The 54,008-nt window shown below is 61.6% G+C and carries 61 protein-coding genes and 1 tRNA gene (1 of these 62 running past the window's edge); 22 read left to right on the forward strand and 40 right to left on the reverse strand.

Going from position 1 to position 54,008, the window contains the following annotated elements; all coding sequences use genetic code 11:
* Positions 1-57: 57 nt before the first annotated feature.
* Entirely contained in the window at positions 58-453 is a 396-nt protein-coding gene (locus ACCAA_RS15855; protein WP_186408228.1) for a type II toxin-antitoxin system VapC family toxin, read from the reverse strand.
* Positions 450-695: a FitA-like ribbon-helix-helix domain-containing protein gene (locus ACCAA_RS15860; protein ID WP_186408229.1), complete on the reverse strand. Its 246-nt coding sequence runs from the start codon at positions 693-695 to the stop codon at positions 450-452. Before ACCAA_RS15860 ends, ACCAA_RS15855 begins: the two co-directional genes overlap by 4 nt.
* 203 nt (positions 696-898) lie before the next feature.
* Between ACCAA_RS15860 and ACCAA_RS15865 the strand changes: the two genes are divergently transcribed.
* The 6 genes from ACCAA_RS15865 (at position 899) to ACCAA_RS15890 (ending at position 5,508) form a co-directional block, all read left to right on the forward strand.
* On the forward strand, positions 899-1,276 hold the full coding sequence (locus ACCAA_RS15865; protein ID WP_186408230.1) for a type II toxin-antitoxin system RelE/ParE family toxin: 378 nt from the start codon (positions 899-901) through the stop codon (positions 1,274-1,276).
* Complete coding sequence (locus ACCAA_RS15870) at positions 1,260-1,595, forward strand: helix-turn-helix domain-containing protein (RefSeq protein WP_186408231.1); 336 nt, start codon at positions 1,260-1,262, stop codon at positions 1,593-1,595. The genes ACCAA_RS15865 and ACCAA_RS15870 overlap by 17 nt, the downstream gene beginning before the upstream one ends.
* Before the next feature lie 781 nt (positions 1,596-2,376).
* A complete protein-coding gene (locus ACCAA_RS15875) occupies positions 2,377-3,399 on the forward strand; it encodes a DNA-methyltransferase (RefSeq protein WP_186408232.1) in 1,023 nt (340 codons plus the stop codon).
* Entirely contained in the window at positions 3,392-4,549 is a 1,158-nt protein-coding gene (locus ACCAA_RS15880; protein WP_186408233.1) for a hypothetical protein, read from the forward strand. Before ACCAA_RS15875 ends, ACCAA_RS15880 begins: the two co-directional genes overlap by 8 nt.
* Positions 4,550-4,990: 441 nt before the next feature.
* Positions 4,991-5,218, forward strand: a complete 228-nt coding sequence (locus tag ACCAA_RS15885; RefSeq protein WP_186408234.1) for an addiction module protein — start codon at positions 4,991-4,993, stop codon at positions 5,216-5,218.
* Positions 5,215-5,508, forward strand: a complete 294-nt coding sequence (locus ACCAA_RS15890) for a type II toxin-antitoxin system RelE/ParE family toxin (protein WP_186408235.1) — start codon at positions 5,215-5,217, stop codon at positions 5,506-5,508. Before ACCAA_RS15885 ends, ACCAA_RS15890 begins: the two co-directional genes overlap by 4 nt.
* 35 nt (positions 5,509-5,543) lie before the next feature.
* Here ACCAA_RS15890 and kefC read toward each other — a convergent pair whose 3' ends face one another.
* The 5 genes from kefC to ACCAA_RS15915 form a co-directional block, all read right to left on the reverse strand.
* Positions 5,544-7,340, reverse strand: coding sequence for a glutathione-regulated potassium-efflux system protein KefC (kefC, locus tag ACCAA_RS15895; RefSeq protein WP_186408236.1), 1,797 nt, complete (start codon positions 7,338-7,340; stop codon positions 5,544-5,546).
* Positions 7,333-7,872: a glutathione-regulated potassium-efflux system oxidoreductase KefF gene (gene kefF, locus ACCAA_RS15900; RefSeq protein WP_186408237.1), complete on the reverse strand. Its 540-nt coding sequence runs from the start codon at positions 7,870-7,872 to the stop codon at positions 7,333-7,335. The genes kefC and kefF overlap by 8 nt, the downstream gene beginning before the upstream one ends.
* 16 nt (positions 7,873-7,888) lie before the next feature.
* Positions 7,889-8,470, reverse strand: coding sequence for a hypothetical protein (locus ACCAA_RS15905; protein WP_186408238.1), 582 nt, complete (start codon positions 8,468-8,470; stop codon positions 7,889-7,891).
* Positions 8,471-8,629: 159 nt separating this feature from the next.
* Entirely contained in the window at positions 8,630-8,872 is a 243-nt protein-coding gene (locus ACCAA_RS15910; protein WP_186408239.1) for a hypothetical protein, read from the reverse strand.
* Positions 8,869-9,741 carry a phosphate/phosphite/phosphonate ABC transporter substrate-binding protein gene (locus tag ACCAA_RS15915; protein ID WP_245754609.1) on the reverse strand — a complete coding sequence of 291 codons (873 nt, stop codon included), beginning with the start codon at positions 9,739-9,741 and terminating at the stop codon, positions 8,869-8,871. The genes ACCAA_RS15910 and ACCAA_RS15915 overlap by 4 nt, the downstream gene beginning before the upstream one ends.
* Positions 9,742-10,336: 595 nt before the next feature.
* Between ACCAA_RS15915 and clpB the strand changes: the two genes are divergently transcribed.
* The 3 genes from clpB to ACCAA_RS15930 all read left to right on the forward strand — a co-directional run bounded on the left by clpB (position 10,337) and on the right by ACCAA_RS15930 (position 13,474).
* The gene (gene clpB, locus ACCAA_RS15920) at positions 10,337-12,916 is read left to right on the forward strand and encodes an ATP-dependent chaperone ClpB (RefSeq protein WP_186408241.1); all 2,580 of its coding nucleotides are present in this window, start codon (positions 10,337-10,339) and stop codon (positions 12,914-12,916) included.
* Between the two features lie 108 nt (positions 12,917-13,024).
* Positions 13,025-13,258 (forward strand): DUF3567 family protein, encoded by a 234-nt coding sequence (locus ACCAA_RS15925; protein WP_186408242.1) that lies wholly within the window; start codon positions 13,025-13,027, stop codon positions 13,256-13,258.
* A 139-nt stretch (positions 13,259-13,397) separates the two neighbouring features.
* A tRNA-Met gene (locus ACCAA_RS15930) sits at positions 13,398-13,474 on the forward strand.
* 360 nt (positions 13,475-13,834) lie between these two features.
* On the opposite strand, the gene ACCAA_RS15935 is transcribed toward ACCAA_RS15930, so the two are convergent.
* Genes ACCAA_RS15935 through ACCAA_RS15945 form a run of 3 tightly spaced genes read right to left on the reverse strand, consistent with a single transcriptional unit; the run spans position 13,835 to position 16,380 of the window.
* Positions 13,835-14,158 (reverse strand): hypothetical protein, encoded by a 324-nt coding sequence (locus ACCAA_RS15935; RefSeq protein WP_186408243.1) that lies wholly within the window; start codon positions 14,156-14,158, stop codon positions 13,835-13,837.
* 21 nt (positions 14,159-14,179) lie between these two features.
* Positions 14,180-15,526, reverse strand: coding sequence for an NUDIX hydrolase (locus tag ACCAA_RS22185; protein ID WP_245754610.1), 1,347 nt, complete (start codon positions 15,524-15,526; stop codon positions 14,180-14,182).
* Positions 15,523-16,380, reverse strand: a complete 858-nt coding sequence (locus ACCAA_RS15945; RefSeq protein ID WP_342674066.1) for an ADP-ribosylglycohydrolase family protein — start codon at positions 16,378-16,380, stop codon at positions 15,523-15,525. The genes ACCAA_RS22185 and ACCAA_RS15945 overlap by 4 nt, the downstream gene beginning before the upstream one ends.
* Before the next feature lie 629 nt (positions 16,381-17,009).
* On the opposite strand from ACCAA_RS15945, the gene ACCAA_RS15950 reads away from it, so the two are divergent.
* Positions 17,010-17,684, forward strand: coding sequence for an N-acetylmuramoyl-L-alanine amidase (locus tag ACCAA_RS15950; protein WP_245754611.1), 675 nt, complete (start codon positions 17,010-17,012; stop codon positions 17,682-17,684).
* Positions 17,685-17,952: 268 nt separating this feature from the next.
* Complete coding sequence (locus ACCAA_RS15955) at positions 17,953-18,399, forward strand: SRPBCC family protein (RefSeq protein ID WP_186408245.1); 447 nt, start codon at positions 17,953-17,955, stop codon at positions 18,397-18,399.
* Positions 18,400-18,629: 230 nt separating this feature from the next.
* Here ACCAA_RS15955 and ald read toward each other — a convergent pair whose 3' ends face one another.
* Entirely contained in the window at positions 18,630-19,748 is a 1,119-nt protein-coding gene (ald, locus tag ACCAA_RS15960; RefSeq protein ID WP_186408246.1) for an alanine dehydrogenase, read from the reverse strand.
* A 257-nt stretch (positions 19,749-20,005) separates the two neighbouring features.
* On the opposite strand from ald, the gene ACCAA_RS15965 reads away from it, so the two are divergent.
* Together ACCAA_RS15965 and ACCAA_RS15970 are read left to right on the forward strand one after the other, a co-directional pair.
* Positions 20,006-20,656: a sigma-70 family RNA polymerase sigma factor gene (locus tag ACCAA_RS15965; RefSeq protein ID WP_186408247.1), complete on the forward strand. Its 651-nt coding sequence runs from the start codon at positions 20,006-20,008 to the stop codon at positions 20,654-20,656.
* Positions 20,653-20,850, forward strand: a complete 198-nt coding sequence (locus ACCAA_RS15970; protein ID WP_186408248.1) for an anti-sigma factor family protein — start codon at positions 20,653-20,655, stop codon at positions 20,848-20,850. Before ACCAA_RS15965 ends, ACCAA_RS15970 begins: the two co-directional genes overlap by 4 nt.
* 227 nt (positions 20,851-21,077) lie before the next feature.
* Here the strand turns inward: ACCAA_RS15970 and ACCAA_RS15975 are convergent, their stop codons facing one another.
* A complete protein-coding gene (locus ACCAA_RS15975; protein WP_186408249.1) occupies positions 21,078-21,605 on the reverse strand; it encodes an LOTUS domain-containing protein in 528 nt (175 codons plus the stop codon).
* Positions 21,606-21,698: 93 nt separating this feature from the next.
* Here ACCAA_RS15975 and ACCAA_RS15980 point away from each other — a divergent pair, with 93 nt between their 5' ends.
* The 4 genes from ACCAA_RS15980 to ACCAA_RS15995 all read left to right on the forward strand — a co-directional run bounded on the left by ACCAA_RS15980 (position 21,699) and on the right by ACCAA_RS15995 (position 24,743).
* Positions 21,699-21,842 (forward strand): hypothetical protein, encoded by a 144-nt coding sequence (locus ACCAA_RS15980; protein WP_186408250.1) that lies wholly within the window; start codon positions 21,699-21,701, stop codon positions 21,840-21,842.
* A 53-nt stretch (positions 21,843-21,895) separates the two neighbouring features.
* On the forward strand, positions 21,896-22,639 hold the full coding sequence (locus ACCAA_RS15985) for a metal ABC transporter ATP-binding protein (RefSeq protein ID WP_245754612.1): 744 nt from the start codon (positions 21,896-21,898) through the stop codon (positions 22,637-22,639).
* Positions 22,636-23,517: a metal ABC transporter permease gene (locus ACCAA_RS15990; RefSeq protein WP_186408252.1), complete on the forward strand. Its 882-nt coding sequence runs from the start codon at positions 22,636-22,638 to the stop codon at positions 23,515-23,517. Before ACCAA_RS15985 ends, ACCAA_RS15990 begins: the two co-directional genes overlap by 4 nt.
* Before the next feature lie 197 nt (positions 23,518-23,714).
* Positions 23,715-24,743 (forward strand): PstS family phosphate ABC transporter substrate-binding protein, encoded by a 1,029-nt coding sequence (locus tag ACCAA_RS15995; protein ID WP_186408253.1) that lies wholly within the window; start codon positions 23,715-23,717, stop codon positions 24,741-24,743.
* Between the two features lie 133 nt (positions 24,744-24,876).
* Here ACCAA_RS15995 and pstB read toward each other — a convergent pair whose 3' ends face one another.
* The 6 genes from pstB to ACCAA_RS16025 form a co-directional block, all read right to left on the reverse strand.
* A complete protein-coding gene (gene pstB / locus ACCAA_RS16000) occupies positions 24,877-25,659 on the reverse strand; it encodes a phosphate ABC transporter ATP-binding protein PstB (protein ID WP_186408254.1) in 783 nt (260 codons plus the stop codon).
* Between the two features lie 14 nt (positions 25,660-25,673).
* Positions 25,674-26,516, reverse strand: coding sequence for a phosphate ABC transporter permease PstA (gene pstA, locus ACCAA_RS16005; RefSeq protein ID WP_186408255.1), 843 nt, complete (start codon positions 26,514-26,516; stop codon positions 25,674-25,676).
* 22 nt (positions 26,517-26,538) lie between these two features.
* A complete protein-coding gene (gene pstC / locus ACCAA_RS16010) occupies positions 26,539-27,534 on the reverse strand; it encodes a phosphate ABC transporter permease subunit PstC (protein WP_186408256.1) in 996 nt (331 codons plus the stop codon).
* An 85-nt stretch (positions 27,535-27,619) separates the two neighbouring features.
* Positions 27,620-28,636, reverse strand: a complete 1,017-nt coding sequence (gene pstS / locus ACCAA_RS16015; protein ID WP_186408257.1) for a phosphate ABC transporter substrate-binding protein PstS — start codon at positions 28,634-28,636, stop codon at positions 27,620-27,622.
* A 214-nt stretch (positions 28,637-28,850) separates the two neighbouring features.
* Positions 28,851-29,582 carry a S1 family peptidase gene (locus tag ACCAA_RS16020; protein WP_186408258.1) on the reverse strand — a complete coding sequence of 244 codons (732 nt, stop codon included), beginning with the start codon at positions 29,580-29,582 and terminating at the stop codon, positions 28,851-28,853.
* A gap of 3 nt (positions 29,583-29,585) precedes the next feature.
* Positions 29,586-30,062 (reverse strand): ecotin, encoded by a 477-nt coding sequence (locus ACCAA_RS16025; RefSeq protein WP_186408259.1) that lies wholly within the window; start codon positions 30,060-30,062, stop codon positions 29,586-29,588.
* A gap of 185 nt (positions 30,063-30,247) precedes the next feature.
* On the opposite strand from ACCAA_RS16025, the gene polA reads away from it, so the two are divergent.
* Positions 30,248-33,010, forward strand: coding sequence for a DNA polymerase I (gene polA / locus ACCAA_RS16030; RefSeq protein WP_186408260.1), 2,763 nt, complete (start codon positions 30,248-30,250; stop codon positions 33,008-33,010).
* Between the two features lie 74 nt (positions 33,011-33,084).
* Here the strand turns inward: polA and ACCAA_RS16035 are convergent, their stop codons facing one another.
* The 4 genes from ACCAA_RS16035 to pfkB all read right to left on the reverse strand — a co-directional run bounded on the left by ACCAA_RS16035 (position 33,085) and on the right by pfkB (position 36,594).
* Positions 33,085-33,666 carry a hypothetical protein gene (locus ACCAA_RS16035; RefSeq protein WP_186408261.1) on the reverse strand — a complete coding sequence of 194 codons (582 nt, stop codon included), beginning with the start codon at positions 33,664-33,666 and terminating at the stop codon, positions 33,085-33,087.
* A gap of 196 nt (positions 33,667-33,862) precedes the next feature.
* A complete protein-coding gene (locus tag ACCAA_RS16040; RefSeq protein WP_186408262.1) occupies positions 33,863-35,197 on the reverse strand; it encodes a maltoporin in 1,335 nt (444 codons plus the stop codon).
* A 127-nt stretch (positions 35,198-35,324) separates the two neighbouring features.
* On the reverse strand, positions 35,325-35,597 hold the full coding sequence (locus ACCAA_RS16045) for a hypothetical protein (RefSeq protein ID WP_186408263.1): 273 nt from the start codon (positions 35,595-35,597) through the stop codon (positions 35,325-35,327).
* Between the two features lie 19 nt (positions 35,598-35,616).
* Positions 35,617-36,594: a 1-phosphofructokinase gene (pfkB, locus tag ACCAA_RS16050; RefSeq protein ID WP_186408264.1), complete on the reverse strand. Its 978-nt coding sequence runs from the start codon at positions 36,592-36,594 to the stop codon at positions 35,617-35,619.
* 351 nt (positions 36,595-36,945) lie between these two features.
* Here pfkB and ACCAA_RS16055 point away from each other — a divergent pair, with 351 nt between their 5' ends.
* Positions 36,946-37,539, forward strand: a complete 594-nt coding sequence (locus ACCAA_RS16055) for a DUF2242 domain-containing protein (protein WP_186408265.1) — start codon at positions 36,946-36,948, stop codon at positions 37,537-37,539.
* Between the two features lie 16 nt (positions 37,540-37,555).
* On the opposite strand, the gene ACCAA_RS16060 is transcribed toward ACCAA_RS16055, so the two are convergent.
* Both ACCAA_RS16060 and ACCAA_RS16065 read right to left on the reverse strand, forming a co-directional pair.
* Positions 37,556-38,269, reverse strand: coding sequence for a DsbC family protein (locus ACCAA_RS16060; protein ID WP_186408266.1), 714 nt, complete (start codon positions 38,267-38,269; stop codon positions 37,556-37,558).
* Positions 38,270-38,300: 31 nt separating this feature from the next.
* Positions 38,301-39,470, reverse strand: a complete 1,170-nt coding sequence (locus ACCAA_RS16065) for a UbiH/UbiF family hydroxylase (RefSeq protein ID WP_186408267.1) — start codon at positions 39,468-39,470, stop codon at positions 38,301-38,303.
* A gap of 91 nt (positions 39,471-39,561) precedes the next feature.
* On the opposite strand from ACCAA_RS16065, the gene ACCAA_RS16070 reads away from it, so the two are divergent.
* Positions 39,562-39,927 (forward strand): hypothetical protein, encoded by a 366-nt coding sequence (locus ACCAA_RS16070; RefSeq protein WP_186408268.1) that lies wholly within the window; start codon positions 39,562-39,564, stop codon positions 39,925-39,927.
* 103 nt (positions 39,928-40,030) lie between these two features.
* Here the strand turns inward: ACCAA_RS16070 and ACCAA_RS16075 are convergent, their stop codons facing one another.
* The 15 genes from ACCAA_RS16075 to ACCAA_RS16145 form a co-directional block, all read right to left on the reverse strand.
* On the reverse strand, positions 40,031-40,345 hold the full coding sequence (locus ACCAA_RS16075; RefSeq protein ID WP_186408269.1) for a PsiF family protein: 315 nt from the start codon (positions 40,343-40,345) through the stop codon (positions 40,031-40,033).
* A 46-nt stretch (positions 40,346-40,391) separates the two neighbouring features.
* Entirely contained in the window at positions 40,392-41,336 is a 945-nt protein-coding gene (gene hprK / locus ACCAA_RS16080) for an HPr(Ser) kinase/phosphatase (protein WP_186408270.1), read from the reverse strand.
* Between the two features lie 3 nt (positions 41,337-41,339).
* On the reverse strand, positions 41,340-41,786 hold the full coding sequence (ptsN, locus tag ACCAA_RS16085) for a PTS IIA-like nitrogen regulatory protein PtsN (protein WP_186408271.1): 447 nt from the start codon (positions 41,784-41,786) through the stop codon (positions 41,340-41,342).
* 93 nt (positions 41,787-41,879) lie between these two features.
* Positions 41,880-42,206 carry a ribosome hibernation-promoting factor, HPF/YfiA family gene (gene hpf, locus ACCAA_RS16090; protein ID WP_186408272.1) on the reverse strand — a complete coding sequence of 109 codons (327 nt, stop codon included), beginning with the start codon at positions 42,204-42,206 and terminating at the stop codon, positions 41,880-41,882.
* 16 nt (positions 42,207-42,222) lie between these two features.
* On the reverse strand, positions 42,223-43,641 hold the full coding sequence (locus tag ACCAA_RS16095; RefSeq protein ID WP_186408273.1) for an RNA polymerase factor sigma-54: 1,419 nt from the start codon (positions 43,639-43,641) through the stop codon (positions 42,223-42,225).
* Between the two features lie 75 nt (positions 43,642-43,716).
* A complete protein-coding gene (gene lptB / locus ACCAA_RS16100) occupies positions 43,717-44,451 on the reverse strand; it encodes an LPS export ABC transporter ATP-binding protein (protein ID WP_186408274.1) in 735 nt (244 codons plus the stop codon).
* A gap of 3 nt (positions 44,452-44,454) precedes the next feature.
* A complete protein-coding gene (recX, locus tag ACCAA_RS16105) occupies positions 44,455-44,904 on the reverse strand; it encodes a recombination regulator RecX (protein ID WP_186408275.1) in 450 nt (149 codons plus the stop codon).
* A gap of 10 nt (positions 44,905-44,914) precedes the next feature.
* Complete coding sequence (gene recA, locus ACCAA_RS16110; protein WP_186408276.1) at positions 44,915-45,931, reverse strand: recombinase RecA; 1,017 nt, start codon at positions 45,929-45,931, stop codon at positions 44,915-44,917.
* Positions 45,932-46,091: 160 nt separating this feature from the next.
* On the reverse strand, positions 46,092-48,110 hold the full coding sequence (locus tag ACCAA_RS16115) for a type IV pilus assembly protein FimV (protein ID WP_186408277.1): 2,019 nt from the start codon (positions 48,108-48,110) through the stop codon (positions 46,092-46,094).
* 96 nt (positions 48,111-48,206) lie between these two features.
* Entirely contained in the window at positions 48,207-48,719 is a 513-nt protein-coding gene (locus tag ACCAA_RS16120; protein ID WP_245754613.1) for a CinA family protein, read from the reverse strand.
* Entirely contained in the window at positions 48,712-49,665 is a 954-nt protein-coding gene (gene thiL / locus ACCAA_RS16125; RefSeq protein WP_186408278.1) for a thiamine-phosphate kinase, read from the reverse strand. Before thiL ends, ACCAA_RS16120 begins: the two co-directional genes overlap by 8 nt.
* Before the next feature lie 44 nt (positions 49,666-49,709).
* Positions 49,710-50,219, reverse strand: a complete 510-nt coding sequence (gene nusB, locus ACCAA_RS16130; protein ID WP_186408279.1) for a transcription antitermination factor NusB — start codon at positions 50,217-50,219, stop codon at positions 49,710-49,712.
* Positions 50,219-50,734 carry a 6,7-dimethyl-8-ribityllumazine synthase gene (gene ribH / locus ACCAA_RS16135; protein ID WP_186408280.1) on the reverse strand — a complete coding sequence of 172 codons (516 nt, stop codon included), beginning with the start codon at positions 50,732-50,734 and terminating at the stop codon, positions 50,219-50,221. Before ribH ends, nusB begins: the two co-directional genes overlap by 1 nt.
* Positions 50,734-51,867: a bifunctional 3,4-dihydroxy-2-butanone-4-phosphate synthase/GTP cyclohydrolase II gene (gene ribBA / locus ACCAA_RS16140; RefSeq protein WP_186408281.1), complete on the reverse strand. Its 1,134-nt coding sequence runs from the start codon at positions 51,865-51,867 to the stop codon at positions 50,734-50,736. The genes ribH and ribBA overlap by 1 nt, the downstream gene beginning before the upstream one ends.
* A gap of 343 nt (positions 51,868-52,210) precedes the next feature.
* Positions 52,211-52,897, reverse strand: a complete 687-nt coding sequence (locus tag ACCAA_RS16145; protein ID WP_186408282.1) for a hypothetical protein — start codon at positions 52,895-52,897, stop codon at positions 52,211-52,213.
* A 57-nt stretch (positions 52,898-52,954) separates the two neighbouring features.
* Between ACCAA_RS16145 and ACCAA_RS16150 the strand changes: the two genes are divergently transcribed.
* Together ACCAA_RS16150 and ACCAA_RS16155 are read left to right on the forward strand one after the other, a co-directional pair.
* On the forward strand, positions 52,955-53,317 hold the full coding sequence (locus tag ACCAA_RS16150) for a response regulator (protein ID WP_281193208.1): 363 nt from the start codon (positions 52,955-52,957) through the stop codon (positions 53,315-53,317).
* The gene (locus tag ACCAA_RS16155) at positions 53,314-53,712 is read left to right on the forward strand and encodes a thioredoxin family protein (RefSeq protein ID WP_186408284.1); all 399 of its coding nucleotides are present in this window, start codon (positions 53,314-53,316) and stop codon (positions 53,710-53,712) included. The genes ACCAA_RS16150 and ACCAA_RS16155 overlap by 4 nt, the downstream gene beginning before the upstream one ends.
* 18 nt (positions 53,713-53,730) lie before the next feature.
* On the opposite strand, the gene ACCAA_RS16160 is transcribed toward ACCAA_RS16155, so the two are convergent.
* On the reverse strand, positions 53,731-54,008 hold the 3' end of the coding sequence (locus tag ACCAA_RS16160) for an MBL fold metallo-hydrolase (protein WP_245754614.1). Its footprint extends 649 nt past the window's final position; 278 of the gene's 927 nt are visible here — the last part of the coding sequence; its start codon lies beyond the right edge, outside the window; it ends in the stop codon at positions 53,731-53,733.

Consider the following 54,008-nt stretch of genomic DNA (forward strand, 5'->3'; position numbering starts at 1 on the left):
CCGGGCTCGTCCAACAAACGGATCAGATCGTGGCTTCGCACGATCTATCCTTATTCGTTAGACCGCATTCAAAGCCACAGCGCGGTCTGGAAACGCTTTCAGAAGCTTCTTGTCCATGGTCACCAGTCTAGTGCCCAGCTTTAGCGCCAGCGCAATGAATTCGCAGTCGTACGCAGAGCAATCGCTGTCGCGGACCAATTCGAGGACGCTTCTGGAATCAAGCTCGTGCTCACAGCCGGCAAGCAAGCCTTCTGCTTCCACTTGCAGCGCAGCAGCCTGCTCGAAACTCAGGTTGTTGCCTCGCATGTACCCCGCCAGAATGTTGCGAAACTCGCTGCGCCACAACACAGGGACTGCCCACTCCGGGTCACTTTCAAGCAGGGCCTCGGCGGCAAGCGTGTAGTCACCAGGCAAGTACAAGTAGGCCACCACGTTTGAGTCCACAACAATCATGCTCGCCCTTCACGCTTCATGGCGTCAATCTCACCAGCCGGGAACTTCGTAGGTTCCAGCGCAGCCCGCAACTCGCGAGCGCGAGCCAAGCGCTCGGCTGGCGTAACCCCGGTTGGCGCCAACACGGCTTCGAGGCACACAATCGCCTCGCTGTTCATACTCCGCCTGTGCAGCGCCGCAGAAGCCTTCAACCGCTCGTACACGGAGTCAGGAATGTTCTTCAACGTCAGGGTCGTGGGCATCGGTCATCGCCCCCAAAAGGCAACCATTATGGTTCCCGCACCCGTGATCGTCAACCTACTCTGACGCTGCCCCTTGGATTGTCACGGCTTGCGCAGGCGGAGCTCTGGCGGCTGCTCTGGCGCAGCTCGAATGCAAGGGTCGCTGCCGAAAATGTTCGCTTCGGCTCTCTTGCAGAACATACCTAACTCGGTATACTTTGCCCATGAACATCCCTCCTCGAACCGAGCGTCCGTTGCACTGGGTCGGCTCGGCCAAGCGCAATCTGCTGGATTTCCCCGAGGAGGTGGTTGATGAGTTCGGTTACGCGCTAGGGGTGGTGCAAATGGGTGGCCAACCCCCAACAGCGAAGCACTGGAAGGGTGAAGGGACCGGCGTCTTCGAATTGGTGGAGGATTTTCTTGGGGACACCTATCGGGTCGCATATACGGTGCGATTCGCCAAGGCGGTCTATGTTCTTCACTGCTTCCAGAAGAAATCGCCATCCGGCATCCGCACCGCCAAGGCCGACATCGACCGCATCCGTGAACGATTGAAGACGGCGCGCAACGACTACGAGGTACGATATGGCAAGGAAAACTGAAACGGTAGAAGGCGGTACGGGCGACGTGTTCCGGGACTTGGGATTTGCAGACGCGGGAGAACGGAAACTTCGTGTTCAGCTCGCCATGCGCCTCAACGACCTTATCAAGGATCGGAAGCTGACACAGACTATGGTGGCCGAAATCTTCGGCATCCCCCAGCCCCATGTTTCCGAGCTACACAACTTCAAGCTGAGTCGTTTTTCGTCGGAGCGCCTGCTACACTTCATTACTCTACTCGACAAGGACGTGGAAATCGTCATTCGTCCCAAGGCGGCAAATCACACGACAGGTCTGGTTTCCGTGCTGGTTGCTGCCTGAATGGCGAGAGGCAAATACCTTCCGTCTGCCCATGAGATAGGTGAAGGTGAATTGGAAGGCAAGATAGTCGGCAGCGTTCGGCCAAGGGAAGTAAGGGGTCCGACCGTCTGAGACGGCCTTGATCATCGTTTCGGCCACCTACCGCGGAGCGCCGCACCCCAGTCCGGAGTGGTCCATCCGCGGTACGCAATGCCGAGATCGCCGGCGAGGAGTGCCGCACTGGGGTGCGGCGCGTCCAGCGTAGTTCCACCCGAGGGCGCGCGTGCTCTCGCCATATCGCCGGAGCAGTGCCGCGAGCGTGGGCGCGGCCGGAATGATGATCAAGGCCGTCTGACCCCTTTTTTACTTTTTATGCTTTTTATGTTTTTTTTATGAAAACGTTCGCTTTGGCTCTCTTGCAGAATGGACCGAAGCCGATATACTTTGCCCATGAGCATCACTTCTCGAACCGATCGTCTGTCGCATTGGGTCGGCGCGGCCAAGCGCAATCTGTTGGATTTCCCCATGGCGCGTAAGAGGTTGTTGGAATGTTAGAACTGACCCCGCCAGCTGACTGAACTGACCCCGCCAGCTGACCCCGCCAGTGCTGCAACCGGGGGGAGAAACAAGAGAGACAGAACAAAGCACGCCAAGGGCAAAACCGGGGCAGCGCTGTCGAGATGCTGGTCAAACTGTAGTGCAGCTAAAATTCGGTGCAGTTTTGTCTTTGCTCAGGCGGCCACTTTAATTTGTCAACTTGCGCCATAGCATAAATACGGACAACAAATAAGGACTATAAGCAATGTACTTAAAGCAACCCGTCATAGACATTCCTGCCCAAAAACTCCGCGCGCCACGCAATAGGACTCTAACCATTGCAGCCGAGGAGACTCTAAGCCTCATTGCTAAAACGATTACCCTTGAAACCAATGTCAAACCTGAAGACATCCACGGAAGCGTGATTCATCAGGACATCTTCGAATGCATTAGGTATCTACCCGATGCATTCATTGATCTTCTAGTTATTGACCCACCCTACAACCTCAACAAAACATTTTCTGAAACGAAGTTCTCTAAAACAACCTCAGCTAATTACGAGCAGTGGCTTGACAGCTGGATGCAGAAGCTGATTCGATGCTTGAAGCCTAACGCATCGATATACGTTTGCTGTGATTGGCAATCATCTAGCTCGGTTCAGTCTGTATTGCATCGTCATTTTATTGTACGTAACCGCATAACATGGGAACGCGAGAAAGGGAGGGGGGCTACTACTAACTGGAAGAACTGCTCTGAGGACATTTGGTTTTGTACAATGTCCAGAGACTATTTTTTTGATGTTGAAGCCGTCAAGGTTAAGAAGAGAGTTATAGCTCCCTACCGAGACAAATCTGGAGCCCCAAAAGACTGGGAAGAAACAGACGCAGGAAACTTCCGTCTGACTCATCCATCTAATCTTTGGACAGATATATCAATTCCATTCTGGTCTATGCCGGAGAATACAGACCACCCAACGCAAAAACCTGAGAAGCTTATCGCAAAACTCATACTGGCCAGCTCTAAAAAAGGAGCCTTCGTCTTTGATCCGTTCCTAGGCTCGGGTACCACGTGCGTTACAGCAAAGAAGCTAGGACGGAAATTTTGTGGGGTCGAAGTAGAATCAGAATACTGCCAAATGGCTATTAAACGGCTCGCCCAAGCTGACCACGACACGACCATTCAAGGCTATCATGATGGCTATTTCTGGGAAAGAAATTCGCTTAGCGAACAGAAATCTACCAAGCTGCGAATTGCCCCTACAAGCATGCTAGGCCTTTTCGATGAGTGAGTTTCTAAAGGCACTGATCGTTTCTATCTCGACCCATCATGGCATCAACGACAAGAGCAAGCTAACACACTTAATTGCGGATAAGTTTTCGCTGACACAAGACCGCGCAGTCTATTACTGTGCAGATTTTGCTATCAGGTTTAGTTCATCCAAGAATGAGAGCTTCAGCAATACTGTTCTTTCCCTTTCAAATCTCCAAAAAGTCGATGATAGGCCATTTATAGCATGCCTTGTCACTCCACAGAAAAACTACCTGCATCTGGCTAATTCAACTTTTCTAAAAAAAATAAGTCACAGTTCACAAGAGTTACGCGAGAACAACATACGAGGGAGCATAAATGGCTCAGACATAATGAGAGAGTTTGAAGGAATCAGGAATTTTCCTGATAATTTCGAGCGATTGTTTAATATCCATCATGGATTAGGTTTTGAAGGCAATCTTGTTCGCTTGGTTGAGGCAACTAATGATATTAGTCCGACAGGTAGGAAATATCTCGTTACCGAGGCTGCGCGACTAACGATTATGGACGCCCCTGAGCGATCGGTAAAGTTTGTCGCCTCACCAGACGCAGCCGAACTAAAGCGGGAGCTTGATGAGAAGGTCCGCTGCTTTAGAAACGAAATCCTTCTTGCGGCACTTATTGAAAATGTAAATGTGCGAGGAAGAATTATAGAATATCTAATCGCCGGCGAGGATGAGCGTTTACAACAGGAACTAATTGCAGCATTAAGGGATGGGAGGAATAGCTTGCCGCAGTTCAAAACGGAAAACAGCCTTGGCGACTACACGCGAATCTTTGATGAATATCATACGGAGACAGATGTTAAGACCAAGATAATGATATTGAACTCAAACCCAAAGGCTTATAACCTAGACAAGATGCTAGAATTTCTGGCGACAGAAAATTCCATTTTCATGTTTTATTTCGTTGGTGTTGACCCTGATAAAATTGCCAATACGGTACTTGTCTCAATGTTTCAGACCAAGCTCCTCAGATCTACCATCCTACTGAAACATTGGGCTGGCAGAAATTCTAGGGGCGTGTCGCAGTTTGAGGGGAAGACTATCGGACGCCTTATAGCAAATCCTGAGTCCGATATAGAGAAGCAAGCCGCCAGAGAATTCCTCGATAAGGTTGTAAACATCTAAATGTCAGACGCTGTTACCACAAAATATTGCATCAAGTGTAGACAAACAAAAGCAGCACACGACTTTCACAAGCTAACTAAGAGCAAAGATGGCCTACAGGGCTACTGCAAGGAATGCAACACTGCAGCGGCTATGGGTTATTTTGATAAGGAAAAAACAGCCCGAAGGCTGGCGCGGCAGAAGAAACGCGCCGACAATGACTAACAATCGAATGGCTGATAAGCGCTCTGGGATAAGTTCTTTGATATTCCGAGGCGGCCTTTCCTCATGGATTAACTGTTGGAATGCCGGAAGACTTTTCACAACCGCTCATGAGTATTCCTGAAGGGGAAAAAGGCATGCCTAAGGCATCGCGTAGCGCCATGAGGGTCTGACGGCTTTTGTTCTTTTTTTCGCTTTTTTCGATGTCGTTTCATAGCTCCGCACACTCAGGAGAAGCCAATGTCACCCACCTTGGAAACGCTGCAAGCTGAGGTGCTGCGTCTATCACTGGCCGACAGGGCGCGGCTCCTTGATAGGCTTATTGCCAGTCTGGACGTCGACTGCGAAGCCGAAGCCGCCTGGGATGCTCTTGCTGACGAGCGCGAACAGGAACTTGAGACGGGCGCGGTACAGCCGGTGCCCCTCGATGTGGCCATCGCCAGGCTGGAGGCACGATTCCCCGGATGAAAGTCACGCTGCACCCTGGCGCTGAGCAAGACATCCGGGAGGCTGCCGCCTTCTACGAGCGCGAAGGCTCAGCCGTTTTGGCGGCACGATTCGTGGCCGAGTTCAAGCGGCTGTCGAGCCTTCTCGTCGAGCACCCGGAGATCGGATCGCCAAGAACCAGAGATCGGCGAGGCTTCGCCATGAGCATCTTTCCGTACACCGTGATCTATCGCGCTGGTGCGGACGAGATCCGGGTTCTGGTCGTCAAACATGACAGCAAACGCCCGGGCTATGGCCGCACACGGGTTTAGCCAGCCAAGGTCCATAGCGACGCCTGACCCGACGCTCAGTGCCAGCCACCCGCACCGGTTTGCTCGCGCGCCTCGCGATCGCGCAGCAGGTTCTCTTTGAGTTCTTCGTGGCCGCTCTTGGCGATGGCCACGGTTTTCGCCTCGTCGCGAAAATGCGGCAACAGCGCGTTGAGCGTCACCAGGTTATGCCGCCGGAAAGCATCGGCGATCTGACGCGCTTCATACGGTTCAACACCGAGTAGAGTCAGTGCCGTACGGGCGGTCTTCAGCGACGACTCGAAGGTCTCGCGCTCGATCGCCGTCACGCCGCGATCGGCCAGTTCGAGCCAGTGGCGCACATTGCGCGCCCGCGCCACGATGGCCAGGCCCGGAAAGCTCTCCCTGGCCAGATCGACCAGCGCCAGACTTTCAGCGACGTCGTCGATCGCCACCACCAGCAGCTTCGCCTTGGCAGCACCCGCCGCGGTCAGCAGATCGAGCCGCGTCGCGTCGCCATAAAACACCTGATAGCCGAACCTGCGCAGCGTGTCGATCTGGTCGGGATCGTGATCGAGCACGGTGATGTGGATGCCTTGCGCCAGCAGCATGCGGCCGACGATCTGACCGTAACGCCCCATGCCAGCGATGATCACCGTTGCCGTGTCGTCGTCGATCGCATCCGCTTCGCGCTGGCTGCCCGCGCGCTGCGCCGTCAGGCGATCGAAGGCGATCAGGAGCAGCGGCGTGGCGGCCATCGACAGCGCCACGGCAGCCGTCAACAGGCCTTCCCAATCGCGCGGCAAGACCTGCGCCTCGCGCGCGACACCGAAGACCACGAAAGCAAATTCGCCGGCTTGCGCGAGCAGCGCGGCGAACAGCCAGCGCTCGGAGCGGGGAACGTCCAGGCGCGGGGCGATCAGCGCCAGCATCGTCCCCTTGACCGCGAGCAGACCCACCACCAGTACCGTGAGCAGGCCGGGATGTGCGATCACCTGGCCAAAGTCGATCGACATGCCGACGGCAATGAAGAACAGTCCGAGCAGCAAGCCCTTGAACGGCGCGATGTCGCTTTCCAGTGCGTGCCGGTATTCCGAGCTGGCCAGCAGCACGCCGGCGATGAAGGCGCCGAGCGCCATCGACAAACCCGCCGCGGCCATCAACTGCGCGATACCGATCACCAGCAGCAAGGCAAACGCGGTGAAGATCTCGCGCACGTCGGCCTTGGCGATCAACCGCATCAGTGGCCGCGTGAGAAAGCGGCCGATGATCACCACGCCGGCGATCGCGGCCAGCGCTTTCGCCGCCCCTAGCCAGCCGGCACCGCCTTCACCACCCGCTGTACCGAGAAAAGGGACCAGCGCGATGAGTGGAATCGCGGCGATGTCCTGAAACAGCAGCACGGCAAAACTGCTGCGGCCGACCGGAGCCGCCATCAGGTTGCGCTCGTTCATCGTCTGCACAGCGATCGCCGTCGATGAGAGCGCCAGTGCCAGTCCCGCAGCGAGCGCGGCCTGCCAGGGCAGACCCAAGGCGACCAGAGTAAGTGCCAGCGCTGACCCACAGGCGGCCATCTGCAGGCTACCGCCGCCAAACACCGCGCGGCGCATTTCGATCAGGCGTTTGAGTTCGAGTTCAAGCCCGATCAGAAACAACATCAGGACGACACCGAACTCGGCGAAGTGCAGCGTCGACTCCACTTCGCCGACCAGCTTCAGGCCCCAGGGGCCGATCAGCCAGCCGGCAATCAGGTAGCCGAGGACCGAACCGAGACCGCCGCGTTTGGCGATCGGCACGCAGACCACGGCCGCGCCGAGGTACACGAGTGCATCGCGCAACACCGCTGGCTCAGCCACGATGCTCCCCACCAGCAAACGGCAGCAAACGCTCACGATAGCGCGCGGCGTGCTGGCGCAGCGCAGCTTCTTCGATCAGATGGGCGCCATGCACGACCTGCGGCGGTAACCAGTGCATGCCGCAGTAGCGGGCGGTCATTTCCATCACCGGAACAAAGGCCTCGAAGCCATATCCCTGGCTTCCCTCCGGCGCGTAATCTGCCGACGGCGCGCCGGTAGTGGTGACCCACAGACACGACTTGCCGACCAGCGCGGTGCCCCCTTCGCCGTAGGCCCAGCCCTCGGCGAGCACGGTGTCGAACCAGAGCTTCTGCAACGCCGGTGCCGAATACCACATGATCGGATGCTGCCAGACGATCAGTTCCGACTCGACCAACAGCTTGCGTTCAGCGGCGATATCGATCCCGAAATCAGGATACGTGTCGTAAAGCGAGCGCACGGTCAGCGACGGCAGCTCGCGTACTGCATCGAGCAGCACACGATTGGCGCGCGATCGCGCTGGATGCGGATGGGCGTAAAACAGAGCGATCACGGATCACCGGCTCGTGCTAGCGACCATCGTTGCCAGCCGCAGCCTTGCGTGCTTCGAGCTCGAGGTGGCAAGGCGCCAACAGCAGATGCGCCAGATGTTCCGGATCGTTCGAACGCAGGTGTTCGGCAAATTCCGCCAGCCGAGGATCGTCGGCATCGGCGAGGGCGCCGATCAGCGCCCTCGCCGCTTCGCGCGGGTTTGGCCCGCCGGCCTGATAGCCTGGCCAATCCTTGTAGTGTGACAATAGTTGTTCACGATGGTCCTGATAGAGCGAGCAATTGCGGGTGAAATCGAGCTCGGCCTGCCTGGCCTCGATCTCCGCGTCGATCTGGGCATCGGACTTCTGGTAATGAGTCTTCTCGGCTTCACGCCAATGTGGCTTGTCGCCGTGCGTTTCGCGCAAGGTCGCGAAGGTGTTCTTGAGCGCGACCTGTGAATGGGTACCGGCATCCCGGAAAACATGAACGAGGTCTTTGCCATGGCCCTCTGTGCCGACATAGCGCATTCCCGCCGTGACCTGGCGTGGATTGAAACCGAACTGGCGTGCACACGCCGCGCGGAGGGTGTCGAAGAGTTCATTGATTTTCGCAGGGCTCACGGGTCAATCCTTTCGTTCAGGCATGGGCGCCACGATGGCAAGGAGAGATTGCATAACGATGGCAGCGATGATCTGCGCGAATTTGAGGATCGCGTGGGTCACGTGTGTGACTATGCTACAACACAACACGAGATCCTTTGCTTCGATCGGCACGATTGTTCATGAAAACGCCTCCCGTCCAGCCTCCCACCGCTGGGCGACGGAAGCCGGGCAGGTGCTTCGATTCCGACCCGCATCCGGCCGATAGAGATCGACGAGTTTCTGGTCGTCGATGCTGGCCAGCAGCAGACCGAACACCACGGTGTGTATGGAGCGCGCGACATCGAGGATCGCCTTTGGCGCCCACGACAGCGGCCGCGGCACCGCCAGGTTGCGGCCCGTCGGGGCACGGACCGGCCTCATTTCGCCTGCAGGATTCCTGTCGCCAGACCGGCGTCGCGAATCGGCTTGTAGAAGCTGTTGTCGCGGCTGACAAAGCCGCTGTAGTGCGGCGGGAGCAGCTTGGGCTCGGTTTTCAGGGCCTCACCGACCTCGCTGAGCGCTGCCTGCAGGCGAGTGACAAAGGCTTTATCGGCGGCCAGTGCTTTGCTGACCGCGACCGCGTCGTTCGGCAATGGCGCCGACTGCCAGATGATCTTCGATTGCTCGGCCTTGATCAGACCCTGCTCGATCATCGCATTGCGGTTGCGGTTGTAGTCAGCGCCAGCGTCGAGAACACCCTGGGTGACCTGTGTTTCGATCGCCTGATGTTTGGTATACAGCACCTTGCTGAAGTAGCGCTCCGGGTCGATTCCCTGGGTCATGAAATAGTGCAGCGGGATCAGGTAGCCGGAGGTGGAGCCCTTGTCGCCGAAGGCGAAGGTCTTGCCCTTGAGGTCGGCTGGCTGGTTGATGCCGGAGTTCGGGTGGGTCACCATGATGGCGAAATACTCGGGCTTGCCGTCGTACAGAATTGTGGACACTACCTGCGCTCCGGCCTGGTGATTGGCCAGCACATAGCCCCACGGCCCGATCAGCGCAATGTCGGTCTCGCCGTTGGCCAGCGACTTGGCCAGGCCTTCCCAGCTATCGACGGTGCGTAGTTCGACCGGTCGATTGAGCCTCACCGAAAGATAAGTCGCCAGCGGGCGGTAGGTGGCATCGTTCTTTTCCTTGTCCGGCTGGAAGAGCCCGACGCCGAATTTCAAGGGTGGCTCTGCGGCAAAGGCAGTGCCGTCGAGAACGGCCGTTGCAATGAAGATGCAGAGACAAAGACCGATAAGGCGTTTCACGACGGGCTCCGGTAGCGAGTTCAAATGCAAAAAGAGATTCTGCTTGACGGCTGAGTTGAGCAAAATACAGGAGCGAGCGGCCCGCTCAATCTGGAGCATGTGATCGGTGGCTGCCGACCTCGCTCCAGATCGAACAGTAGCAGATTGGCTCTCTTGGTGTTGAGTCGAAGAATCTGCCAAAACCTTTCACACTTCAGGTGTCGGCGCAGAGCTTGCAGTTCGGCATGTGGGGTGTGACGGCCTGAGCAAACCTCTCACTGGAAGCGGCAGTCGCCTGGGCAAGTCAGCATGGCCGCAAGTCCCGCAGGGGCCAGGAAGCTCGCTGACTCCAGAAACCGATCCGCTTCCAGCGGCAAAGACCGATGGTTTCTTGCGCAGGTCGGTACTGCAGCGGCGGTCTGGGCACTCTGGCGCGGGCAAGGACTCGCCGCATCAGTGGACTTCGCGTGCACGACGTCTGTCCCGTAATGAGGGTGAGGGGAGATTCGTCGCTCGCGCGACTTTCATACCAAGGGGCGCCAATTAAAAGTCGTTGAATTACCGCCACCCGTCCCCATCTGCAATACATCGACACAATTCTTCGGAGGATCGCGGCATGCGTTTGGACAAACTGACCACCAAGTTCCAGCAGGCTCTGGCCGATGCACAGAGCCTTGCCGTGGGACACGACAACCAGATGATCGAGCCGCAGCACCTGCTGCTGGCCCTTCTGCAGCAAGAGGATGGCTCGACAAGTTCCCTGCTCGCGCGCGCGGGAGTCAATGTACCGCCGCTCAAGGCGGCGCTGGTTCAGGCCATTGGCCGTTTGCCGAAAGTCGAGGGGCACGGCGGCGAGGTGCAGGTCGGTCGCGACCTGACCAATCTGCTCAACCTTACCGACAAGGAGGCGCAGAAACACGGAGACCAGTTCATCGCCTCGGAAATGTTTCTGCTCGCGCTGTGCGCCGACAAGGGCGAAGGAGGTCGCCTGGCCAGGCAGCACGGACTGGTCCGGCAATCGCTGGAGCAGGCCGTCGCTTCGGTCCGTGGCGGCCAGGCCGTCGATAGCCAGGAAGCCGAGGGCCAGCGCCAGTCCTTGAGCAAGTACTGTATCGACCTGACCGAGCGCGCCAGCCTGGGCAAGCTCGATCCGGTCATCGGCCGCGACGACGAGATTCGCCGGACGATCCAGATTCTGCAGCGGCGGACCAAGAACAATCCGGTGCTTATCGGCGAGCCCGGCGTCGGCAAGACCGCCATCGTCGAAGGACTCGCACAGCGCATCGTCAATGGCGAGGTACCCGAAACGCTCAAGGGCAAGAAAGTGCTGAGTCTCGACATGGCCGCCCTGCTCGCCGGGGCCAAGTATCGTGGCGAATTCGAAGAGCGCCTGAAGCAGGTGCTCAAGGAGATTGCGCAGGAAGAGGGACGCATCATTCTGTTCATCGACGAGATGCACACCATGGTCGGCGCCGGCAAGGCCGAGGGCGCCATCGACGCCGGCAACATGCTCAAGCCGGCGCTGGCGCGTGGCGACCTGCACTGCGTGGGTGCGACGACGCTCGACGAGTACCGCAAGTACATCGAGAAGGACGCCGCACTCGAACGTCGCTTCCAGAAAGTGCTGGTAGACGAGCCGACGGTCGAATCGACGATCGCCATCCTGCGCGGCCTGCGTGAGAGATACGAGTTGCACCATGGCGTCCCGATTACCGATCCGGCGATCGTCGCGGCCGCTGAACTGTCGCAGCGCTACATTACCGACCGCTTCCTGCCGGACAAGGCGATCGACCTGATCGACGAAGCGGCGGCACGGATCAAGATGGAGAGCGACTCGAAGCCCGAAGTGATGGACAAGCTCGACCGGCGCATGATCCAGCTCAAGATCGAGCGTGAGGCGGTGCGCAAGGAACGCGACGAAGCGTCGAAGAAGCGGATGCATCTGATCGAGGAGGAACTCGTCAAGCTTGGTCGCGAGTACAACGACCTCGATGAAATCTGGAAGGCCGAAAAGGCGCAGCTCCAGGGCAGCGCGCACATCAAGGAAGAGATCGACCGGCTGAAGGTCGAGCTTGCCGGCCTGCAGCGGGAGAGCAAGTGGGCGCAAGCCGCTGAAATCCAGCATGGCAAGCTGCCGCAGCTTGAGGAGCAACTGACGGCTGCCGAGAAGTCGGGCGATGGCAGCCGGCAAAACAGACTTCTGCGCACCGAAGTGGGTACCGAAGAGATCGCCGAAGTCGTTTCGCGGGCAACCGGCATTCCGGTGGCGAAGATGATGCAGGGCGAGCGTGAGAAGCTGCTGCTGATGGAAGACCGCCTGCACCAGCGTGTCGTCGGGCAGGACGAGGCCGTCCGTCTGGTGGCCAACGCCATCCGCCGCTCGCGCGCCGGCCTCTCCGATCCCAACCGGCCTTACGGCTCGTTCCTCTTTCTCGGCCCGACCGGTGTCGGCAAGACCGAACTGTGCAAGGCGCTGGCCGGCTTCCTCTTCGATTCGGAGGAGCACCTGATTCGCATCGACATGAGCGAATTCATGGAGAAGCACTCGGTGTCACGCCTGATCGGCGCGCCACCGGGTTACGTCGGCTACGAGGAGGGGGGCTACCTGACAGAAGCAGTCCGGCGCAAACCCTACTCGGTGATCCTGCTCGACGAAGTCGAGAAGGCACACCAGGACGTATTCAACGTTCTGCTGCAGGTCCTCGACGACGGCAGGATGACCGACGGGCACGGACGCACCGTGGATTTCAAGAATACGGTCATCGTCATGACGTCGAACCTGGGTAGCCAGATGATCCAGCAAATGGCCGGTGACGATTACCAAGTGATCAAGTTGGCGGTAATGGGTGAAGTGAAGACCTATTTCCGCCCCGAGTTCATCAACCGGATTGACGAGGTGGTTGTATTCCACGCGCTCGACGAGCAGCATATCAAGTCGATCGCCAGGATTCAGCTCGCTTACCTCGAAAAGCGCCTGGCGCAGCTCGAAATGAAGCTGGAAGTGGCCGACAGCGCCTTGTCGGAGGTTTCGTCGGCCGGCTTTGACCCTGTTTATGGCGCGCGCCCACTGAAGCGTGCGATTCAATCACAACTCGAGGACCCCCTGGCCAGGGCCATTCTCGAAGGGCGTTTTGCCGCCGGCGATACGATCCACGTGGCCTGCGACGGCGGCATCATGCGCTTCGACAAGGTTTAGGCGGCGGATTTATGGCACGAACTTTGCTCTACATTGTCGAAGGCTGGTATCGGTAATGAACCGGAACGCCTTCAAGCATCGTGACCGTCCCCCTGGAAAGGAGTGCGCATGAACATCGTCTACAACAGTCAGCACTACGCGATCGTCGCTTACCCGGTACAACAGGGTTTTGAGCTGGTGGACAAGGCTGCCAGCCGCAGCTTGTATGTCCAGGGATCGGTCGCGCGGGACTTGCGCGAGGCTATCGACGCGATTCCCGACAGTGAACGCGACGAAGAGTCGATCGACGCCCTCCTCGACACATACTGCGCCGGTGCAGCACGCCCGATCGTCCTGCACTGATTTGGGGCTGGTTCGCTCCCAATCAGTGCTGATCTTCAGCCTGCATCCTGCCGGATCCACTGGCCACGCCCAGCTTCCGCAGTTTGCGGCGCTCACGCTTGACCAGGAACTGGCGAGGGACCTATAATCGCGGCCCCAAGGTGATGTAGCTCAGTTGGTTAGAGCGATGGATTCATAACCCATAGGTCGGTGGTTCAATTCCACCCATCACCACCAAAGAAACAAAGGATTAGCCCGGCTCACAAGGTCGGGCTTTTGCTTTCTGGCGATCTGGCAAGCAAATGGTAAGCAGATTTCATCAATCCGAATCCCGGCGCGGTCGGCCGGATTGGATAGCGGGAATTTCCGCTTTTGCCAACCCGGCTTCGCGCGCTGGCGGGGGCGAACTCTCCGAGTTTGGAGAGTTTCCAATTTCATCGCCGGCCTCCCCGCGCTGGCGGCCGGCGTGAGCGTCAGTTCAACTGACACCCACTCTGGACGGGCGGGCGGAGGTCTATTTACAGTTGGAATGCGACACTGGCGCAACCCCGAGTCGTCCGGGGCAGCCCTCACCGGTTCCCTCTTCTGGGCGGCAATTCACTTGCGGCGCGGGTTCTCCTGAAACCTGTTCATGTCTCGCCACACCTCAAAGTAGGCGTTGTGCCGATCGTCGTCGGTCACCTGGTTCTTGAAGTTCCCGTAGGCGATGCTCCGCACGGATTCGGCGATCGCGTCCACGACCTGACTACGCAGAATGCGCGCTCTGTATCGGTAATCGGTCCCGGCGCCTTCGATGACTTGAGCCTCCGGGAAAATCCGTTCGATGTCGCCGCTTCTCCTGGCTCGAACCAGAAGCGTGCAGCCGGTTTCATCGCCCTTGTCGACGATCGAGAGAAAGGCATCCGGCAGAAAAATCCACATGAGCGTGTCCTCGGTTCTTGTTTACTTCAACAGCGCCTTGAGCAGTGGCGCATCTTTGCTATTGGTCAGGAAGCTGGCCAGTGCCGCTCGGGGCACCAGCGACACCGCTTGCGACTCCCATCCCATGTCGGCCGGGTTACCGCCGACGCGCCGGGCCAGATAGTAGCGGGTCGTCGTCATTGTGCGCTGCGAATCCGCCAGGAACCCGGTGATCTGCACCTGGAGCCCTGATTCCTCGAGGGCTTCCCTGATCGCCACCGCCTGCAGCGGCAAGCCGGCTGCATCGACCCTGCCCTTGGGGAAGGTCGCGCTGTAGCCACCGAAGCCGTTGCTGGGATGAACGATCCACACGCGGCCATCCGCTTCCTCGACGACGACACCTGCGGCAGCGTGCTTACCCGATCCGACGTGAAAGGTCGGTTCAACGAGGTCCGCCATCTGGCCCTGTACGCTCTTCCATTCGAGGTCGGTGGTCGGCGCATTCGCCCAGGAGAGGAAAGGCAGGCCGTTGATCTCCGTGGGCATTGGTCCGTCCGGGATGACCATAGCCGTCTTGCCGGGATCATACCAGGCGGAAAGCTTCGTCGGGGTACTGGGGTGCCCTAGTTTCACGGGCTTTCCATGTTCGTCCAGGCGCGGATGCAGGGACGGCCCTGGTTCCGGTTCGGGCTCATCCGCCCGCCACTCGTCTGCATCGGCGGCCCGCTCCTCGACCTCGCCCTCGTCAGTCTCGACTTCGGCCGCCGCACGCTCCCAGACGTAATCCTTGAGCGTCCGTCCCGGCATGTAGACCGTGTTGGTGCCCAGCAGCACGGCGGCGACAAAGGCTTCCAACACTTGCAGACGTTCGAGCAACACCTCCATGTCGCAGTGTGCGTCCTTGACCGCTTTGGAGATGAGGCTGCCGATCTGCAGCGAGACACCAGCCAGACCTTCGGAGACGATGCAGGAGAGATTTTCACCATCGTAGTAATCCGGATCGAGGTCGAAGTAGCGAATGACTGCCTTGCCGAGTTCCGCGAGTAGTGAGCCCCTGGCTTCCTCCAGTGAGCCGTTGAAGTATGCCGGGTCCATGTTGATCTCGGCATGCGTGGCGCGCCAGCCATCGGCCCTCGGTTCGAAATGGATGCGGAACATGTAGAACCCGGTCCAGCTTCGGTAAATGTGCAATCCACTGTCCGCGAAATAGGCGAACCATTTCTCCTCCATCGCAACGGGGACATATCCGAGGCGAATGTTCGCCATCTGCGCTTCCGTGAACGGGATATACAGCGGCATGAGGACCGGCATCTCGGTCATCGGCTTGAGATCCCGCCAATCGTTGCGGGTTGCGGCGATCGGCCGCTCGGGTGGAGCGGGCGTGGTCATGTGGCTGCCGTTGCCACGGCCGGCAGCAGTTTCTCGGCCATCGTGCCGATCATTTCGCCCATGGCCAGCTTCTTAAGCCACTCCTGTGGAATTCCGGCCTCGCCGTAGAAGGCACCGGCGATCTGGCCGGTGATCGCTGCCGTGGTGTCGGCGTCGTCGCCGAAATTGGTCGCCATCAGCACGGCTTCGCGGTAGTTGCCGGTCTGCTGGAAGCACCACAGGCTCGCTTCGAGGCTCTCTACCACGTAGCCGCTGCCCTTGACCTGCGCTCGCGTCTTGGCCCGATAGCCGCCGGCAGCGATCGCCGCGAGCTTCGGGGGTAACTCACCCGCGTGGTCGGGCACGGCGAGAACCGCCTCCTTGTCGGCGCCGTGCGTGGTGCGCGACTGCTCGCCGCAATACTGCACGGCCAACTTCATGTCGTCGAGGTAGCGGATCGGCACTGGTGCCAGGCGCATGATGCAGCCGTTCCCGGCGCTGTGCGGGTCGGTCGAGCCGCACAGCGGATTACCGTAGCGCCGGAACTGCCGCAGAGCCTGGCTGACGGTGCCGCCGATGTCGAAGCAGCGGCCGTTGCTGCTCATGTAGCCGTTCTGCGCCCAGTCCTGGTAACGGAGCATCTGGTCCTGGGGATCGAACCCCCTGGCCAACAGACTGGCGCCGAGGCACAAGGCCATCGACGCGTCGTCCGTAAACTCTCCGGGATTGAGCCGGAATGGCCCGCCGCCGACCATGTCGGTAACTTCCGGGAAGCTGCCGCGGCGGCGGAATTCGACGGCGGTGCCCACGGCATCGCCAGTCGCCAGTCGCCAGTCCCAGCAGCGCACCGCGTGCGCGATCGATTCGGTCCGCATTCATCTTTGCTCCCCGTGTATTGGTCGGCCCGTTATGCCGGGACTGTAGCTCAGCAGGTGAGCCCCAAAAGGTCAGACGCTCACGATTCTTGAGTTTTCCGCTTGCGTTTCCACAATTCTTCGCCGCGGGTTGGGTGATCGCGCAGACCGAAGGCCTCTTCGGCGCCCAGGCCAAACGGGTCGCCCTGCGTCGTTGACGAGTGGCTGGCGTCACCTTCGCGCCTTGCTCGTGTTGATCGCCGACGGCAGCAAAGTCGTCCGCGCGACGCCGGACACCTGATGGCAGTGACGTAGCCATTGCCACAATCACAGCCCGTTTCACCACCCGACGGCCCGAGGCACACGCCTTTGGCGGTCTTCTTGCTTGGGAGATTCACCATGCCCATGCCGGAACCCGGATCATTGTACGTTAGAATATCGGCATGACGCGCTGTGCACTCATCGCCCGGATCGCTTCCTGGCCTCCTGATCGGCCCGTTGCCAGACAACAGGCAAATCACCTTCGCGACTGCGTCCGCCGGCGTTCGAGGTCATTTTCTCGCCTTCTGCGCGCCACGCGTCTCGCTGTCGCCTGCGCTTTCCTGGCCGGCTGCGGCGGACTTCCGATAGGTCCAGAGGAACGGGCCATTGTGGTTCCGTCGCCAAACCACAATGCCCGTCGGCCAAATTTCGTCATCCTGCACGACACCAGCAACAGCACCGTCGACCGTGCCCTCAGGACGCTCACCGACCCGGCGCGCGAAGTCAGTGCGCATTACCTGATCGGACGCGACGGCACCTTGTACCAGCTCGTCGACGAAAGCCGGCGCGCCTGGCACGCTGGCGCTTCGTACTGGGGAGGTGACACCGATCTCAACTCGGCGTCGATCGGCATCGAGCTCGACAACACCGGCGCCGAACCTTACTCGGAAGCGCAGATCCTCTCTCTCCTCGATCTGTTGAAAGGCTTGCAGGAACGTTACCGGATTCCGGCGAGCAATTTCCTCGGGCACGGCGACGTGGCCCTGCGGCGAAAAGTCGATCCGAGTCGGCACTTCCCCTGGGAACGCCTGGCCAGACAGGGGTTCGGCCTGTGGTGCGACGAACAAGCGCTAACGCTGACGCCAAACCCGGATCCTGCCGATCCTCTGCTTGCCCTGCAGGCCATCGGTTACGACGTTGCCAATCCTGCCGCCGTCCTGGCGGCGTTTCGGCGGCATTTTCTCGGCATCGAGCGCATCGCTAAGGACGGTGAAACGAGCGCGGCGGAGCGCCGGTTGATGCAGTGCCTGGCGATCGCGAAGCGCAGGAAACCCGCGTCATGAAGCGGCCGCAGGTCGAAACCATCGTGCTTCAACGCTCCCCGTGATCGGCTTGCCGAAGACGACCACAAGCCCATGAGCGTCAGCCGCTGGTAGGCCGTTTCCCGGCGCTGGCGCTTGACGAGGCGTCGGCCACGCTGGAGTTGAACCGGGAACTGTTGGCGCGTCAGTTTCAGGTGATGATACGATGACGACGCGCATCGCGGCGAAAGCTGCCACACGTTCCCGCCGCAAACTTCCCCTCAAAGTACCATTGAAAGGAGAAATGACCATGCCCACAGGTACTGTTCGACTGCATCGTGTGCTCCGAGCCACCCCGGAGCGTGTCTATCGGGCATTCCTGGATGCCGACGCACTGGCAAAGTGGATACCTCCGCACGGCTTCACGTGCAAGGTGCACCACATGGACGCCACGGTCGGCGGAACTTTCAGGATGTCGTTCACCAACTTCAACACAGGAAACGGTCACTCTTTCGGTGGCGAGTATCTCGAACTTGTTCCCGACGAGCGAATCCGCTACACGGACAAATTCGATGATCCGAACCTGGCCGGGGAAATACAGGTGACGGTCGCCTTGATGAAAGTGTCGTGCGGCACCGAGATCAACATCGTGCAGGAAGGGCTGCCCGAAGTCATTCCCGTCGAGATGTGCTATCTCGGTTGGCAGGAGTCTCTTGCCCAACTCGCGACACTCGTCGAACCCGAGATTCCGGGCTAGCAGGATGGCGCTGAAGCGCCTAGGTTGGGGTGAGCTGGCGAACCCCATCACGGTGCCATTCCTCACCCCAGACGCGATAGTCGCAGTCGTCAACAGCGCAAATCATGCCTCGGCATGAAAGCGCTTCGCAGGTACGAATTCATGGACCCCGCGCTTGTGCGCCTCCTTGAAGCGAAGGTCCTCAGCAAGCGGTGTCGGGTTGCGCTGCGCCAACCCGATCAAGACTGTCGTCAGCCGGCAACCAGCGAAAGCGCATCGTGATAGGGGTAGTCGAGGTCTTCGGCGACTTCACGGCAGGTGACCTTGCCGAAGGCGACGTTCAAGCCGTTGCGCAGGTGTTCGTCGTCCTTGAGCGCCTGTCGCCAGCCCTTGTCGGCGATCTGCAGGGCAAAGGGCAGCGTCGCATTGTTGAGCGCGTAGGTCGAGGTGCGCGGTACGCCACCCGGCATGTTGGCGACGCAGTAGTGCACGACGTTGCCGACCATGTACGTCGGGTCGGCATGGGTCGTCGCTTTGGCCGTCTCGCAGCAGCCGCCCTGGTCGATGGCCACATCGACGATCACCGAACCCGGCTTCATGACCTCGACCATCGCTCGGGTGATCAGCTTCGGCGCCGCAGCGCCCGGAATCAGCACGCCACCGATGACCAGATCGGCACGCAGTACGTGGTGCTCGACATTGTCCCGATTCGAGAAAACGGTCATCACGCGCGCGCCGAGCAAACGATCCATGCGCCGCAGGACGTCGATGTTTCGGTCGATGACGACCACCTGGGCACCCGTGCCGACGGCGACCTGGGCGGCGTTCGAGCCGACGACTCCGCCGCCGAGAATGACGATCTTCGCCGACGGAACGCCGGCGACGCCGCCAAGCAGAATGCCCATGCCGCCGTGCGCTTTCTCGAGACAGTAGGCGCCGGCCTGAATCGACAGTCGACCGGCGACCTCCGACATCGGCGCCAGCAGGGGCAAGCCGCCGCCAGGCTGGGTGACGGTCTCGTAGGCGATGCACACCGCACCGCCAGCGACCAGGTCGGCACACTGCTCGGGGTCGGGTGCGAGATGCAGGTAGGTGTACAGAATCTGGCCCTCGCGCAGCATCGCTCGCTCGCCAGCCTGCGGCTCCTTGACCTTGACGATCATTGCCGCGGTGGCAAAGATCTCCTCGGCGGTTGGCGCAATCGTCGCGCCGGCCTTCTGATAGACCTCGTCGGTGGCGCCAATGTCTCTACCGGCGCCGGTTTCCACCGTCACCTGATGACCGTGGGCAACCATTTCCCGAACCGAAGACGGGGTCAGGCCAACGCGGTATTCGTGGTTCTTGATTTCCCTGGGTACGCCGATGTGCATCTCTGTCTCCTGGCCAATGGTTTTTGGGGCTGCTCATCTTATGCCATTTCGCGATCTGTGGCGGCTTTTTTGGCAGCCGCAAAACGGGCTGCAGACCATGGCCAGCGGCGCGCGCGGCCTGCCACCCGGCAAGACTGTTGCGAGTCATCGCTTGGCGTTAAACTGCGGTCTTTCTTGCGCAGTCCGGACCGTTTGGAGATCACCGCCGTGCCGACCCCCCTCCTCCCGTGGCAATCGTTCGCTGACGGCGCCGCCGCATGATGGCGAATGATACCGGCAGCGTCGATGACCAGCCACCCGCAGCCGGCAGGCGCGGTAAACTGCCCCCGGCCGCTGCGGCCATCGCCGCCGAACTGGCCGGTTTTCGGCGCGACATGCTGCGCTTCGCGGTGCTGCAATTGCGTGATCAGGCCAGCGCCGAAGATGCGGTGCAGGAAGCGATGCTCTCCGCGCTGGAGGGGGCCGACCGCTTCGCCGAGCGGGCAAAGCTCAAAACCTGGGTGTTTTCGATCCTCAGAAACAAGATCGTGGACATCATCCGGCGACGGGTGCGCGAACCGAGTTACCAGGACCCCGAAGAAGAGATCGACGACGCCGATTTCGACCCGCTGTTCAAGAGCAACGGCCATTGGCAACGCGACGCCCGACCTGCCGACTGGGGAGACCCGGTCAAGAGTTTCGAGAACCAGCGCTTCTGGGCCGTCTTCGATACCTGCCTGAACCGGCTGCCGACGGGAACAGCGCGCGTCTTCATGATGCGCGAGATGCTCGGCCTGGATACCGACGAAATCTGCGAGGAGCTGTCGATGAGCAGCAACAACTGCTGGGTCGTGCTGCACCGGGCACGCATGGGGCTGCGTATCTGCCTCGATCAGAAATGGTTCGCTGCCGGAGCCAAGACAGAATGATGCCCTGCAGGGAAGCCGTCAGACTGATGTCCGACGAGATGGACCGCGAACTCGCCGGCGGCGAGCGTTTTGGCCTGCGTCTGCACACGCTGCTGTGCACTGGCTGTCACCACTATCGGCAGCAGATGTCCTTCCTGCGCAAGGCGTGCCGGCAGGAGGAGAAGGCTGCCGACGACGCGCCGGACAAGGCCTGATGCCCGCGCACATCGTCGCCGCACACCAGGCGGCCACCGAAAGATGTCGTTGCGAAAGGTTTGATCCGAAACAATCGCCGCCTATCCCCTGACCACGTCAGCGGCGGTTCCGTCCAACCGCCGTTGTTTGCCGCGATAAGCCATCGCCCAGACCGAGCGCTTTTTGGGGCAGAGACAAGCGGCACACGTTTTTGTCGACAGCTGATCGGCTTCATAAAATCTGGCCGTCAGTGCATTCCCGTGTTCTTGTAGAGTGTCCTGAAACGCCCATCCGACAGGATCTCATCAAAAACATCGAAGGTCTTGCAACCGACGAATAGCTTCTTGAGCGTCTTCAAGCCGTACCGTTCCTTGAGGCTCGTGACTTCTTCTGGCATCTCCTTCGCAGCTAGGTCACCGGCCTGCGCGAGATACGTCCATCCGTCTTTGCGGTGATACCGGGTAGCCACATCACGCAACAGCTTGACAAGCGGACTAGCCTGAAGCCACATCAGCTCAAGTTGCTTCTCGCACTCCGGGCTGCCCATGAACTTAGAAAGCAACCGCCTGCTCTCGTCCATGTGCGTCACGGTGCTCTTCAGATGCTCATGCATCGGCAGTACCTTTTCGCGCTGGGCGTCGAGGTAGGCCACGGTTTCAGTCATCTTGTCGGAGGAATCTGGCTCGCAGCGCGGCAGAAAATGATGGACCAGCTCATTGACGAGTCGGGTGAAGTCACCGACCCGAAGGCGCCCCCGGGCCTTGGTCGCCGCCACACATTTTGCGCAACGGGGTTGCATTTGGCTCGCTCGCGAGGCAAGATTCGCGCTCCGCGCCAAGCCTGAACAAACCAAGCACCCGCCTCCCTGATGCCTTCCTCCACACGCCCTACCCTGTCGGCCAGCATCGCGAAGCGCAATTCGGTTCTCTGCGCCAGCGCCGCGGCACGGCTGATCTGGGCAGTCGGCGCGCTGGTGTTGCTGTGGACCGCCGTCCTCTGGGCGCTCGATTGAACGCTGCAGCGCAAGTCACACCGTTGTCGCCTCCACGACGCGCGGGCCCAATCGTGCGTTTCGACAACCTGACCCTGGGCTACAACCGCCATCCGGCGGTACACCACCTGCGCGGTGAAATTGCCGCCGGCAGCCTGCTGGCCATCGTCGGCCCCAACGGTGCCGGCAAGTCGACGCTGCTCAAGGCGATTGCCGGCGAACTGCGGCCGCTGCAGGGCCAAGTCGAATTGCACGGCGTGCAGCGCCAACAGATCGCTTACCTGACCCAGTTGGCGACGCTCGACAGCAGCTTCCCGATGGTCGTCCATGACTTCGTGGCCATGGGTCTGTGGCGCGAGATCGGTGCCTTTAGCGGACTGAATCGCGCCCAGCGGCGGCGCATCGACGAGGCGATCGGCGCCGTCGGCCTCGCCGGGCTCGAGAGCCGACCCATAGGCTCGCTCTCGGGTGGCCAGTTGCAGCGCACGCTCTTTGCCCGCGTGTTGCTCCAGGATGCGCCGCTGGTCCTGCTCGACGAGCCCTACGGCGCGATCGACGCGGCCAGCGTCCGTGACCTGGCCGCGCTGATCAGGCACTGGCACCACGAAGGGCGAACGGTGATCGCGGTACTGCATGACCTCGAACACGTGCTGCACGAGTACCCCGAGACGCTCCTGCTGGCGCGTGAAGTGGTCGCGCGCGGCGACACGGCGAGCGTGCTCAGCGACGAGAACCTGCGCCGTGCCCGCCAACTCGCAGAAGGGCGCGGCGACCAGGGGAACGCCCCGGTTTGTCATAACGAGCAGGATGCCGAATGACTGAAACGCTGGCCAGCATACCGCTGCTCGCGCCCTTCATCGAGTTCGGCTTCATGCGCCGGGCACTCGCCGGGTGCCTGGCGCTGTCGCTCGGGGCGACGCCGGTCGGCGTCTTCCTGATGTTGCGCCGAATGAGTCTGGCCGGCGACGCGATGTCGCATGCGATCCTGCCGGGCGCCGCCGTCGGCTATCTGATCGCCGGACTGTCGCTGCCGGCGATGACCATCGGGGGCCTGGTCGCCGGCCTGGCGGTGGCCGTGCTGGCGGGTGGCGTGGCGCGCCACACGGTGATCAAGGAGGACACCAGTCTGGCCACCTTCTACCTGATCTCGCTCTCGGCCGGCGTGCTGATCATCTCGCTGCGCGGCAGCAGCGTCGATCTGTTGCACGTTCTCTTTGGCAGCGTGCTGGCACTCGACGACGCGACGCTGCTGCTGCTCGCCGGTTTCACCTCGGTATCGGTCGTGGCGCTGGCGATCGGGCTGCGGCTGTTCGTGCTCGAGGGCTGCGATCCGGCTTTCCTGGCGCGTATCAGCCGTCTCGGACCGGTAGCTCACTATGGCTTCATGGTCCTCCTGGTGGTCAATCTGGTCGCCGGTTTCCACGCCCTCGGCACCTTGATGGCGGTGGGAATCATGATTCTGCCGGCGGCAGCGGCGCGCCTGTGGGTTTGTGATATCGGTCCGCTGCTGCTGATCGCTGTGCTCACCGCAATTCTCGGCTCGCTGATCGGGTTGCTGCTGTCGTACTACGTCAATCTGCCGGCCGGACCGGCAATCGTGCTGACGCTCGGCGCGCTGTACCTGCTGTCGCTGGCAGTCGGCCCGCTCGGACCGCTGGCCAGTCGCTGGCGGGCGAGCTGGCATTTCGAGCGCTGAACCCGCGCAGGCAGGGCAGGGCCCGCGAGAGCCCGTCCTGACGGTCGCTCATCGGCTGGCAGGGCAAGAAATCACTCGGACGTGTGCCAGCCGGGACCTGTAGAATGTTTTGCAACGACGAACCATCATCGAGCCGGCAGCAGATCGACGCATGAAGGATCCGTCGTTTCCATCCATTCCAGCCAAGGAGACTCCTCATGCAGCGCATTCTGTCCTCTCCCTTCGCAACGGTCGGCTTCACCTCACTCGTCTTCACCGCTGCGCTCGCCTTCAGCCCGCTGGCCGTCTGTGCGGAAGCGGTGGTCAAGATCGACGGATCGAGCACCGTCTATCCGATTGCCGAAGCGATGGCCCAGGAGTTCCAGCGCGCCAAGCTGCACGAGGTGCACGTCAATGTCGGCGTTTCCGGGACGAGCGGCGGTTTCGCCAAGTTCTGTCGTGGCGAGACCGACATCGCGAGTGCCTCACGACCGATCCTCAAGAAGGAAATGGAAGAGTGCGCCAAGGCCGGCATCCGCTACTACGAGATGCCGTTGGCCTACGATGCGCTGACCGTCGTGGTCAATCCACAGAACACTTTCGTCAAGAGCCTGAGCATCGCCGACCTGCGCAAGCTCTGGGAACCGAGCGCACAGGGCAAGATCAACACCTGGAAGGACCTCAACCCGGCGTGGCCGGCGGAGAAAATCAAGCTCTTTGCCCCCGGCGCCGATTCGGGGACTTTCGAGTACTTCACCGAAGTCGTTGTCGGCACGGCGAAGGCCAGCCGTACCGACGCGACCACGGCCGAAGATCACGCCGTGCTCGTGCAGGGGATTGCCGCCGACAAGGATGCGCTGGGCTACGTCGCCCTCGACTACTATGTCGAGAACCAGCAGAAGCTGAAGGCCGTGGCGATCAGTGACGGCAAGGAAGCCGTACTGCCGACGGTGGCCAGCATTCGCAGCGGCCGCTATCAGCCCTTCTCGCGCCCGATCTTTCTCTACGTCAGTGAAAAGTCGCTCGACAAGCCGGCGGTCAAACAGTTCGTCGACTTCAGCATGAAGAATGCGGCCAGGGTGGTCGAGGAAGTGAACTATCTGCCGCTGCCGGCCAGGGCATACAGTGAGAACCTTGAGCGCATCACGGCGAAGAAGGTCGGTACCGTTTATGGCGGCGAGGACAAGGGCCGCTTGCGGCCACTAGACTCCATGCAGATCCTCAAGGCCTTGATGCACGGTTCGTGAACGCGACGACCGCGACAGGCGATGTGATCGCCCCGGAACCTGCGGTGAACGACGGCAACTGAACCAAGAACGGGAAATCCGCCGGCCTGGCCGGAGGATTTCCCGTTTTCAGTCGCCACAACTTGCCATCAGATCAACCGAAGCGCCCGGTGATGTAGTCCTCGGTCTGTTTCTTTTTCGGTTTTATGAACAGCTCTTCAGTTCTGCCGAACTCGACCAACTCACCGACATACATGAACGCCGTGAAGTCGGAAATGCGCCCCGCCTGCTGCATGTTATGCGTCACGATGGCGATGGTGTATTCGGACTTCAGCTCGTTGATCAGCTCTTCGATCTTGCCGGTGGAAATGGGATCCAGCGCCGAGGTGGGCTCGTCCAGCAGGACGACTTCCGGCTTTACGGCAATGGTGCGAGCGATGCACAGGCGCTGCTGCTGGCCACCCGACAAGGAGAAACCGCTTTGCTGCAGCTTGTCCTTGGTTTCGTCCCACAGCGCTGCCTGATGCAGCGCCCATTCGACGCGCTCGTCCATCGCTGAGCGTGACAGACGCTCGTAAAGCCGCACGCCGAAAGCGATGTTTTCGTAGATGGTCATCGGGAACGGAGTCGGCTTCTGGAAAACCATGCCGATCTTGGCGCGCACCAGGTTCACGTCCTGCTTCCTGTCCAGCAGGTTCTTGCCGTGGAAGTTGATCTGCCCTTCGGCACGCTGTCCAGGATAAAGGTCGTACATGCGGTTGAAGGTACGCAGCAGCGTAGACTTGCCGCAGCCGGAAGGGCCGATGAACGCCGTGACCTTGCTTTTCGCGATATCCAGCGAAATGTTGGTCAGACCACGGAAGTCGCCGTAATAGAAATTCAGGTCGCGGACTGAAAGAATGGCATTGGCATTGGCGGCAGGGAGAGCAGCGGACATGAGGAACTCCGGGTTCAGACTGAGGACTTCTTGCGGAAGATGGCGCGCGCGATGATGTTGATGGCGAGCACCATCAGGGCTATCAGCAGAGCACCGCCCCAGGCCAACTTGACCCAATTGTCGTAAGGGCTCATGGCAAACTGGAAGATCACCACCGGCAGGTTGCCCATCGGTTCCGACATGTCGGTACTGTAGAACTGGTTGTTCAACGCAGTGAACAGGAGCGGCGCTGTTTCCCCGGTGACCCGGGCAATGGCCAGCAGGATGCCGGTCACCACGCCGGACGAAACGGCGCGCAGGGTGACTTTCAACGACACCTGCCAGCGCGGCGCGCCGACGGCGAACGCCGCCTCGCGCAGGCTGTTGGGCACCAGCAAGAGCATGTTCTCGGTCGTCCGCACGACCACCGGAATGGCAATCAGCGACAGGGCCAGCGACCCGGCCCAGCCCGAGAAACCACCCAGCGTGGCCACTGCCAGAGCGTAGACGAACAGGCCGACGACGATCGACGGCGCCGACAACATGACGTCGGTGACGAAACGGGTGACGGCTGCGAATTTCGATGTGGCGCCAAATTCGGCCAGGTAGATGCCGGCAAGAATGCCAATCGGAGTGGAAACCAGTGCGCTCACGCCAACGATCATCAGGCTGCCGACGATGGCATTGCGCAAACCACCTCCCTCAGTACCCGGTGCCGGCGTGTCGCGGGTAAAGAAATCCAAGCTCAAAGCGGCAAAACCGTTGTAGAACAGTGTCCAGAGAATCCACAGCAGGGCGAGCAGGCCGAAGGCCATCGCGGTCATCGACAGCGCAACGCCGATGCGGTTGGTCAGGATGCGGCGGGAATACAGATTCATGGCAATGCTCCTGATGGGCTTCTCACCTGCCTTGCCTGGCGATACCGCGCTGGATCAACCAGCGAGACATTGCCAGCACGAGGAAAGTGATGATGAACAGCACCAGACCGAGGGCGAACAGAGCCGAGATGTGCAGCCCGGGATCGGCTTCACCGAACTCATTGGCCAGCGTGGCAGCGATTGATGTACCCGGCGCAAAAAGGCTGCCCACAATGCGGTTGGCGTTACCAATGACGAAAGTGACGGCCATCGTTTCGCCGAGTGCACGGCCAAGGCCGAGCATGATGCCACCGATGACGCCAACGCGGGTGTAGGGCAGGACGACACCGGTGACCACTTCCCAGGTCGTGCAACCGACGCCATAAGCGGACTCCTTGAGCTGCGCTGGAACGGTTTCGAACACGTCACGCATCACCGAGGCAACGAAGGGAATCACCATCAGCGACAGCACGATGCCGGCGGTGAGGATACCGACGCCGATGGGCGGACCAGCAAACCAGCCACCAATCACCGGCACCTTGCCGAAGATCGCCTGCAAGCAAGGTTGCACGTGCTTGGCAAACAACGGCGCAAAAACGAACAGACCCCAGATGCCGTAAATGATCGATGGCACACCAGCGAGCAGTTCAATCGCCGTGCCGAGCGGGCGGCGCAAGCAGGCCGGACACGTTTCGGTGAGGAACAAGGCGATGCCGAAGCTGACCGGAACGGCGATCAACAGCGCGATCACCGAGGTCACCACCGTACCGTAGATGGCGGCGAGCGCACCAAACTTGTCGTCCGGCACATTCCAGACGTCGGTCCAGAGAAAGGCTGGGCCGGATTGCCTCAGCACGGGCATCGCTTGCACCGCCAGGGCAATCAGCATGCCCGCCAGCGCGACGAGCACGATGAAGGCGAAGAACAGGGTGAGCTGATGAAAGATCGTGTCCTGCCACTTGAACTTCCGGACCTGACGCGCATGGAAATCGACAGCTACTGGCATGTCAAAAGGTACGGCCGTAGTCAATTCGCTCATGGCGATCATTCCTGTCTGGTGCAGGCATTCTCTGCGGGGGTCTTCGGTGGGCCACGGAATTTCCGGACAAAGTCACTGGAAGACCCTATTTGACGTCGTTCATCTCGGTCTCAACCATCTTCGCCACACTGGCGGGCAAAGGCACGAAGCCCAACTCGGTGGCCATCTTCTGCCCGTTGTTCAGGGCCCAGGAAAAGAAGTCGACCACGCCCTTCTGCCTGGCAGCGTCAGTGCCCTTCGCATAGGCCAGGACGTAGGTGGCGCTGGTGATCGGCCAGGCGTTCTTGTGCGCCTGGTCAAGCAGGTCGGGGGCCATTCCTTTGACCTTGAAGTTGGCGCCGGCAGCAGCGTCGGCAATGGACTCCTGGCTTGGCACGATGTGCTTGCCGGCCTTGTTCTTGAGGGCCGCGAAGGTCATCCTGTTCTTCATGGCATCGGCAATATCGACGTAGCCGATCGTGCCGACAATCTTCTGCACGTTCGCGGCCACACCGGCGTTACCCTTGCCGCCGACGCCGTTGGCGGGCCAGTTCACGTTGTTGCCGGCACCGACCTCACTCTTGAAAGACGCCGACTGCTTGGCCAGGTAGTTTGAAAAGACGTAGGTGGTACCCGAACCATCGGAACGAAAGACCAGGGTAATGGCCAGATCAGGCAGCTTGAGGCCGGGGTTCTGAGCGCCAATGACCGGGTCGTTCCACTTCTTGATGGCCCCGCGGAAGATGTCAGCCGTGCTCGGACCATCAAGTTTCAGTTTGCCCGATTCGATGCCGGGGACATTGATCACGATGGTCACACCGCCCATCACGGTGGGGACCTGCACCAGACCGGCAGCGTCGAGATCCGACTCCGTCAGCGGCGCATCGCTGCCGCCGAAGTCGACTGTCCTGGCCTTGATCTGCTTGACGCCACCGGAAGATCCGATGGCCTGATAGTTCACCTGGCTCTTGGTGGCTGCCTTGTAGGCTTCAGCCCACTTGTTGTAAATGGCCGCCGGAAAGGTCGCGCCGGCGCCGGTGATGTCGACGGCCAGGGCCGACAGGCTCAGGGACATGGTGGCGGCCAGAACGGACAACTGCCGCAGGGTGCGTTTGCTATTCATCTTCAATCTCCGGGCTTCAGTGAGGGGACCCCTGGAGTCTAGGTGCCGAATGTTGCAGGATTGTGACGGACAGGCAGCACAGGCCAATGCGCTGAGCTTCCAGCGCTGTGGTTTTCAGGGACCAAGAAGCGTCGATCTCCCGGTCGCGAAGACGAGGAATTCACACTGCCCACCGCACACCGTGCGGGTTGCCTGGAATACCCGGCGCCACTGGTCAGTGTTCGGTGAGCGTGATCAGGATGTCGGCGTACCAGGCGCAGTTCAGGCCCAGTGCTTCGTCCAGTCGGCGGTCCCGCGTACCGACATCGAGCCGCGCCGAATGGACGCCAAGCAACAGCCAGGGCAGGTCGTCTTGCGTCGGCGGCGGGCCAGCAACGCGCAGGACGACCGGCGCACCGCTCGTCCCACGGTGAGTACGCGCATCGGTGAGGAAGTAGCCCTCACCCTTGAAGCGGAGGCCGAACGACGAGGCGATCACCGCTTGGCGGACCACCGGCATGTGGTGCAGAGTGTCGTGGAAGCCGAGCGGGAAACCCACGACCAGCAAGGAGGAGCCGACCTCCAGTTGGTCCTGAGGACCCGGCAGGTGTGCCGGCGTGAACGCCCGATAGACCGTCGTTGCCGGCAGCGCGGCGCGTTCAATCTCGATCACCGCCACGTCGATGTCGCCAGCCTTGTCCAGGCCCTGACGCCAGAGGCTATTGCTGCCGCAGTACAGCGGAATCGAGAAGCCCGTCGATTCGGCCATGTTTTCGGGGTCGATGTGCAGTTCTATCTCGATCCGGTCGGGAAAATGCCGGCTCGGTTTGTCGAGCATCACGTGCCGGCTGGTGACCACGAAGAGCCGTTCGCCACGCGCGAAGAAGAACCCGCTGGCATTGGTCAGCGCCCGCTGCTGCTGGAAAGTGCAGATCCGCGCAGCGGTGAGCAGAATGGTATCGATCACGCATCAGCCCTTTTCCATCCCCTTCGCTTGCGGTGCGGCGCTCCATACCCGGTAGCGCACGTCAACGCCTGCCGGCACATACACCACGATCGGCAAGCGACTGTTGTAACGGACGAAAAAGGGTTCGCCGGCAAGCATGATGAAGCGCTTCACCTTCGCTGCGTTCGGGTCGATGGCCATCAGCGTGCCCGCCATCGGCCCCAGCTTGCTGACCAGGTAGCGTGAAAATCCCCAGCCACGGATCGTCTCTTCCTCAATCTTGCCGGCAAAGAAGTAGCGGTTCCCCGGGTCCACCTCGACCGTCCTGCCGACGATCAACTCCACTCGGGAATCGGATTCTTCATCCAGTTTCGGAAGCTGGAGGACGTAGCGAATCATTCCCTCATCGGCGGCTGGAAACGCCTGCAGGTTGTCCGCCGCCTGCGCCAACGGAATTGCCACGAGCATGCACAGTGCAGCCAGCAAGCGAATCATTCTCATATCCTCTCCTTACAGGAATCGCGATGGGAAAAAACCTGCCCGTGGTCCATAATGCCGAGGGCCCGCCAGCATTATGGCACGCGCAGCACTGTGCCAGGAGCATCTGGGTTTGCTGGGGAACCGTCTTTCCTTCGTCCCCGATTCAATGGGTCGACCGATCAATTCACCGATTCCACTGCCCACCTATGCCTACCTTGCTGCTGGTCGACGGATCATCGTACCTCTACCGCGCCTTCCATGCCCTGCCCGACCTGCGGACGACGCAGAACGAGCCGACCGGTGCGCTCCATGGCGTGCTGAACATGCTGCGCCGACTGGAGAGCGACTACCAGGCTGCGGGAATTGCCTACAAGGCCTGTGTCTTCGACGCCAAGGGCAAGACCTTCCGCGACGACTGGTACCCGCAATACAAGGCCAACCGCCCGCCAATGCCCGACGACATGGTGCGCCAGATCGAACCCCTGAACGCGGCGATCGCCGCTCTCGGCTGGCCATTGCTGATCATCGACGGTGTCGAGGCCGACGATGTGATCGGCACGCTGGCCAGGCAAGCGGCGGCGCAGGGCGTCGAGGTGGTGGTGTCGACCGGCGACAAGGATCTGGCGCAACTGGTTGGTCCGCACATCAGGCTGATCAATACCATGAGCAACGAGGCGCTCGACGAGGCCGGCGTGATGGCCAAGTTCGGCGTGCCGCCCGAACGGATCGTCGATTATCTGGCCCTGGTCGGCGATTCCGTCGATAACGTTCCCGGCGTCGACAAGGTGGGCGCCAAGACGGCGGTCAAGTGGCTAACCCAGTATGGATCACTCGACGGAGTGATTGCGGCGGCAGCGGAAATGGGCGGCGTGATCGGGCAGAACCTGCGCCGTTCGCTCGACTTCCTGCCCCTGGCGCGGCGCCTGGTCACGGTTCGCTGCGATCTCGACTTGCCGCTGACGCTGGCCGAGTTGACCCCGCGGGCACCCGATCACCCGCGTCTGATCGAGCTTTTTTCGCACTACGAGATGCGCTCGTGGCTCAGGGAAGCGCAGAGCGAACGATCAGCAGCCGGCGCTGCGCCGGCGCCGGCCGGCACGTCACCGACTTCGCTGGCCGTGCAAGCCGATCTGCTGCCCACCGATGCGCACCGTGCGGCTTACGAAACGATCCTTGACTGGCAGGCTTTCGAGCGCTGGTTGCAGAAGATCGGCAAGACGCCGCTGACCGCGCTCGACACCGAAACCACCAGTCTCGATCCCTTTGCCGCGCGCATCGTCGGCCTGTCACTGGCTGTGGCGGCGGGCGAAGCGGCTTATCTGCCGCTGGCCCATCACTATCCGGGCGCGCCGGCACAATTGCCGTGCGACGAAGTGCTGGCCCGCCTGAAGCCGTGGCTGGAATCGGCGCAGCACGCCAAGATCGGCCAGCATCTGAAGTACGACCAGCACGTTCTGGCCAACCACGGCATCGCTCTGGCCGGCGTCAGACACGATACGCTCCTGCAGTCCTACGTCCTTGAATCAGGCAAGGACGGCGTGCGCGGCCACGATCTGGGCCAACTGGCAACGCGCCATCTCGGACTGGCGACGATTCCCTACGAGGCGCTCTGCGGCAAGGGCGTCAAGCAGATCGGCTTCGACCAGGTGGCGATCGACAAGGCAGCCGAGTACGCTGCCGAAGACGCCGATCTATGCCTGCGCCTGCACGACCGGCTATACCCGCAGATTGCCGCCGACGCCGGTCTGGCGCGCGTCTACGGCGAAATTGAAATCCCGGTACGCGACATTCTCTTCCGCATGGAGCGGACCGGAGTGCTGATCGATGCGCAGTTGCTGACCCAGCAGAGCCACGAGATCGGCAAGCGCCTGCTCGAACTCGAAGCGCGCGCGCACGCGGCGGCGGGTCAGCCATTCAACGTCAACTCGCCGAAGCAGTTGGCGGAGATCCTGTTCGACAAGCTCGGCCTGCCGGTGAAGAAGAAAACGCCGACCGGATCGCCATCGACCGATGAGGAAGTGCTCTCCGAGTTGGCGCTCGACTATCCACTGCCCAAAATCCTGCTCGAATCGCGACAGCTCGCGAAGTTGAAGGGCACTTATACCGACAAACTGCCGAAAATGGTCAACGCCAGCAGCGGGCGCGTGCACACCAGCTACGCGCAGGCGGTGGCGGTCACCGGTCGGCTGGCGTCGAGCGACCCCAATCTGCAGAACATCCCGGTGCGCACAGCCGAAGGCCGGCGCATCCGCGCCGCCTTTATCGCTCCGCCCGGCAGCCGAATCGTCTCCGCCGACTATTCGCAGATCGAGCTGCGCATCATGGCGCACCTCTCCGAGGACGAGCGTCTGCTGGCAGCCTTTGCGCAGGGCGAGGATGTGCATCGGGCGACCGCCGCCGAGATCTTTGGCGTTCGGCCGGACGAAGTCGGTCCCGATCAGCGGCGCGTCGCCAAGGTGATCAACTTCGGACTGATCTACGGCATGAGTGCTTTTGGCCTCGCGCGCGAGCTCGACCTCGAAAGAGGCGCCGCACAGGCTTACAGTGAGCGCTATTTCGCTCGCTACCCAGGGGTCGCGCACTACATGGCGACGACTCGCGAGACGGCCAAGGCGCAGGGCTACGTCGAAACGGTTTTCGGCCGCCGACTGTGGCTACCCGAAATCCGCTCCAGCCAGGCCGGCCGTCGCCAGGGCGCCGAGCGGGCAGCGATCAACGCGCCGATGCAGGGCTCGGCAGCGGATTTGATCAAGACGGCGATGATCGTCGTCCAGGGCTGGCTCGATGCCGAGCGCCTGCAGACGCGCCTGCTGATGCAGGTGCATGACGAACTGGTCCTCGAAGTGCCCGACGACGAACTGGTGCGCGTGCGCGGCGAGTTGCCGCGCCTGATGACCGAATGGGCGAGCCTGCGCGTGCCGCTGGTCGTCGATGTGGGCGAGGGAGCGAACTGGGACGAGGCGCACTGAGGCAGTTCGCTAGCGGGAGCTTGCTTATCTGACATCCGAGGTGGGTGGGAATAAACACTCCGGATTGCCGCCTGCTACTGCGTCATCGAACGCTTCTTCACCGTGTAGCTGACCGGCTCGAGCGTCTGCCCGGTCCATTTGTAGGCCCACACGCCGTAGCGATCGTCGGTGGCCGGCGTGCCGTTGACGATCAACAGGTTGCTGTCGGCACGGTACTCCAGCATCTCCCTGTTGTTGAGCTCACCATTACCCGGCGTTGCGCCTTCGAGCTGGGGCGGAAAGTGCACCGCACCCGTGCGGCCGTCGATGAAGGCGACCCGCACGCAACCGCTGCCGCAGCCCCAGGTGGCGACAACGAAGCGTCCAGCGAAGTTCGGGCCCGTGGCCGCAGCGTCCCTCAGCGCCTGGCTGAGTACGGTCTTGAAGTTCGCTGCCTTGCCCTCCAGGTGGGGTTGCTGGACGACACTGCGTTCGACGCTGGCCGGGTAGCGCGAGAACGCCGGCGGCGCACTGGTCACCGTGGTCACCGTGGGCGCAGCGGCTTGCCCGCTGGCGACGCCCGGACCGACCTGCGCGACGACGGGCACGCTGGCCAATACTCCCGCGACGAGCAGCAGGGCGAGATGCGAATGCAAGGTGTGCGAAGTGTGCGTCATGCGGGTTCCCCATTCTCATTTCCGGTGCGCAAGGACAGGAAATCCAAAGGCGCCTTCGAGAGTATGGGGGCCCCCATGAGGCCGCGTCAATCGAATTTGGTCGCAAGAAGCCCCCGACTCGTGGGCGAGGTCCAGCCCTGGCTGCGGCAAGCTGCCCTGAGACAGCAAGGTAACTGCCCCATGGCAGGTCAAGCGCTCACCACCAGCCTTCGAATTGCAGCCCGATCGTCGAACCCTGATTGCCGCTGGCGAAGATCCCGGTCGAGGCGGTCGAGGCGACAGCAGAATTGGTCGAGCCATTGGCCGCCCGCGCTGCCGCTTCGTTCCAGCGCGCATAGGTATAGAAAAAGCGCAGTTCGGGCCTGGCCCAGAAACCGCGCGCCATCGCCAGCGTTGGCGCGATCGTCAGCTTGGTCAGGTTGCGCGTGTCGCCGACGCTCGGCCTGACCTGGTCGTGGCCCAACTCGCCCTGGAGTTTGAGGTGATCGGTGAAGCCATAGACCAAGCGGCCCCCGATCGAGAGCCAGGTCTGGTCACCCAGGGGTGACTCGTCCTTCTGATATACCCCGGTCAGCATACCGCCGAGCTTTGGCGTCATCTGAGCAAAGAGGCCTTCGACGACGCGAAAGCGCGTGTCGGAAGTGGTATTGGTCAGCGGCCCGGTGCTGCCGAGTCCGGTTCCCGGCCCAACGCCGTATTGCACGGCGAACTTGTTCCAGCCTTCGCCCCAGAGGTTGGTCTGGCGATGCTGAACAGTGACCGACCAGCCCGAATCGCCGCCGGTATAGATATGGCCGGACGCGGGAATCGCGCTGTAGCCGAACTCGAGTTCGCCGTTGGGATTGACCTTCAGCCCGCGCACCTGGAAGTCGTAACGGTCGGCCTTGATGGCCTGGTCGCGGTTGTCCTCGGTAAACATCGCCAGGCTTACCTTTACGCCACCGATCGCGATATCCTCAACGCCGCCGCCCAGTCCTTGCGGGTTCCAGTAGAAGAAGTCGTTGATGTGGATGTCTTCGCGCTTGTAATAGCGCAAACCGGCCCAGAGCGCGCCGCCGTTGAGGAAGGAGAGCTTCTCGGCGGCGAGGTAGGCCTGCGCGACGCTGGTGTCGGTGCTGTAACTCGTCGAGTTGTAGGCCATGGGTCTGTTCAGGCTGAACATGGCATTCGCGCTGATGCTGGCGCCGTCGGTAAAGCTGACGATCTGCTTGCCGAAAAACAGCTCGCCATAGACCTCGCACTCGTTGCCCAGCCGGTATTTGGCTCCCGCACCGGCCAACTGGAAGCAGGCGGCTCGACTCCCTTCCGAGTTGATACCGGCGAGAGCGCGCAGGTAGCCGGCAACAACCAGATCGCCCGCGTCTTTGGCGACCTTCGGCGCCACCTCGTCGACGGGTATTTCGGGTGCCTCGACGCCGCCGACATCGGTATCGACGACCTTCGGGTCGCCAGCCTCGGCGGCGCCGGCCGCTTGGCCGCACAGCAGTGCGACCAGAACCAGGGTAAGTGGGCTCAGGGGTACGTTGCGCATGGTCAGTTCCTTCATTCTGTAACGGTCGGGCAGGACAAACCCCTTGCCGTGCCCGCTGCCGTCATGGGGGTGGTGCCTTGAGGGGAAGGGTGTGGGCGAAAGAGGACCCCTCGCCGACGAGGCCTGGCTAGACTGCCATCGGCGCCTCCTCGGCCAGCGGTTTCTTGAGCACGGTCAAGGCCAGCGTGGTGACCACGGTACCTGCGGCGATGGCGCCAATGTAGGGCAACAACTGGCCGACGGCGTTGGGAATCGCCAGAACGAAGATGCCCCGGTGCGGCGCGTGCAGCGTACAGCCGAAAAACATCGACAGCGCGCCGGTTTTCTTCACGGCCTCGGCGGCCATGAACGTATGCGCGATGCCGGTGGGGCATGCGGTAACGACAACGATCTTTGCCATTGGTGTCCCTCTTTCGTGATTACAGTGATTCCGGCTGACTGCCTGCCAGAGCCCCTGCAGGGCGTACTGTGACTTGCGCCATGAATGATTCGACGATTGCCGTCGACGGCAGGCGCGGCCCCAACTGGGTCAGTGCGCCAAGGGCACTGGCGGTAGCCAGGCGCGCGCAGTCGGCCAGGTTCCAGTCGCGCAGACTACCGGCGACGAAGCCTGCCACCATGGCGTCGCCGGCACCGACCGTGCTCTTGACCTCGACCTCGGGCGGCAGGGCGTGCACACATTCGTCGGTGGTGACGAACAACGCCCCTTGGTGACCCATCGACACCACCACGCAGCCCAGGCCGGCAGCGATGAGTTGGCGCGCCGCGCTGATCACCGACGCTTGGTCGGGCAGCGGCGCACCCACCAGTTCTTCCAGCTCGGCGATGTTGGGCTTGATCGCCCACGGGGCCGCGGCAATGCCGTGGCGCAGTGGGTCGCCGCTGCTGTCGAGCAGCACTCGCTTGCCTGCCGCCTTGAGCCGGCGGATCAGGTCGGGGTAGTAAGCAAAGGGAACGCCAGCGGGAACACTGCCGGAGAGCACAAAGCAGTCATGCTCGGCGAGCAGCGTGTCGATCGTCCGCGCCAGTTCGGCGAGGTGTTCAGCGGTGGCGGCGGGGCCGGGGAAGTTGATGTCGGTGATCGCCGGTGACGTCTCGTCGATGATTTTGACATTGACCCGAGTGTTCCCCGGGACGCGCACGAAGGCGTCGGTCATCGCCTTGCTGGCGAAGAGCTGTTCGAAGACGCCCGCGTTGTCGCGACCAAGCAGGCCAGTGACGGCGACGCGAAAGCCCAGATCGGCGAGGAAGGAAGCGACGTTCACTCCCTTGCCGCCGGGGTCGGATTGCTCCCAGGCGACCCGGTTGACTGTCCCGGCGGCGAAGTCGGGAATTGCCACACTCTGGTCGATGGCCGGGTTGAGGGTAAGTGTGGCGATGCCGGTCGATCGTTTCATGGTCGTTGTTTCCATCATAGGGCGCGCCGGGCCAGTGCCTGCATGTCGACCAGGATCACCGGGAAAGAGAAGGTGCCCGGTTCCTCTTGGATGTACAGGCCGGCGATCTGCGCCAGGGCGACGGGGCCGACGCTACTGTGAGCGTGTTCTGAAAGACCTCACCGCCGATCAACGGCAAGTGGTACGGGGTGCGTCCGGCAAGTCATGCGACGTTTGCCAGTTGGCGCAATGCGCTTCGCTTGTTGCGCCCGACGAGTTGTCGGCGACGCGCACGGTGCATTCATTCGCCCCCCCCGGCAAGTGCCCGTTTGACCATGGTCGGGCGGGCCACCTATACTTCCGCTGGTGCCAATGAACACCTTCTCCGTGCCTGCCCACTCTTCCGCTCCGCGTCAGCCCTCGGCCGGCGCTTCTTGCCGGCGCATCGCGGCCGTGGCCCTGACGAGTCTGCTGGTCGCTTGCGGCAGTCCGCCGAGCCGCGTCGCGGTGTACCAGAACGAAGGTTTCGAGGCCAACGAAACCTTCTCGCGCCTGTTCGACGCCAGCGTCGACGCGACCTGCGAGGCGGCGCGCCGCGCGCTGCTCAGCCAGGGCTACCTGCTGAGTACGGTGAAGCGCGATTTCATCAGCGCCAGCAAGAACTTCCAGCCCGAGGGCGAAGTACATGTGGAGATCGTATTCAACGTCGTCTGCGCGCCTGAAAGCGGAGTGGGAAAGGTGTCGACGGCGTATGTGAACGCCATCCAGGACCGCTACGCGCTCAAGAAGAATCCGAACTCGGCCAGTGTCGGCGTTGCCGCGATCGGTTCGGTGTCGATTCCTGTCGGGTCCAGCGAGGATTCGCTGGTCAAGGTGGCCAGCGAAACGATTCCCGCTGGCCCGTTCTACGACCGCTTCTTCTCGCTGATGCAGCACAAGCTGCTCCAGCAGACGGGCGATGAGTAGCACCCTGCCTGCACGATTACTTGCCCGCGCTCGACGTTTGGGCGAGTTTCTGCTCTATCTTGGCCAGGGGAACGGCTCCGGGGATCCTCTCGCCATCGGCAAAGAAGATCGTCGGCGTGCCGTTGATGGCCAGGCGTCTACCCGTTTCGACGGCGGTCTTGACCGCTGTGGTATCGCAGTCGCCCTTGCCAGCGGGCGCCTTGCCGTCGACCATCCAGTCAGTCCAGGCCTTCGCCCGGTCAGCGGAACACCAGATCTGGTTTGACTTCTCCAGAGAATCGGGCGACAGGATCGGGTAAAGGAAGGTATAGATGGTCACGTTATCGAGTTTGGCGATTTCCTTGGCCATTTTCTTGCAGTAACCGCAATTGGGATCCTCGAAGGTCGCGAAAACACGCTTGCCGTCGCCACGTACCTGCTTGACGGCCATCGTCAGCGGCAGGTCCGAGAACTTGATCGCGGTCAGTTTCTGCATCCGCTCGGCCGTCACGTTTTTCATGGTTTTGCCGTCGAGTAGCGTGCCAACGAGCAGCGCCGACACCTTTTCGTCGGTATAGAGAATCTGGCCATCGGCGTAGACTTCATAGAGAGCGAGGTAGGGGGTCTTGGTGACGCTGGCGACCGGGCCACCGAGTTTGGCTTCGACGGCCTTCTTCACGGAGGCTTCGTCCGCCAGGGCGGGCAGGCTGAGCGCTGCGGCCAGCGCGAGCGGAACTAGTTTCGTGTACATCTGCTTTCTCCGATTGATGGGGGTTGCCGTTTCAGAAGCCGCCGATGGCATAGCGCACCAGCAGGTTCTTTAGGAGTGGTAGACCGTTGGTGAGGTTCATTCCCAGCTTGCGCAAGGGCTTGAGTCCGGGGAAATCGTTTCGGAAAAGCTGGTGCAGCGCGTGCGTGGTGGTTTGCAGCAGCAGGGTCTCCTCGCGCCGTTCTCGCTGATAGCGAGACAGCAGGCGCTGGTTGCCGATGTCCTGCCAGTCCGGCGTCGCCGCCAGCAAATCGGCTAGCGCTTTGGCGTCCCGGTAGCCGAGGTTGATACCATGGCCCGAAAGCGGGTGAATGCCATGCGCTGCGTCACCGACCAGCGCCAGTCGCGGAGCGACGATCCGTGGCACCTGCAGCAGGGACAGCGGAAAGGCGGCCGCGGGAGTCAACAGCTTGAGAGCACCGAGTTCGTGATTTCCGGCCGCAGCGACGCGGGCACACAGTTCGTCTGCCGCCATGGCCAGTAATGTTCTGGCATTCTCGTCCGCAGTGGACCAGACGATCGAGATGCGATCGCCAGCCATCGGCAGCCAGGCCAGCACTCCATCAACGCGAAACCACTGCCGCGCGATGCCGCGGTGCGGACGCTGGCACTCGAAATTGGCGACCAGCCCCAACTCACCGTAGGGGGTGTTGATCGCCGGCACGGCAAGCGCCTCCCTCACCCAGGAGTCGCGCCCATCAGCGCCGATCAGCAAGCGTGCCGACAAGGCGCGGCCGTCGGCCAGCGTCAGTACGGCAGCCGCGGCATTCATCTGCAGGGCTTGTGGCGCCGCCGGACAGAACAACGTCAGATTACCTTGCCGCTTGACGTTTTCCCAGAGTTCGCAAGCCATCAGCGATGATTCAAGAATCCAGCCAAGTTCGGCGATGCCTGATTCGTAGGCCGAAAAATCGAGCTCCGCGCCATCGTCGGCGAATATTTTCATCGCATGAATGGGCTCGATCCGCTCTGCTGCCATGTGCTTCCAGGCGCCAATCTCCTGCAGGAAACGGGCATTGACCGGTGAGACCGCGTAGACCCGCGCGTCCCAGCCGGTGGAAGGCGACGGCGAACGGTGTTCCACCAGGGCGACCCTCAGGCGCGTGTCACGCAGCGCACAAGCCAGCGACAATCCGGCCAGGCCGCCGCCAACGATCAGGACGTCGAATGCTGTCGGTTGCATGCTATCAGAATCGGCAAGGTGGCCACGGTGCCGCGCACCGGCGGACGAGGGGTTTTACAAGGACGCACAAGGGTGATAGAAGTGTACCCCCATGAACGCGCTCGCTTGGCCAGCCGCCCATTCCTACTTTCCCGCCATCGTCTGTACCGAGCATGACTCGCCAATCGACGCGCTGGTTGCCTTGTGCGTACCGCGAGACGAAGCAACGGATCTGGTTGCCGCATCGTGGGCGGCCGGAAGATCGAGTTGTCTGGTGACGGCGCTTGACGGTGGTCGCCCGGTCGTCGTCTTGCGCACCCCGGATGGTCGCTGGGCCGCATGCAATGCGTTTTTCGGCGATCTCTGTTCAACTCCTGAGGAGGCCGCTCGACGCCTGAGCAGACTGCTCAAGCGCCGGCGCCGAGGTTACGTGGCCTGGCTACCTGCCGAACGTGCAGGGCCAGTGGGAAACAGTTAGATTTGGCCACGGCTCCGTTCACGGGTCTGGCCAGGAAAGTCTCCGGGTGCAAACAAAAAGCCGGCCTCTGCTCGATGGCCGGCGCCTGTGGGTAGCCGTCGATTTACGCAGGGCTGGCCTTCAGACACTCGCTCATGAACTTCTTGCGCTCGTCACCCTTCAGTTCTTTGCTGGCCGCGTCGCTGTTGCAGGTCTTCATCTTCTCCTGTTGAGTCGCTTTCGCCGGTTTGGCGCCGAGACAGGTGCTCATGAACTGTTTGCGCTCGTCGCCCTTCAAGGTTTTTTCTCCCGCTTCCACGTTACAGGCCTTCATCTTTTCCTGCTGCGCCTTCTGGGCTTCCGTAGGTTCCTTTTTCTCTGCGGCCAAGACGCCACCGGCGGCAAAGGCAAGAGCAACTAGAGCAATCACGGCTTTCATCGGGGGGTTCTCCTTAGGTTGAGGAAGTCTGCTGATTAGGCCACTGCTACAGGTCGTCGTCAAGCAGTGCCTGCTGCTGCCGGTTGATGAAATCCCCCATGCTGTCGATGCCACGCAACTGAAGGATGCTGTTGCGCACCGCCGCTTCGAGGAGAACGGCGATATTCCTCCCGGCGGCCACCGGAATGACGACCTTCCGTATCGGTACGCCAAGGATGTCCTGCGATTGGGCATCGAGGGGGAGACGAGGACCATCAGAGCTACTGACTGGCCTCTGCAGGTGCACGATGAGCTTGAGCTTCATCTTGCGCCGCGAGGCGGTTTCGCCAAAAATCGTGCGAATGTTGAGCAGGCCCAGGCCGCGCACTTCGAGATAGTCGCGCAACATGCTCGGACATTGCCCTTCGATCGTGGTCGGTGCGATGCACGCCAGCTCGACGACATCGTCAGCGACCAGACCATGCCCGCGCGAGATCAACTCCAGGGCCAGCTCGCTCTTGCCAACGCCGGAATCGCCGGTAATCAGAACACCCATTCCCAAAACATCCATCAACACGCCGTGCACCGAGGTAGACGTGGCCAGCCGGCGCGAAAGATAGCTGCGCAACAGTTCGATCACCGCCGAGCAGGGCTTCGAACTGACGAACAAAGGGGTCTGCGTCGACTCGCAGCCCTCACGAATCGCCGGCAGGACTTCCAGGTCATCGGCAAGAATCAGCGCCGGTGGCCTGGCGACCATCAGTTCCCTGACCTGATTGCGCAGGCGATCGGCCGAGACACGGGTAGCCCAGGCGTGTTCCGCTCGGCCGATCACTTGCAGCCGTTCCGGGTGAATCAGGTTCAGGTGACCGACCACATCGGCGCCGAAATTGCTTTGCTCCCTGAGCTCGATCTGGCGGTCTACGCCGACCGCGATCTGCCAGGAAAGCTTCAGTTTTTCGCGGTGGTCCTCATAGAGTTGGAGGACACTGAACTGACGTCGGGCGCTCATTGCTCAACTGGCAAAGAGCTGACGGACCGTTCGTGCATCAGTGGCCTCGGTCAGCGCTTCGCGACACGTGCGATCGGAAAAGTGCTGTGCCAACTCGGAAAGGATCTGCAGGTGCTGCTCGGTCGCCACTTCCGGAACCAGAAGGACGAACAGGATAGTGACCGGCTTGCCGTCGGGAGAATCAAAAGGAACGGGTGAAGCAAGTCGCAGAAAAGCGCCGGTCGCTTCCTTCAATCCCTTGATGCGGCCGTGCGGGATGGCCACACCCTGACCGAGCCCGGTCGAGCCCAGCTTCTCACGCGCAAAGAGACTGTCAAAAACGGTACTGCGGGCGATGCCAAGGTAGTTTTCAAAAAGCAGCCCCACGTGTTCGAAGACGCGTTTCTTGCTGCTCGCGTCCAGGTCGAGGATGATGTTTTCGAGGGGCAGTAGTTGGGTAATCTGGCTCATGCGACAAAAACCTGAAAAAGCTGACGTGGATTGATGCAAAAAGCGCACGGATCAGTGGCCTGGCCAGCGATCCGTGCGCACACTACAGATCGATCACTCGGCAACGATGTGGTCGGTGATCTTGTTGCCGCGATGGTGATCCTGCAACTTCTGCTTGTACTTCTGCACCTGACGTTCCAGCTTGTCCACCAAGCCATCCACCGCTGCATAGAGGTCTTCGTCGACGGATTCCACGTAGACATCCTTGCCTGCGAGGTGCACAGTCACTTCGGCCTTCTGATTCAGCTTGTCCACCGACAGAATCACGCTCACGTCAATTAGGTTATCGAAATGGCGAGTGATCCGCTCGAGCTTGCTGGTGACGTAGTCGTGCAGCGCCGGGGTAATCTCGAGGTGGTGTCCACTGACTTGCAGGTTCATGATGTGGCTCCTTCTTCTAAAGGGACTTGCGTAAATTGACCGGCGGGATACTGAGCGCATCGCGGTATTTTGCAATTGTTCTCCGCGCGACGACAATGCCCTGCTGACCAAGAACCTCGGATATCTGATTATCCGAGAGGGGCTTCGTCGGCTCTTCGGTGCTGATCATTTGCCTGATCAACGCCCGAATGGCCGTTGCTGAGCATGCCCCACCAGCTTCGGTGCTGACGTGGCTGCCAAAAAAGTACTTCAATTCAAAAATTCCGCGCGGCGTCGCCATGTACTTCTGGGTCGTCACCCGCGATATCGTCGACTCGTGCAGTCCCAGAGTGTCGGCAATTTCCCGCAGCACCAACGGCCTCATCGCCACCTCGCCGTGATCAAGGAACTGACGTTGACGTTCGACGATAGCCTGCGCCACACGAAGGATCGTGTCAAACCGTTGCTGCACGTTCCGGATCAGCCAGCGTGCTTCCTGGAGCTGGCCGGCGAGGCCGGAGCCTCTATGCCGAGACAGTATCTGGGCGTACAGGCTATTGATCCGGATCCGCGGGAAGGCGTCCGAATTGACGTTTACCGACCACTGTCCGCGCACTTTCCGCACCACCACGTCGGGCGTCACGTAGCGCGTGTCGGAAGAGGCATACTGTGCGCCCGGCCGCGGATTGAGGCTACAGATCAGCAGGTGTGCAGCGCGTAGCGCGTCATCGTCACAGCCCGTTTGTTTCTTGAGTCTGGGAAAATCGTGGTGGGCCAGCAGTTCCAGATAATCGCGAACGATTTCCAGCGCCAGGGTGCGCGTGGCATCAAGCGGCAACGCTTCCAGTTGCAGCACCAGGCACTCCACCGGACTGCGCGCGCCAATACCGGTCGGGTCGAGATGTTGCAAGTGGTTGAGCGCAATCTGCAGTTCTTCGAGCTCGATCTCGAGTTCCAGCGGCATCGTTTCGGCGAGTTCATCGAGTGACTGGGTCAGGTAACCGTCTTCGTCGAGGGCTTCGATCAGACAGCGCACCAGGACGCTGTCACGGCCGGGGAGGGTCATCAGGCCGAGTTGCGTCAACAGGTGCTCGCGCAGCGAGACAGTGGCCGCCTGGATGTCATGATAATCGCCATCTTCGTCGTCATCGAAAGAACCCGACGAGCCAGCGTAGCTGCCTTCATCGCCGAGCCAACTGTCGTCGTCGGTCAAAGTGCTCTCGACACGTTCTTCGGACTGACCCTGGGCGGCCGATTCGTCGACGCCACTATCTCTGGATGGCGCTTCAAACGGCGCGTATTCCTCATCCCGTTCAAGGAGCGGGTTCTCCAGCAGATATTTTTCCAGTTCCTGCTCGAGCTCAAGCGTCGACAACTGCAGCAGCCGGATCGACTGTTGCAGTTGTGGCGTCAAGGCGAGATGCTGTGTGAGCTTGAGCTGGAGGGAGGGTTTCATTTACCGGACCGGGTAAGCCACTGCGCTGCCATGGGGAAACGGCCCGTATGGTTCTCTAATCATGGCTCGCTGGTTTCAGAGGCGGAAATTCTCGCCCAGATAAACCTTCCGGACATTTTCATTATAGATGATTTCGTCCGGCCGGCCAGAGGCAAGGACGCTACCTTCGTTGATGATGTACGCGTGGTCACAGATGCCCAGCGTTTCGCGAACGTTGTGGTCGGTAATCAACACGCCGATACCGCGCTCCTTGAGAAAGCGGATGATCTTCTGAATATCCAGCACGGCGATCGGATCGACGCCGGCAAAGGGCTCGTCGAGCAGAATGAAGCGTGGTGCAGTGGCCAGTGCACGCGCAATTTCGACGCGCCGGCGCTCGCCGCCGGATAGTGAGGTCGCCGGGCTGTGGCGAAGGTGGCTGATATGCAGTTCTTCGAGCAGACTTTCCGTGCGCGCTTCGAGGTCGTCAGCCGGCGGTTGTTGCAGTTCCAGTACGGCCTTGATGTTTTCACTGACCGTCAGCTTGCGGAAAACGGAAGCCTCCTGAGGCAGATAGGAGACCCCGAGTCGAGCGCGCTTGTGAATCGGCAGATGCGTCAGTTGGGTACTGTCTAGATGAACCTCGCCGCCATCACAAGCCACCAGACCGACGACCATGTAGAAGCAGGTCGTCTTGCCGGCGCCGTTCGGACCGAGCAGGCCAACCACTTCACCGCTGGCCACCTCCAGGGAAACGTCATGCACCACCGTACGGGACTTGTAGCGCTTCTTGAGCTGGCGTGCGAACAGGGTGCTCTGCAGATCTGACATGTTTCAATCATCTTCAAGGTTGCCGCGCAGAACGCGCCGAATGGTTTCACCCGAGAATCCCCGGCCGGACAGAAAGCGCATTTGCCGAGCACGTCCGGCAGGGTCGCCGACGCCAGGCGGCTGGCCGCCGAATTTACGTTGCCAAACCCGGCGTGCCCGCGTCAATTCATCGTCACCAGAGGCCAGCGCGGCGTTGACCACTTCATCGGGAACTCCCTTGGCGCGAAGTTCGTACGCCAGCCGCGCGTCACCCAGGCGCGCGGCGCGAGAATTGATCCGTGCGCGGGCATAGCGTTCATTGGAAAGCAGGCAGCGTGCCGTCAGATCGTCGAGCAGAGCCTCAAGCTGCTCCGTCGACTCGGCATGGGGAGCAAGCTTCTGCAACAGCTCCGGACGCGCGTAATCGCGGCCCGCGAGGAGGCGAAGAGCCCGCTCACGCAGCGCTTCGTTCATCGGCCGAACACTATGAAGCCGCCACCGCCGACGAGGACGGGACGTTCACCGCTGCCCGGATCCTGGACTCGATCTCTTGCGCAATCTGCGGCCGGCTCTTCAGATACTCGCGCGCATTGTCCTTGCCCTGGCCGATCTTCTCGCCGTTGTACGCGTACCAGGAACCCGACTTCTCGATCAACTTGTGCTGCACGCCGAGTTCGACAATCTCTCCTTCACGCGAAGTACCTTCGCCGTAGAGGATATCGAAGATTGCTTCGCGGAACGGCGGAGCGACCTTGTTCTTGACGACCTTGACTCTCGTTTCGTTGCCGATGACTTCGTCACCCTTCTTGATGCTGCCGATGCGGCGAATGTCGAGGCGCACCGAGGCGTAGAACTTGAGGGCGTTACCGCCGGTAGTGGTTTCGGGACTGCCGAACATGACGCCGATCTTCATCCGGATCTGGTTGATGAAAACCACCAGAGTGTTGGTGCGGTTGATATTCGCCGTCAGTTTGCGCAGCGCCTGGCTCATCAAACGAGCTTGCAGGCCAGGCAGGGAATCGCCCATCTCGCCTTCAATTTCAGCCTTCGGGACGAGCGCCGCCACGGAATCGATCACCACCACGTCAACGCTGGCCGAGCGCACCAGCATGTCGGCGATTTCCAGCGCCTGTTCACCGGTATCCGGCTGGGAAATCAGGAGTTCATCGAGGTTCACGCCAAGCTTCTGCGCGTAGCCTGGATCGAGCGCATGCTCGGCATCGATGAACGCTGCCGTACCGCCAAGTTTCTGCATTTCGGCAATGACCTGCAGGGTCAATGTCGTCTTTCCCGAGGACTCCGGACCATAAATCTCGACCACCCGGCCGCGCGGCAGACCACCGATGCCAAGGGCAATGTCCAGGCCCAGCGAGCCGGTTGAAACGACGGGGATATCGGTCACCACACGACCCTCGCCCATCTTCATGATCGAGCCTTTGCCAAACTGCTTTTCGATCTGGGCCAACGCTGCCGCCAGCGCCTTCGCCTTGTTGTCGTCCATTGCGTATCCTTTTCCTTGATTGACGGGAATTATCCCATGTTCGACCGTACTCGGTGCGCCGGTGTCAGCGGGGCCGGTACCTGTCATTATATACAGCAACCGGCCGATGATCCGTTGTGACGAGGTATTGCCCTGGTCTTTTCCGGCACCTCGCTGGACTTTACGGTCGCCGCGGCAGGCGACTTTCCTGGAGATCGATCAAGAACAGGAATTCGCGCACCGTACCGAGAGCGAAGCCTCTTCGCTCGCCGCTACGGTTGTCACGCAAGAGTGCTTTCAAGTAATGGATGCAGGCGAGAGAACCCCATGTGCGCAAGATTTCATTCGCGATGTGTGGCCATTGCCTGATCGTCGGCAAGCGCAGGAGCAATTGGTCGATCGACGGTGCATCTTCTTGGCTGATCGAGAAACCCGGCCGACTGGCTTCTGCGGCCGTTTCCCAGTCCGGTGGCGCCACATTGAAATGGCGCTTGAGCTTCAGTCCAGCGGCCTCGAAGGCTTCACGCTGTTCGTCCTGACGGTAAAGATCAAGCAATTTCAGCCAGGGAGGAACGGCCGCCGTCGGCTTGTTGGCGACAAATTCCTCCAGCGCCTGCACCGCCCCCTCGATGCGACCGAAGGAAAGCATGATCTCGGCGAGTTCGAGTACGGCGGTCCCCTCGTCGTCCTCGCTCATGGCCGGCAATTCGTCCCAGGCGCTCGGCCCGTCATCGGCAAGTGAAGCGGTGTCGGTGTTCGTCTGGCTCTCGGCAACGACGGGCGAGCTGTCGCTACGGCGAGTCATCTGCAGTTCCCAAACGGAATCCGTGTGGACCTTGCCCGGTTTTTCGCCAGCCCTTGATGCCTCCTCAGTGGCGGTCGCGCGGGTAGGCCGACGAGAACGCTGCTCGGCTCGCCAGCGAAGCAGCCAGATCAAACCCGCAATCAGCGCGCCCAGCAAAGTGATCGCCAACCAATCCCACCACCCGTTTGTCTTCCCGGCCACCGGCGCCTCGCTGGGCGCAGCGCTTGGTGGTGGCGGTCGCGGCGCGGCCGGCAGCACGGCAGCACTGATCGCCGCCGCAGGCTCGGCTGGTCGCGCCGCGCTGGCCGTCCTGTTCTGCAGTTCGCCGAGCGTCGCCTCAAGGCTGCGAATCTGTTCAGCCAGCGCCAACTGCTGCGCCGCCTGAGCGTGCAGAGCGGACAACAGCCCGAACTCCAGCCGGAGCAGCGCGCGTTGATCGTCGCTGGTCTTGTCCTGCCGCTTGACCGACAGTCGCGCACTCAAGCGCAAACGCGAGTCATGCCCCGCCTGGGCTTGCTCGCTATCGGCAGCACTGGAAATCTCCAGGCGGTCCTGGGCGCGGCCTGCCGCAGGTGATTTCCGCGCCACAGGCCTGTCTCGCGAATCGCGGGCCGCAGCATCGTCTTCGGGAGCGGCGGCACTGGCTCCCGCCAGTAAGCGATCAGCCCGCTGGCCTTGCCGGCTGGCAGGGAGGTGGAGCTGCGTGCCTGCCGGCAGTTGCCTGCCGCCGCGAGAACCGAGATCGGTTGCCGGGTTCGCCGCCTGCAAGGCCCTGAGAAAGCGAACTTGCGTACGAGGCTGCTGAGGAAAGAGCAGTCGCGCGATGCCACGCGCCGATTGGTGCTTACCCGTACGCCAGGTTCCAGGATTGGGATTCCTTGCCGGCAGGTGCTGCGGCAGGGGTACTTGAACCGGCGCGCGGCTGACCGCAGGCAGTTCCACCGCTCTGGGCGCCATCCTCGCCCGAGGGGGGTCGATCAGCAACAGGTAGTTGCGCACGACCTCGGCACCGCAACCCGCGCGGAGATTGACCTGCAGAACCGGCTCATTGATGATCTGGTCGGACACGACACGCAAACGCAGGCGGCCGGCGTGCTTCTCTAGGGTCACCCGGCCCTGCGTCAACGCCGGGACATCGGCATCGGCGCTGCCGGGCTGGCCGAGGCGAAAACACTCGGCGATCGATCGCTGCTCGGCAGATCCGTCGATGAGTTGCACCTCTGCCTCGAAGCGTTTGCCGAGCGAGGAGAGGACGGTCATCTTGCCGAGACCGAGTGCCCTGGCATCCCCTGCCGACAGGAACGCGATCGGCAGCAGCAGCAAAAAAAACCTGGCCAGCGGGGTGTTGACGATTGTCGAGCGCATCGGCAGGAAGGCAAGGCACGTGTCGGTCACGCATTCTAGTCCAAGGCGACAGCGTTTGACCAAGTGGCCTGGCGCTTTCCGGGGTCGAGAAGCATCCATTAAAGCATTACCCTGTGCCCGACTTCCTCAAGCCTGAAGGCATTCGGCACGCCGCAGCAGACCCTGCAGGGCATGGCCCACCGACTGCGCACGCACCGCCTCGCGGCCTCCCGAAAAGCAGCGCGTGTCGGTGTCGATTTGCCCACCCGGCCCGGCCCAGCCAAAACAGACCGTGCCAACCGGCCTGCCTGGCGAGCCACCGCCCGGCCCGGCGATTCCGGTGATAGCGAGAGCCCAGTCTGCAGGGCTGTGTTGCAGAGCGCCCATGGCCATGGCCGCCGCGGTCGCTTCGCTGACCGCACCCTGTTCTGCCAGCAGGCCAGCACCGACGTCGAGGAGCTCGATCTTGGCCTCGTTCGAGTAGGTAATGAAGCCACGCTCGAACCAATGGGAACTACCGGCGATCGCCGTCACGCACTGCGCCGCCCAGCCGCCAGTGCACGACTCGGCGGTCACCAGGCGCTGGCCATTGGCGAGCAGCAGCTTGCCGACTTCGGCAGCGAGCGCCTCGAGAAAGAGCACTGAAGGGTGATCAGCCAAAGTGGTCGAAGCCTTTCCTGTTGATCGTCAGTTCCCGCCCGTTGGCATCGAGTAGCGCCAGGCGGTGAGAATCGGAGGCGGTGAGCCGACCGCATCGCCAGAGTGGCAGATCGAGCTGTTTGCCAAGTTCGACGACTTCGTTTCTCGTTTCCGGGCAGGCTGAAAACAGCAGTTCGTAGTCGTCACCGCCGGCTAATTGACACTGGCGAGCGAGCACCGGGTCCACTCCTGCCGGCAGCGCCGGCAACTGCGCGACAAAGACCTCGGCGGCAACCGCCGAACGTTCGAGGATATGGCCAAGATCAGCGAGCAGGCCATCTGACACGTCGATAGCCGCGCTGGCCAGCCCGCGCAGGAGTCGGCCCAGTTCAACGCGCGGCAAGGGCTGCTGCAGAGCGGCCAGACACCGTTCGGCAAGCGCAGCAGGGAGTTTGGTTCTGCCCTGCAGTTGGGCCAGACCCAGGGCCGCCAGACCAGGCTGGCCGGAGACCCAGAGATCGTCACCCGGCAGGGCCCGATCACGACGCAGTGCCGTGCCCGCCGGGACCTCACCGAGTGCTGTGAGAGACAGATTGAGCGGCCCGCGCGTCGTGTCGCCACCAACCAGATCGACCCCGTAACGACCGGCGCAGGAAAAGAGACCTTCGGCAAAGGGCGCCAGCCAGGCCTCGCAAGCTTCCGGGAGGCTAGCGGCCAGCAAGGCCCAGCGTGGCTCGGCGCCCATCGCCGCCAGATCGGAGAGGCTGACCGCGAGCACTTTCCAGCCGAGCTGCCAGGGGTCTGTGCCGGGCAGGAAATGGGTGCCTTCGACCAGCATGTCGGTGGTGATCACCAGATGCATGCCCGCTGACGGCGCAAGCAGTGCACAATCGTCACCCGGGCCGAGGACAGCCTGGCGCGTCGGCCGGGAGAAAAAACGGCTGATCAGTTCAAACTCGCTGGGCATCGCCGCTCCCGGGCACCGCCGACCCCTCCAATCGACCCGGTCGATCAGCGGCTTCGGCTGCGCGCCGCCCGCTTGGCTTCGACCTCGGCGGGTCGCAAGCTGGCCGCCAGTTTGTCGAGGACGCCGTTGACGTACTTGTGACCGTCGGTGCCACCATAGCCCTTGGCCAACTCGATTGACTCATTGATGATGACCCCGTACGGCGTTTGTGGGTGATTCTTCAACTCGAATGCGCCGGCCAGCAGAACGCAGGCCTCGATGGGCGACAGTTCAGCAAAGGGCCGGTCGAGATAGACCTGCAATCGTTCCTGCAAGCTCTCGCGCTGCGCCAGGGCGCCGCGCAGGAGCCCGACGAAGAAATCGCGATCAGCCTTGTCGAAGCCCTCCGTGTCGCCGAGATGCGCTTCGATGGCCGCTTCGTCGTTACCGCTCACCTGCCATTGGTAGAGCCCCTGCAAGACGAACTCGCGGGCCCGACGGCGCGGCGAGCGGGCGGCGGGCTTGGCTCCGGGGGTGGCCGGCGAGTTCGGTGCGACTGGTGACTTCGCGGCCATTAAGGGCGCTCCCCGATGGCGCGCAGCAGATTGGCCATCTCGACCGCCACCTGGGCGCAGTCGGACCCCTTCTGCTGCATGCGGACCAGCGCCTGATCGTCATCTTCGCAAGTCAGGATGCCGTTGGCGATCGGCACGCTCCTGTTCAACTGTACTTCCATCAGCGCCCGGCACGAGTCGTTGGCCACCACCTCGAAGTGATAGGTCTCGCCGCGGATGACCGCGCCAAGCGCGATCAAGGCATTGAAGCGCCCGCTGCAGGCCATCGTCCGCAGGACCAGAGGGATTTCGAGAGCACCGGGCACACAGGCCAGCGTGATGCTGCCTTCGTCGACGCCAAGGCGCTTGAGTTCGGTCGTACAGGCGCTGAGCAAGCCTTCACCAATGTCCTGGTTGAAGCGGCTCATGACGATGCCAACCGCCAACCCGGCGCCATCGAGCGAAGCGTCATATTCGTGGATATTGTCGCAGCGTACCGTCAGGGGAGTGCCTGTGGGGGGTTTCGGTCTAGCCATCAGAGTCTTTCAAGGTCAGCGGGTGTGGCAACGTGGCCGGTCACTTCGAGGTCGAAACCGGTCATGCTCGGCATTCGGCGCGGGCTCGACAGCAGTTTCATCTTGCCGACGCCCAGATCCCGCAGAATTTGGGCCCCGATGCCGTAGGTACGCGGGTCCCAGCGGGCGGCTGGGCGCTTGGTGGCGACCGGTTCGCGCAGAGTCGCGAGAATGTCCTGGCCGCTTTCGGGGCGGTGCAGCAGGACGATGACGCCAGCGTCCACGCGAGCCAGCGCCGCCTGCGCCATGTCGAGGGAAAAAGTATGCCGCCCACCGCCAGGATCGAGAAAATCGACCACCGACAGCGGTTCGTGCACACGCACCAGCGTTTCCCGGTCCGGGCGAATCTCACCCTTGGCCAGGACCAGGTGGACTTCGTTCGACGTGCAGTCGGTATAAGCATGCAGCGTGAACTGGCCATGGGCAGAGTGCACCGTTTTCGACAGCGTACGCTCGATCAGCGTCTCATGCCGGCTACGGTAATGAATGAGATCGGTGATCGTGCCAATCTTCAGTCCGTGCGCACGGGCAAAGTCGACCAGGTCGACCAGCCGTGCCATGCTGCCGTCTTCCTTCAGGATCTCGCAGATCACCGCCGCCGGTTCAAGTCCCGCGAGCAGCGCCAGATCGCAGCCGGCCTCGGTGTGGCCGGCACGCACCAGCACCCCGCCCGGCCGCGCCATGATCGGAAAGACGTGTCCCGGCTGAACGATGTCATCGGGTTGGGCGTTCCTCGCCACCGCAGCCTTGATCGTCAAGGCGCGGTCCTGAGCCGAGATGCCGGTGGTCACCCCTTCGGCAGCTTCGATCGAGACCGTGAACGCGGTGCTGTGCGGGCTCTTGTTGTCGCGCGCCATCTGGCTCAGGCCCAGTTGCCGGCAGCGCGCCTCGGTCAGCGTCAGGCAGATCAGCCCGCGACCAAAACGGGCCATGAAGTTGATCGCCTCGGCCGTCGCATGTTCGGCAGCCAGAATGAGGTCGCCTTCGTTTTCGCGGTCCTCCTCGTCGACCAGGACGACCATGCGCCCGGCACGCATTTCGACGATGATCTCTTCGATCGGTGAAACATCTGCAGAAGTGCTCTGAGGTGCCATTCGTTTGCCCATCCAGGATCGGTCGCCAATCCGTGATTCTCTCAGTTTCCGGGCCTGACCGCCATCAGAGGGATTTCATTCGCGACCAGCAAGCGCTTCCACACACCCCAATCCAGGCAAGTCCCGAGCAAAGTTCGGCTCGCCGGCGAGGCGCCGAGGGCAGGCTGACGGTGCCTGAGAGGCGCGAACTCCGCGTATCCATCTCCCAACAGGCGAAATATTCGTTTTATGATGCTGAGTGGCGATGGGAGCAGTCCATCGGCTGGTAAGCAAGGCACTGGCCGGAAGTGGGTCGGCACGTTCCGACGCTTGTGGATGGTAAGTACGGGAGGGCCCTTCAATGTCAATGAATGAGAGCGTGCTGCTGATCGCCGCTGGTGTGTTCGTCGCTTTTCTCCTGCTCCGTTTCTTCATCGCCCGCCGTTCTGGCGGCCATCGACAAGCGGGAGAGCAAGCCAGCCATGAAGCCGAGCGCCAAGCCGCCGAGGAGGCCGAACGCCAAGCCGCCGAGGAGGCCGCTCGCCGCGAAGCCGAACGCCAAGCCGCCGAGGAGGCCGCTCACCGCGAAGCCAAACGCCAAGCCGCCGAGGAAGCCGCCCGCCGCGAGGCCGAACGCCAAGCCGCCGAGGAAGCCGCCCGCCGCGAGGCCGAACGCCAAGCTGTCGAGGAGGCCGCTCACTGCGAGGCCGAACGCCAAGCTGTCGAGGAGGCCGCTCACCGTGAAGCCGAACGACAAGCTGTCGAGGAAGCCGCCCACCGCGAAGCCGAACGCCAAGCCGCCGAGGAGGCCGCTCGCCGCGAAGCCGAACGCCAAGCCGCCGAGGAAGCCGCTCGCCGCGAGACCGAACGCAAATCTGTCGAGGAAGCCGCTCACCGCGAGGCCGAACGCCAAGCCGCCGAGGAAGCCGCTCGCCTGGAGACCGAACGACAGTCCATCGAGGAAGCTCTTCGCCAGGAAGAGCAGGAAATGCTGGCCGTCGAGGCAGCAATCCGCCGGGAATCGGAACGTCAGGCCGCCGAAGAAACGCAACGCCAGGCCCGCGCAGCGGCCGCGGCGAAGCCCAAGCCACCCGAACAGACCGTAGTGATGGTCGCTGACGATTCAAAGGTCGTGCGCATCAAGACCGGCCGCCTGCTCAGCGCGCACCAGTACCAGGTTGTGGTGGCCGAAGACGGGCTCGACGCGGCCCGACAGATCGGCAGTTCGCTACCCGACGTGCTGGTGACCGACGTAGACATGCCCGGTATGGGTGGCTTCGAACTGACGCGGCAACTGCGCGGCGATCCTCGTACCGCGCATGTGCCGATCATCATGGTGACCTCCGACAGTGAGCAGCTACGTTCCGAGGCCGCCGCAGCGGGAGTCAACGTGATCCTCGGCAAACCTTACCCCGAAGAACAACTGATTGCCCACATTCAGCGGCTGATGAGCAGCCAGCGCGGCGGATGAGTCGGCAGGCGCTGCCGGAATTCGTCGTCGCCTGCCTCTGTGCCGACTGGTGCGCCGTCTGCCGGGACTATGCGAGCGGCTTCAGGAACATTGCCTTGCAGTTCCCCGCGGCCGGGTTTCAATGGCTGGACATCGAGCTGCATACCGATTATCTGGGCGACCTGGACGTCGAAAATTTCCCGACACTGCTCATCAAGCGTCGGCAATGGGTCTTGTTCTACGGCACCATGCCGCCCTCCCCGGCCCACCTGAAGCGCACTCTGGAGGTCTTCGTCCAGCAGAGCGCAGCAGAAAGTCAGGAATACGCGCTGTCCAGCGTCGAACGACGCTGCTGGCAGAACGATGTCGACCTGCAGCGGCTGGGCAGCGATGATCGGGGAAAGATTTCGGCCTGAGCGGTGGCCACCCGCAGGCTACACCGCAACCAGCATCCCACCCTGATCCTTCAGCGCACCGACGAGGATCAGGTCTCTGACCAGCCAGTGGGCGAGCACCTCGTTGCTCTGCTGGAGGTAGCGCGCGTTGACACTCTGGCAGAAGCTGAGGCCGGCGAGAAAATCCGGCAGATCGGCGCGCCGGAGTTGCCGCCTCTCCAGCAGGGCAAAGACGAGGATCACTTTCAGCGCGTGGCGGGCCAGCAGTTCGACATCATCCTCGAATACGGCAAGCTTCCGGTATGCGCGTGCGAAGG

It is taken from the genome of Candidatus Accumulibacter aalborgensis, assembly GCF_900089955.1.
GTDB lineage: Bacteria > Pseudomonadota > Gammaproteobacteria > Burkholderiales > Rhodocyclaceae > Accumulibacter > Accumulibacter aalborgensis.

What these genes read in the sequence shown, in the direction of transcription:
- ACCAA_RS15855 (WP_186408228.1), bottom strand. Translation starts at nt 453, where the DNA reads ATGATTGTTGTGGACTCAAACGTGGTGGCCTACTTGTACTTGCCTGGT.
- ACCAA_RS15860 (WP_186408229.1), bottom strand. Translation starts at nt 695, where the DNA reads ATGCCCACGACCCTGACGTTGAAGAACATTCCTGACTCCGTGTACGAG.
- ACCAA_RS15865 (WP_186408230.1), top strand. Translation starts at nt 899, where the DNA reads ATGAACATCCCTCCTCGAACCGAGCGTCCGTTGCACTGGGTCGGCTCG.
- ACCAA_RS15870 (WP_186408231.1), top strand. Translation starts at nt 1,260, where the DNA reads ATGGCAAGGAAAACTGAAACGGTAGAAGGCGGTACGGGCGACGTGTTC.
- ACCAA_RS15875 (WP_186408232.1), top strand. Translation starts at nt 2,377, where the DNA reads ATGTACTTAAAGCAACCCGTCATAGACATTCCTGCCCAAAAACTCCGC.
- ACCAA_RS15880 (WP_186408233.1), top strand. Translation starts at nt 3,392, where the DNA reads ATGAGTGAGTTTCTAAAGGCACTGATCGTTTCTATCTCGACCCATCAT.
- ACCAA_RS15885 (WP_186408234.1), top strand. Translation starts at nt 4,991, where the DNA reads ATGTCACCCACCTTGGAAACGCTGCAAGCTGAGGTGCTGCGTCTATCA.
- ACCAA_RS15890 (WP_186408235.1), top strand. Translation starts at nt 5,215, where the DNA reads ATGAAAGTCACGCTGCACCCTGGCGCTGAGCAAGACATCCGGGAGGCT.
- ACCAA_RS15910 (WP_186408239.1), bottom strand. Translation starts at nt 8,872, where the DNA reads ATGAGGCCGGTCCGTGCCCCGACGGGCCGCAACCTGGCGGTGCCGCGG.
- clpB (WP_186408241.1), top strand. Translation starts at nt 10,337, where the DNA reads ATGCGTTTGGACAAACTGACCACCAAGTTCCAGCAGGCTCTGGCCGAT.
- ACCAA_RS15925 (WP_186408242.1), top strand. Translation starts at nt 13,025, where the DNA reads ATGAACATCGTCTACAACAGTCAGCACTACGCGATCGTCGCTTACCCG.
- ACCAA_RS15935 (WP_186408243.1), bottom strand. Translation starts at nt 14,158, where the DNA reads ATGTGGATTTTTCTGCCGGATGCCTTTCTCTCGATCGTCGACAAGGGC.
- ACCAA_RS22185 (WP_245754610.1), bottom strand. Translation starts at nt 15,526, where the DNA reads ATGACCACGCCCGCTCCACCCGAGCGGCCGATCGCCGCAACCCGCAAC.
- ACCAA_RS15945 (WP_342674066.1), bottom strand. Translation starts at nt 16,380, where the DNA reads ATGCGGACCGAATCGATCGCGCACGCGGTGCGCTGCTGGGACTGGCGA.
- ACCAA_RS15955 (WP_186408245.1), top strand. Translation starts at nt 17,953, where the DNA reads ATGCCCACAGGTACTGTTCGACTGCATCGTGTGCTCCGAGCCACCCCG.
- ald (WP_186408246.1), bottom strand. Translation starts at nt 19,748, where the DNA reads ATGCACATCGGCGTACCCAGGGAAATCAAGAACCACGAATACCGCGTT.
- ACCAA_RS15965 (WP_186408247.1), top strand. Translation starts at nt 20,006, where the DNA reads ATGATGGCGAATGATACCGGCAGCGTCGATGACCAGCCACCCGCAGCC.
- ACCAA_RS15970 (WP_186408248.1), top strand. Translation starts at nt 20,653, where the DNA reads ATGATGCCCTGCAGGGAAGCCGTCAGACTGATGTCCGACGAGATGGAC.
- ACCAA_RS15980 (WP_186408250.1), top strand. Translation starts at nt 21,699, where the DNA reads ATGCCTTCCTCCACACGCCCTACCCTGTCGGCCAGCATCGCGAAGCGC.
- ACCAA_RS15990 (WP_186408252.1), top strand. Translation starts at nt 22,636, where the DNA reads ATGACTGAAACGCTGGCCAGCATACCGCTGCTCGCGCCCTTCATCGAG.
- ACCAA_RS15995 (WP_186408253.1), top strand. Translation starts at nt 23,715, where the DNA reads ATGCAGCGCATTCTGTCCTCTCCCTTCGCAACGGTCGGCTTCACCTCA.
- pstB (WP_186408254.1), bottom strand. Translation starts at nt 25,659, where the DNA reads ATGTCCGCTGCTCTCCCTGCCGCCAATGCCAATGCCATTCTTTCAGTC.
- pstA (WP_186408255.1), bottom strand. Translation starts at nt 26,516, where the DNA reads ATGAATCTGTATTCCCGCCGCATCCTGACCAACCGCATCGGCGTTGCG.
- pstC (WP_186408256.1), bottom strand. Translation starts at nt 27,534, where the DNA reads ATGAGCGAATTGACTACGGCCGTACCTTTTGACATGCCAGTAGCTGTC.
- pstS (WP_186408257.1), bottom strand. Translation starts at nt 28,636, where the DNA reads ATGAATAGCAAACGCACCCTGCGGCAGTTGTCCGTTCTGGCCGCCACC.
- ACCAA_RS16025 (WP_186408259.1), bottom strand. Translation starts at nt 30,062, where the DNA reads ATGAGAATGATTCGCTTGCTGGCTGCACTGTGCATGCTCGTGGCAATT.
- polA (WP_186408260.1), top strand. Translation starts at nt 30,248, where the DNA reads ATGCCTACCTTGCTGCTGGTCGACGGATCATCGTACCTCTACCGCGCC.
- ACCAA_RS16035 (WP_186408261.1), bottom strand. Translation starts at nt 33,666, where the DNA reads ATGACGCACACTTCGCACACCTTGCATTCGCATCTCGCCCTGCTGCTC.
- ACCAA_RS16040 (WP_186408262.1), bottom strand. Translation starts at nt 35,197, where the DNA reads ATGCGCAACGTACCCCTGAGCCCACTTACCCTGGTTCTGGTCGCACTG.
- ACCAA_RS16045 (WP_186408263.1), bottom strand. Translation starts at nt 35,597, where the DNA reads ATGGCAAAGATCGTTGTCGTTACCGCATGCCCCACCGGCATCGCGCAT.
- pfkB (WP_186408264.1), bottom strand. Translation starts at nt 36,594, where the DNA reads ATGAAACGATCGACCGGCATCGCCACACTTACCCTCAACCCGGCCATC.
- ACCAA_RS16055 (WP_186408265.1), top strand. Translation starts at nt 36,946, where the DNA reads ATGAACACCTTCTCCGTGCCTGCCCACTCTTCCGCTCCGCGTCAGCCC.
- ACCAA_RS16060 (WP_186408266.1), bottom strand. Translation starts at nt 38,269, where the DNA reads ATGTACACGAAACTAGTTCCGCTCGCGCTGGCCGCAGCGCTCAGCCTG.
- ACCAA_RS16065 (WP_186408267.1), bottom strand. Translation starts at nt 39,470, where the DNA reads ATGCAACCGACAGCATTCGACGTCCTGATCGTTGGCGGCGGCCTGGCC.
- ACCAA_RS16070 (WP_186408268.1), top strand. Translation starts at nt 39,562, where the DNA reads ATGAACGCGCTCGCTTGGCCAGCCGCCCATTCCTACTTTCCCGCCATC.
- ACCAA_RS16075 (WP_186408269.1), bottom strand. Translation starts at nt 40,345, where the DNA reads ATGAAAGCCGTGATTGCTCTAGTTGCTCTTGCCTTTGCCGCCGGTGGC.
- hprK (WP_186408270.1), bottom strand. Translation starts at nt 41,336, where the DNA reads ATGAGCGCCCGACGTCAGTTCAGTGTCCTCCAACTCTATGAGGACCAC.
- ptsN (WP_186408271.1), bottom strand. Translation starts at nt 41,786, where the DNA reads ATGAGCCAGATTACCCAACTACTGCCCCTCGAAAACATCATCCTCGAC.
- hpf (WP_186408272.1), bottom strand. Translation starts at nt 42,206, where the DNA reads ATGAACCTGCAAGTCAGTGGACACCACCTCGAGATTACCCCGGCGCTG.
- ACCAA_RS16095 (WP_186408273.1), bottom strand. Translation starts at nt 43,641, where the DNA reads ATGAAACCCTCCCTCCAGCTCAAGCTCACACAGCATCTCGCCTTGACG.
- lptB (WP_186408274.1), bottom strand. Translation starts at nt 44,451, where the DNA reads ATGTCAGATCTGCAGAGCACCCTGTTCGCACGCCAGCTCAAGAAGCGC.
- recX (WP_186408275.1), bottom strand. Translation starts at nt 44,904, where the DNA reads ATGAACGAAGCGCTGCGTGAGCGGGCTCTTCGCCTCCTCGCGGGCCGC.
- recA (WP_186408276.1), bottom strand. Translation starts at nt 45,931, where the DNA reads ATGGACGACAACAAGGCGAAGGCGCTGGCGGCAGCGTTGGCCCAGATC.
- thiL (WP_186408278.1), bottom strand. Translation starts at nt 49,665, where the DNA reads ATGCCCAGCGAGTTTGAACTGATCAGCCGTTTTTTCTCCCGGCCGACG.
- nusB (WP_186408279.1), bottom strand. Translation starts at nt 50,219, where the DNA reads ATGGCCGCGAAGTCACCAGTCGCACCGAACTCGCCGGCCACCCCCGGA.
- ribH (WP_186408280.1), bottom strand. Translation starts at nt 50,734, where the DNA reads ATGGCTAGACCGAAACCCCCCACAGGCACTCCCCTGACGGTACGCTGC.
- ribBA (WP_186408281.1), bottom strand. Translation starts at nt 51,867, where the DNA reads ATGGCACCTCAGAGCACTTCTGCAGATGTTTCACCGATCGAAGAGATC.
- ACCAA_RS16150 (WP_281193208.1), top strand. Translation starts at nt 52,955, where the DNA reads ATGGTCGCTGACGATTCAAAGGTCGTGCGCATCAAGACCGGCCGCCTG.
- ACCAA_RS16155 (WP_186408284.1), top strand. Translation starts at nt 53,314, where the DNA reads ATGAGTCGGCAGGCGCTGCCGGAATTCGTCGTCGCCTGCCTCTGTGCC.